The sequence below is a fragment of the Streptomyces sp. NPDC031418 genome, assembly GCF_055581605.1.
The window spans coordinates 308,251-365,446 of the sequence record NZ_JBVIJC010000004.1 but is presented as its reverse complement, the minus strand read 5'-3'; the positions used below and the strand labels follow the sequence as shown (position 1 = coordinate 365,446).

47 protein-coding genes (1 of these 47 cut by a window edge) are annotated in these 57,196 nt (G+C 73.6%); 30 read left to right on the top strand and 17 right to left on the bottom strand.

Annotated features, from left to right (window positions below):
• From ACZ5CZ_RS07575 to ACZ5CZ_RS07565, 3 genes are all read right to left on the bottom strand, one after another.
• Positions 1-1,729, bottom strand: the 5' portion of a protein-coding gene (locus tag ACZ5CZ_RS07575; protein ID WP_468940095.1) for a glycoside hydrolase. The gene continues 131 nt to the left of window position 1, outside the view; only the first 1,729 of its 1,860 coding nucleotides appear in the window; it begins with the start codon at positions 1,727-1,729; its stop codon lies beyond the left edge, outside the window.
• 11 nt (positions 1,730-1,740) lie between these two features.
• Positions 1,741-2,985, bottom strand: a complete 1,245-nt coding sequence (locus ACZ5CZ_RS07570) for an ROK family transcriptional regulator (RefSeq protein ID WP_468940093.1) — start codon at positions 2,983-2,985, stop codon at positions 1,741-1,743.
• Between the two features lie 148 nt (positions 2,986-3,133).
• On the bottom strand, positions 3,134-4,396 hold the full coding sequence (locus ACZ5CZ_RS07565; RefSeq protein ID WP_468940090.1) for an FAD-binding protein: 1,263 nt from the start codon (positions 4,394-4,396) through the stop codon (positions 3,134-3,136).
• Between the two features lie 169 nt (positions 4,397-4,565).
• Between ACZ5CZ_RS07565 and ACZ5CZ_RS07560 the strand changes: the two genes are divergently transcribed.
• The 5 genes from ACZ5CZ_RS07560 (at position 4,566) to ACZ5CZ_RS07540 (ending at position 11,102) form a co-directional block, all read left to right on the top strand.
• The gene (locus tag ACZ5CZ_RS07560) at positions 4,566-5,240 is read left to right on the top strand and encodes a pyridoxamine 5'-phosphate oxidase family protein (RefSeq protein ID WP_385840737.1); all 675 of its coding nucleotides are present in this window, start codon (positions 4,566-4,568) and stop codon (positions 5,238-5,240) included.
• A 58-nt stretch (positions 5,241-5,298) separates the two neighbouring features.
• Positions 5,299-6,630 carry a radical SAM protein gene (locus tag ACZ5CZ_RS07555; RefSeq protein ID WP_468940087.1) on the top strand — a complete coding sequence of 444 codons (1,332 nt, stop codon included), beginning with the start codon at positions 5,299-5,301 and terminating at the stop codon, positions 6,628-6,630.
• Positions 6,631-6,771: 141 nt separating this feature from the next.
• Positions 6,772-8,280, top strand: coding sequence for a cellulose binding domain-containing protein (locus ACZ5CZ_RS07550; RefSeq protein ID WP_468940084.1), 1,509 nt, complete (start codon positions 6,772-6,774; stop codon positions 8,278-8,280).
• A gap of 270 nt (positions 8,281-8,550) precedes the next feature.
• The gene (gene rsgA, locus ACZ5CZ_RS07545) at positions 8,551-9,645 is read left to right on the top strand and encodes a ribosome small subunit-dependent GTPase A (protein ID WP_468940082.1); all 1,095 of its coding nucleotides are present in this window, start codon (positions 8,551-8,553) and stop codon (positions 9,643-9,645) included.
• A 77-nt stretch (positions 9,646-9,722) separates the two neighbouring features.
• Positions 9,723-11,102: a DNA-3-methyladenine glycosylase 2 family protein gene (locus tag ACZ5CZ_RS07540; RefSeq protein ID WP_468940080.1), complete on the top strand. Its 1,380-nt coding sequence runs from the start codon at positions 9,723-9,725 to the stop codon at positions 11,100-11,102.
• A 28-nt stretch (positions 11,103-11,130) separates the two neighbouring features.
• On the opposite strand, the gene ACZ5CZ_RS07535 is transcribed toward ACZ5CZ_RS07540, so the two are convergent.
• Entirely contained in the window at positions 11,131-11,784 is a 654-nt protein-coding gene (locus ACZ5CZ_RS07535) for a TetR/AcrR family transcriptional regulator (RefSeq protein WP_385840743.1), read from the bottom strand.
• Positions 11,785-12,021: 237 nt separating this feature from the next.
• Between ACZ5CZ_RS07535 and ACZ5CZ_RS07530 the strand changes: the two genes are divergently transcribed.
• The 3 genes from ACZ5CZ_RS07530 to ACZ5CZ_RS07520 all read left to right on the top strand — a co-directional run bounded on the left by ACZ5CZ_RS07530 (position 12,022) and on the right by ACZ5CZ_RS07520 (position 17,139).
• Positions 12,022-13,344, top strand: coding sequence for a UDP-glucose dehydrogenase family protein (locus ACZ5CZ_RS07530; protein ID WP_468940076.1), 1,323 nt, complete (start codon positions 12,022-12,024; stop codon positions 13,342-13,344).
• A gap of 59 nt (positions 13,345-13,403) precedes the next feature.
• Complete coding sequence (locus tag ACZ5CZ_RS07525; protein WP_468940074.1) at positions 13,404-14,621, top strand: glycosyltransferase; 1,218 nt, start codon at positions 13,404-13,406, stop codon at positions 14,619-14,621.
• 712 nt (positions 14,622-15,333) lie between these two features.
• Positions 15,334-17,139, top strand: coding sequence for an MDR family MFS transporter (locus tag ACZ5CZ_RS07520; RefSeq protein ID WP_468940071.1), 1,806 nt, complete (start codon positions 15,334-15,336; stop codon positions 17,137-17,139).
• On the opposite strand, the gene ACZ5CZ_RS07515 is transcribed toward ACZ5CZ_RS07520, so the two are convergent.
• Positions 17,120-17,755: a TetR/AcrR family transcriptional regulator gene (locus ACZ5CZ_RS07515; RefSeq protein ID WP_468940068.1), complete on the bottom strand. Its 636-nt coding sequence runs from the start codon at positions 17,753-17,755 to the stop codon at positions 17,120-17,122. The genes ACZ5CZ_RS07520 and ACZ5CZ_RS07515 overlap by 20 nt on opposite strands.
• 127 nt (positions 17,756-17,882) lie before the next feature.
• Here ACZ5CZ_RS07515 and ACZ5CZ_RS07510 point away from each other — a divergent pair, with 127 nt between their 5' ends.
• From ACZ5CZ_RS07510 to ACZ5CZ_RS07500, 3 genes are all read left to right on the top strand, one after another.
• Positions 17,883-18,818, top strand: coding sequence for an alpha/beta fold hydrolase (locus ACZ5CZ_RS07510; RefSeq protein WP_468940066.1), 936 nt, complete (start codon positions 17,883-17,885; stop codon positions 18,816-18,818).
• A 71-nt stretch (positions 18,819-18,889) separates the two neighbouring features.
• Positions 18,890-19,111, top strand: a complete 222-nt coding sequence (locus ACZ5CZ_RS07505) for a hypothetical protein (RefSeq protein WP_385840750.1) — start codon at positions 18,890-18,892, stop codon at positions 19,109-19,111.
• A 396-nt stretch (positions 19,112-19,507) separates the two neighbouring features.
• Positions 19,508-20,704, top strand: a complete 1,197-nt coding sequence (locus ACZ5CZ_RS07500) for a GDSL-type esterase/lipase family protein (RefSeq protein WP_468940063.1) — start codon at positions 19,508-19,510, stop codon at positions 20,702-20,704.
• Positions 20,705-20,737: 33 nt separating this feature from the next.
• Here the strand turns inward: ACZ5CZ_RS07500 and ACZ5CZ_RS07495 are convergent, their stop codons facing one another.
• Positions 20,738-21,220, bottom strand: coding sequence for a DUF456 domain-containing protein (locus tag ACZ5CZ_RS07495; RefSeq protein ID WP_385840753.1), 483 nt, complete (start codon positions 21,218-21,220; stop codon positions 20,738-20,740).
• A gap of 247 nt (positions 21,221-21,467) precedes the next feature.
• Here ACZ5CZ_RS07495 and ACZ5CZ_RS07490 point away from each other — a divergent pair, with 247 nt between their 5' ends.
• From ACZ5CZ_RS07490 to ACZ5CZ_RS07480, 3 genes are all read left to right on the top strand, one after another.
• A complete protein-coding gene (locus tag ACZ5CZ_RS07490) occupies positions 21,468-22,856 on the top strand; it encodes a protein phosphatase 2C domain-containing protein (RefSeq protein WP_468940059.1) in 1,389 nt (462 codons plus the stop codon).
• Between the two features lie 27 nt (positions 22,857-22,883).
• Positions 22,884-24,626, top strand: coding sequence for a pyruvate dehydrogenase (locus ACZ5CZ_RS07485; RefSeq protein WP_385840755.1), 1,743 nt, complete (start codon positions 22,884-22,886; stop codon positions 24,624-24,626).
• 309 nt (positions 24,627-24,935) lie between these two features.
• Positions 24,936-25,433, top strand: coding sequence for an ATP-binding protein (locus ACZ5CZ_RS07480; RefSeq protein WP_385840839.1), 498 nt, complete (start codon positions 24,936-24,938; stop codon positions 25,431-25,433).
• A 121-nt stretch (positions 25,434-25,554) separates the two neighbouring features.
• On the opposite strand, the gene ACZ5CZ_RS07475 is transcribed toward ACZ5CZ_RS07480, so the two are convergent.
• A complete protein-coding gene (locus tag ACZ5CZ_RS07475; RefSeq protein WP_385840756.1) occupies positions 25,555-26,607 on the bottom strand; it encodes a DUF2637 domain-containing protein in 1,053 nt (350 codons plus the stop codon).
• Between the two features lie 316 nt (positions 26,608-26,923).
• Positions 26,924-27,751, bottom strand: coding sequence for a (2Fe-2S)-binding protein (locus ACZ5CZ_RS07470; protein WP_468940055.1), 828 nt, complete (start codon positions 27,749-27,751; stop codon positions 26,924-26,926).
• A 131-nt stretch (positions 27,752-27,882) separates the two neighbouring features.
• Between ACZ5CZ_RS07470 and ACZ5CZ_RS07465 the strand changes: the two genes are divergently transcribed.
• A complete protein-coding gene (locus ACZ5CZ_RS07465) occupies positions 27,883-28,680 on the top strand; it encodes a GntR family transcriptional regulator (protein ID WP_385840758.1) in 798 nt (265 codons plus the stop codon).
• Between the two features lie 33 nt (positions 28,681-28,713).
• Here ACZ5CZ_RS07465 and ACZ5CZ_RS07460 read toward each other — a convergent pair whose 3' ends face one another.
• The 3 genes from ACZ5CZ_RS07460 to ACZ5CZ_RS07450 all read right to left on the bottom strand — a co-directional run bounded on the left by ACZ5CZ_RS07460 (position 28,714) and on the right by ACZ5CZ_RS07450 (position 31,892).
• Positions 28,714-29,208 carry a DUF2231 domain-containing protein gene (locus ACZ5CZ_RS07460; protein WP_468940052.1) on the bottom strand — a complete coding sequence of 165 codons (495 nt, stop codon included), beginning with the start codon at positions 29,206-29,208 and terminating at the stop codon, positions 28,714-28,716.
• A gap of 71 nt (positions 29,209-29,279) precedes the next feature.
• Positions 29,280-30,059: a hypothetical protein gene (locus tag ACZ5CZ_RS07455; RefSeq protein ID WP_467543492.1), complete on the bottom strand. Its 780-nt coding sequence runs from the start codon at positions 30,057-30,059 to the stop codon at positions 29,280-29,282.
• 159 nt (positions 30,060-30,218) lie between these two features.
• On the bottom strand, positions 30,219-31,892 hold the full coding sequence (locus ACZ5CZ_RS07450) for a PucR family transcriptional regulator (protein WP_468940049.1): 1,674 nt from the start codon (positions 31,890-31,892) through the stop codon (positions 30,219-30,221).
• A 354-nt stretch (positions 31,893-32,246) separates the two neighbouring features.
• Here ACZ5CZ_RS07450 and ACZ5CZ_RS07445 point away from each other — a divergent pair, with 354 nt between their 5' ends.
• The 6 genes from ACZ5CZ_RS07445 to ACZ5CZ_RS07420 all read left to right on the top strand — a co-directional run bounded on the left by ACZ5CZ_RS07445 (position 32,247) and on the right by ACZ5CZ_RS07420 (position 39,665).
• Entirely contained in the window at positions 32,247-33,140 is an 894-nt protein-coding gene (locus ACZ5CZ_RS07445; protein ID WP_450787621.1) for an FAD binding domain-containing protein, read from the top strand.
• Positions 33,140-33,721: a (2Fe-2S)-binding protein gene (locus tag ACZ5CZ_RS07440; RefSeq protein WP_385840764.1), complete on the top strand. Its 582-nt coding sequence runs from the start codon at positions 33,140-33,142 to the stop codon at positions 33,719-33,721. Before ACZ5CZ_RS07445 ends, ACZ5CZ_RS07440 begins: the two co-directional genes overlap by 1 nt.
• 2 nt (positions 33,722-33,723) lie before the next feature.
• Positions 33,724-36,108 (top strand): xanthine dehydrogenase family protein molybdopterin-binding subunit, encoded by a 2,385-nt coding sequence (locus tag ACZ5CZ_RS07435; protein ID WP_385840765.1) that lies wholly within the window; start codon positions 33,724-33,726, stop codon positions 36,106-36,108.
• A gap of 208 nt (positions 36,109-36,316) precedes the next feature.
• On the top strand, positions 36,317-37,774 hold the full coding sequence (locus tag ACZ5CZ_RS07430) for an NCS2 family permease (protein ID WP_468940045.1): 1,458 nt from the start codon (positions 36,317-36,319) through the stop codon (positions 37,772-37,774).
• A 43-nt stretch (positions 37,775-37,817) separates the two neighbouring features.
• On the top strand, positions 37,818-38,969 hold the full coding sequence (locus ACZ5CZ_RS07425; RefSeq protein WP_468940043.1) for an XdhC family protein: 1,152 nt from the start codon (positions 37,818-37,820) through the stop codon (positions 38,967-38,969).
• A gap of 54 nt (positions 38,970-39,023) precedes the next feature.
• A complete protein-coding gene (locus ACZ5CZ_RS07420; protein WP_385840768.1) occupies positions 39,024-39,665 on the top strand; it encodes a LysE family translocator in 642 nt (213 codons plus the stop codon).
• Between the two features lie 13 nt (positions 39,666-39,678).
• Here the strand turns inward: ACZ5CZ_RS07420 and ACZ5CZ_RS07415 are convergent, their stop codons facing one another.
• Positions 39,679-40,119, bottom strand: coding sequence for an SRPBCC family protein (locus ACZ5CZ_RS07415; protein ID WP_385840769.1), 441 nt, complete (start codon positions 40,117-40,119; stop codon positions 39,679-39,681).
• A 187-nt stretch (positions 40,120-40,306) separates the two neighbouring features.
• On the opposite strand from ACZ5CZ_RS07415, the gene ACZ5CZ_RS07410 reads away from it, so the two are divergent.
• The 5 genes from ACZ5CZ_RS07410 to ACZ5CZ_RS07390 are packed head-to-tail and all read left to right on the top strand — an operon-like array spanning position 40,307 to position 48,252.
• Positions 40,307-42,049 (top strand): S1 family peptidase, encoded by a 1,743-nt coding sequence (locus ACZ5CZ_RS07410; protein WP_468940040.1) that lies wholly within the window; start codon positions 40,307-40,309, stop codon positions 42,047-42,049.
• Positions 42,046-44,385 (top strand): serine/threonine-protein kinase, encoded by a 2,340-nt coding sequence (locus ACZ5CZ_RS07405; RefSeq protein WP_468940037.1) that lies wholly within the window; start codon positions 42,046-42,048, stop codon positions 44,383-44,385. Before ACZ5CZ_RS07410 ends, ACZ5CZ_RS07405 begins: the two co-directional genes overlap by 4 nt.
• A 29-nt stretch (positions 44,386-44,414) precedes the next feature.
• Positions 44,415-45,926, top strand: coding sequence for a vWA domain-containing protein (locus ACZ5CZ_RS07400; RefSeq protein WP_468940035.1), 1,512 nt, complete (start codon positions 44,415-44,417; stop codon positions 45,924-45,926).
• Positions 45,923-46,951, top strand: coding sequence for a hypothetical protein (locus ACZ5CZ_RS07395; protein ID WP_468940032.1), 1,029 nt, complete (start codon positions 45,923-45,925; stop codon positions 46,949-46,951). Before ACZ5CZ_RS07400 ends, ACZ5CZ_RS07395 begins: the two co-directional genes overlap by 4 nt.
• Positions 46,948-48,252 carry an extracellular solute-binding protein gene (locus ACZ5CZ_RS07390; protein ID WP_468940030.1) on the top strand — a complete coding sequence of 435 codons (1,305 nt, stop codon included), beginning with the start codon at positions 46,948-46,950 and terminating at the stop codon, positions 48,250-48,252. Before ACZ5CZ_RS07395 ends, ACZ5CZ_RS07390 begins: the two co-directional genes overlap by 4 nt.
• 15 nt (positions 48,253-48,267) lie before the next feature.
• On the opposite strand, the gene ACZ5CZ_RS07385 is transcribed toward ACZ5CZ_RS07390, so the two are convergent.
• The 5 genes from ACZ5CZ_RS07385 to ACZ5CZ_RS07365 all read right to left on the bottom strand — a co-directional run bounded on the left by ACZ5CZ_RS07385 (position 48,268) and on the right by ACZ5CZ_RS07365 (position 53,186).
• The gene (locus ACZ5CZ_RS07385) at positions 48,268-49,374 is read right to left on the bottom strand and encodes an aliphatic sulfonate ABC transporter substrate-binding protein (RefSeq protein ID WP_468940027.1); all 1,107 of its coding nucleotides are present in this window, start codon (positions 49,372-49,374) and stop codon (positions 48,268-48,270) included.
• Between the two features lie 301 nt (positions 49,375-49,675).
• Complete coding sequence (locus ACZ5CZ_RS07380) at positions 49,676-50,134, bottom strand: RrF2 family transcriptional regulator (RefSeq protein WP_385840777.1); 459 nt, start codon at positions 50,132-50,134, stop codon at positions 49,676-49,678.
• Between the two features lie 69 nt (positions 50,135-50,203).
• The gene (locus tag ACZ5CZ_RS07375) at positions 50,204-51,421 is read right to left on the bottom strand and encodes an acyl-CoA dehydrogenase family protein (RefSeq protein WP_385840841.1); all 1,218 of its coding nucleotides are present in this window, start codon (positions 51,419-51,421) and stop codon (positions 50,204-50,206) included.
• A 13-nt stretch (positions 51,422-51,434) separates the two neighbouring features.
• Complete coding sequence (locus ACZ5CZ_RS07370) at positions 51,435-52,022, bottom strand: winged helix-turn-helix domain-containing protein (RefSeq protein ID WP_385840778.1); 588 nt, start codon at positions 52,020-52,022, stop codon at positions 51,435-51,437.
• A gap of 243 nt (positions 52,023-52,265) precedes the next feature.
• Positions 52,266-53,186 (bottom strand): amino acid ABC transporter permease, encoded by a 921-nt coding sequence (locus ACZ5CZ_RS07365; RefSeq protein WP_385840780.1) that lies wholly within the window; start codon positions 53,184-53,186, stop codon positions 52,266-52,268.
• A gap of 656 nt (positions 53,187-53,842) precedes the next feature.
• Here ACZ5CZ_RS07365 and ACZ5CZ_RS07360 point away from each other — a divergent pair.
• From ACZ5CZ_RS07360 to dmpI, 4 genes are read left to right on the top strand one after another with little or no spacing between them, the layout of a single operon-like run.
• Positions 53,843-54,970, top strand: coding sequence for an LLM class flavin-dependent oxidoreductase (locus ACZ5CZ_RS07360; RefSeq protein ID WP_468940023.1), 1,128 nt, complete (start codon positions 53,843-53,845; stop codon positions 54,968-54,970).
• Positions 54,967-55,926: an ABC transporter substrate-binding protein gene (locus ACZ5CZ_RS07355; protein WP_385840782.1), complete on the top strand. Its 960-nt coding sequence runs from the start codon at positions 54,967-54,969 to the stop codon at positions 55,924-55,926. The genes ACZ5CZ_RS07360 and ACZ5CZ_RS07355 overlap by 4 nt, the downstream gene beginning before the upstream one ends.
• Before the next feature lie 58 nt (positions 55,927-55,984).
• A complete protein-coding gene (locus ACZ5CZ_RS07350) occupies positions 55,985-56,851 on the top strand; it encodes a LysR family transcriptional regulator (RefSeq protein ID WP_468940020.1) in 867 nt (288 codons plus the stop codon).
• A 54-nt stretch (positions 56,852-56,905) separates the two neighbouring features.
• Entirely contained in the window at positions 56,906-57,127 is a 222-nt protein-coding gene (gene dmpI / locus ACZ5CZ_RS07345; protein WP_385840842.1) for a 4-oxalocrotonate tautomerase DmpI, read from the top strand.
• Positions 57,128-57,196: the final 69 nt, after the last annotated feature.

Sequence of the window (57,196 nt, the reverse complement as noted above, 5' to 3'; positions counted from 1 at the left end):
CGTTCAGCAGCCAGCGCTGGGTGGCGTCCCCGGTCGCGGTGGGGGCGACCGTGAGCCCCGAACTCCCGGCGGTCAGGTACCCGTTCGCGCTCTTCAGGGTGCCCGCGGCGTCGTACGACCAGGACTGGTCCGCCGTACCCGTGCAGGACGCGATCACCGCTCCGGAGGGGCCGGCGGTCAGGCACTTGCCGGACTGGCTGCCGACCAGGGCACCGGTCAGCGGCGAACCGCCGTGCCCGGCACCGGAGAAGACATAGGTGGTCACGGAGCGCGCGGCGAGCGTGGCGGAGACGGTGCCGTCGTGCACCGCAGGCTTCGCGACCTCGGCCCAGTTCTCCTCGGCGGAGGTCCGCACCGCCCGGGTGGCCCGCCCGGGCGCCGCGCCCGGGAAGTGCAGGTCCAGCCGGGTGTCGGTGGTGTTGTGGTTGTTCACCACGACCACCCACTGCCCCTTGTCGGCGTACGCCGACACCTCCACCCCGGCCGGTGCCCCGGTCACGTCGTGCACCACCGCGCCCGGCCGTACGAACCTGCTGTACTGGCCCAGCGCGTAGTAGCGCTTGGTGAAGTACAGGGACTGGTTGCCGTTCGCGGCGTAGTCGGGGTCGTAGTAGATCAGGCCGTCGTTCCAGCCGGAATCGTTCCTGGTGGTGGGATCGCTGCCGTACCCGCTCGCCAGCGCCACCCACCACTGGAACGCCGAGTCGTGGGCGGTCGCGAAGTCCTTGTAGATGATCCGCGACATCAGCAGGGCGTTGTCGATGGTCGGGTCGTACTCCTGGTTCCAGCCCGTGGTGCCCTTGCCGAAGCAGCAGATCTCCGTGGCCCAGGGGGCCTTCCCGACGGACTTCGAGGTCTCGTAGACGTTGGCGAGCTGGCCGTCGTCGGGGTCGTTGTACGTGTGGTGCGCCAGCCGGGAGACATATCCGGCGGTGCCCGGCTGGGAGATCCACCGCGGCAGCTCGGTGGTGAACTGCGTGGTCTTGCTGGACTCGTCCGCGATGATCCCGGTCCGCTGGTGCCGGGCGCGCTGCTCGGCGCCGAGGGCCCGCACGATGTCGTCGCGCTGGTCGACGGGGACCGGCATGCCCTCCTGGCCGCAGTCGGCGAAGCTGTTGTCCGGTTCGTTGAAGGGGCTGATGTAGTCGAGCCGGACGCCCTGCCGGGCGAAGTGGCCGGTCACATCGGCGATGTACCGGGCGAAGTCGGCCTCGTGCTCCGGCAGCAACTGGCCGCCGCAGCTCTTGCCGTTGGTCGTCCACCGGCCCGGCGCGCTGTTCACGAAGCCGATCAGGTCCTTGACGCCGTACCGCGCGGCGTAGCCGAGGAAGGTCCGGCCACCCTTGTCCCTGCTCCAGTCGTAGGAGCCGTCGGCGTTCAGGAAGTCCTCCGCGGCGCGGGCGGGCGTGGTGACCCCGGCCCCGCCGCCGCCGATGTTGTAGCGGTACGAGCTGAGGGCCAGGCCCTGTGGGGAGAACAGCAGCTTCGCCACCCGGGCCTGGACGGCGGGCGAGAAGTGCTGGAGGTCGTTGACCCACCAGGCGCCCGAGGCGCCGATGTCGTCGATGGTCTGGGCGGCGTGCGGCGAGACCTCGGCGGCGGCCGGGGCCCCGCCCGCCGCGGTGTCACCGGCGCTCGCGGGCGGGGCGGTGAGCAGGGCTCCCACGGCGGCCAGCGCGGCCGCGGCCGACCCGAGCAGGGATCTCTTGCGGGGGTGAGACACGTGCATCCCTTCCGTCGTCATGAAGGTGGTGCGGTACGGCTCCTTGCGAGGGTGGTGCGCTTTGCGGCCCGCTGCCCCACGGCCTGCAAGGCCCCTTCGAGCGCGAACGTCGCCGCGCCCAGCGACACCGGGTCGGTGGGGATCGGGGAGAGGACGATCTCGGTGGCCGCCAGCGGCCGGCGCAGCGCGTGCCGGGCCACCGCCTGCCGGACCTCGGCGAGCAGCGGCTCGCCGAGCCGGGAGGCGACCCAGCTGCTGAGCACGATCACCTCCGGGTTGAGCAGATTGATCAGGTCGGAGATGCCGGCGCCCAGGTAACGGGCCGTGTCCCGCAGCACCTTGAGCGCCACCGGGTCCTGGGCGGCGACGGCGCGGGCCAGCGCGTCGACGGTGGCCGTCTGGTCGTCGGGGTGCAGAAGGAGTGACTGCGGGCTGAGTTCGCGCAGGTTCTGCATGATGCCGGGCGCGCCGACATAGGTCTCCACGCAGCCGTGGTTGCCGCAGTGGCACAGCCGGCCGTCCAGCACCAGCGTGGTGTGCCCCCACTCGCCGGCGCTGTTGCTGACTCCCCGGTGCAGTCCGCCGCCGAGCGCCAGCCCCGCGCCGACCCCGGTGCCGAGGTTGACCACGACGGCGTCCCCGCGGCCCCGGGCCGCCCCGAACCACAGCTCAGCGACCGCGCAGGCGCGCAGCGGGTTGTCCAGGTACAGCGGGTAGGCGATGTGTTCGGCGAGCAGGTCCAGCAGCGGGACGTCGTGCCAGTTCCAGTTGGGCGCGTACTCGGCGACGCCGGTGGCCCGGTCCACCTGGCCCGGCACGCTCACCCCGACCCCGAGCACCCGCGCCGCCTCGACACCGGCCTGCGCGACCACCGAGCCGACGGCGGCGGCGACATGCCCGACGACCTGCTCCGGGCGGCTCTCGCCGGGCCCGATCTCCTCGTCGGCGCGGGCCAGCACGTTCAGCGCCAGGTCGAACAGCTCGACGTGGACATAGGTCTCGGCGATGTCGACGCCGATCAACGCGCCCCCCGACGCGTTGACGGCCACCAGTCCCCGGGGGCGGCCCCCGGCGGAGTCCTCGAAACCGACCTCGGTGATCATCCGGAGGTCCAGCAGCTCCCCGACGAGCGTGGCGACCGTGGCGAGGCTCAGCCCGGTGGCGGCCGCCAGCTCCTGCCGGGAGGTGGGGGACTCGGCGATGATCTGGCGCAGCACCTCGTAGCGGTTCGCGGTGCGGATGTCACGTGACGTGCGCTTCACGAGGCTGCCCTCCCGTCCCGTCCAGGCCCGGCCGGGCGGCTCCGCACCGGCGCGGGCGTCAGGCTATGGGCTGCGGAGGACTTTCGACAAGGGGTTAGGAAAGGGATTGGAGAAAGTCCCTTCCGCCGCCCTGTCCCGGGTGCGGGGGTCAGCCGTCGAGAAGGTCCCGGACGAACGCGTTGCTGAACGTGCCGGCCGGGTCGAGGGAGCGGGCCAGCTCGCGGAAGGCGGCCAGACGCGGGTACCGCTGCCGCAGGGCCGGGGCCGGGATGCCGTAGACCTTCCCCCAGTGCGGGCGCGGCCCGAACGGCTCCAGCACTTCCTCCAGCCGCCGCACCACCGGCAGTACGGCCGTCTCGTCGCGCACCCAGGTGAAGTGCAGGGCGACCGAGTCCCGGCCGTGGGCGGGGCTGAGCCACTGCGCGTCGGCGGCGACCGTGCGCACCTCGCAGATCTGGAGCACTCCGGCGACGGCCCGCCGTACCCGGCCGACCGCGTCCAGCGCGTCGACGGCCGCCGAGCGCGGGAGCAGGTACTCCGTCTGGATCTCCTCCCCGCTGCTCGGCGTGAACTCCGCCCGGAAGTGCGGCAGCCGCTCGTGCCAGGGCCCCGGCACGCCCAGCTGCTCGGTGCAGTTCTCCGCGGGCATGCCCGGCACCGGGTGTACCGCAGTGGCCGCGGGCGCCGCCCACGGGAAGTCCACCGCCGGCCGGTCGGTGCGCCGCTTGACCCACACCTGCCGGAACCCCGCGTCCCGCCAGTCGGTGAACAGGCTCACGCTGTAGCCGGCCGCCATGACGGCCTCGAAGTCCAGGCCCTTCGTGGGCAGTTCGGTGAACACACGCTGCTCCACCTCGAACGCCGGCTCCAGTCCGAGGGTCAGCGCGGTGACGACGCCCAGCGCGCCCAGCGAGGTCACGGCGCCGTCGAACCGCGGGTCACCGCGGCCGATCGTCACCGTCGAGCCGTCCGCGACGACCAGCTCCACCTCCCGCACCGCCGCCGCCAGCGGCCCGTTGGCGACGCCCGAGCCGTGGGTGCCGGTCGCCACCGAACCGGCCACCGAGATATGCGGCAGCGAGGCCATGTTGGGCAGCGCCAGGCCGTACGCGTGCACCGCGCGGGCCAGTTCGGCGTACCGCACCCCGCCCGACACCCGGACCGTGCGGGCCGCCGAGTCCACCTCGATCACCGGCGGCAGCCCGGCGGTGGACAGCAGTACCCCGTCCGGGCCCGGGTCGGCGATGCGGTTGAACGAGTGCCCGCTGCCCAGCGCCCGCACCCGGGTGCTGCCGGCCACCAGCGCCCGGAGCGCGTCGACCGTGGCGGGGCGGTGGAACTCCTTGGCCGTGAAGGTGATGGTGCGCGCCCAGTTGGCGACCGACCCGGCGGTCCCGGCCGTTTCCGTCATCGTTGCGTCCCTCCCGAGAGTCCGTGTCCGTCGACCCTCTCATTCGCTCCGGCCCCCGGTAGAGAGCGCTTGCTGGGGTGCTGCTGATTTAGTCGTATAGAGCAGATGTAAGTGCTGTTTCCGTAAATCGATCGCGTCTCCTGCTGCGATATCGGTACCGTCTCCGCTCATGACTCCGGAACCGCTCCCCGCCCAGCTCCCCGTCACCGACCGCACCCGGCACCGCAGGCTGCGCGAGCAGGGGAGCCTGGAGCGGGCCGATCTGGAGGCGATCCTCGACGCGGGGTTCGTCTGCCATCTGGGCGTCGTGGTGGACGGCCGGCCGTTCGTCGTGCCGACGGTGTACGGGCGGGACGAACGGTGGCTGTACGTCCACGGGTCCGTGGCCAGCCGCAGCCTGGCCGGCGGGACGCCCGTCTGCGTGACCGTGACGCACGTCGACGGGCTGGTGCTCGCCCGCTCCGTCTTCGAGCACGGCGTGAACTACCGCAGCGCCGTCATCCACGGCGACGCCCGGCCGGTCACCGATCCGGAGGAGAAGCTGACGGGACTGCGCCTGCTCACCGAGCACACGGCACCCGGACAGTGGTCGTACGCCCGCCGTCCGAACCGCAAGGAGCTGGCCGCCACCACCCTGCTCGCCCTCTCCCTCGAAGAGGCCTCCGTCAAGATCCGCACCGGCGCCCCCGACGACGGCGACGGCCCCGACGCGGCCCTCGGGCTGTGGGCCGGGGTGCTGCCGCTCACCGCCGCGTGGGGCGACCCGGTGGCCGACCCGGCGCTGCCGCCGGGCACCGCCGTACCGGAACACATCGCGCGCCGTGCAGGGACCCGGCACGGCTGAGCCGGGGGCGGGGGCATACGGTGAGAGGCGAACGCCTGAGCCGGGAGGAGACAGACGGATGGGCAGTCGCACCGCGCTGGTCGAGGATCTGATGGAGCGGTTCCCGCACGTACCGCGGGAGGCCGTCTTCAAGGAGGACCTGCTCCGTGGCGGAGTGGCCTTCGACCCGTCCGCGCTCAGTGACAACGAGGGCGGCGAGGTCAAGCCGAAGTCGTACTTCATCTTCTCCTTCGACCACGGCACCCTGCCCGAGCTGGGCGAGGCCGCGCTGCGCCGGCCCCCGGAGGAGATCATCCTCACCGGCGGGCCGTACGACCTGCGGCGGACCGTCGTCTCGGTGCGGGTGAACCCCGCCTCGCCGTACCGGGTGGCGGCCGACGACGCGGGCCTGCTCGGGCTCTACCTCGACGGCCGGCGCATCGCCGACGTCGGTGTGCCGCCCATGCCCGAGTACTACCGGCACACCCTCTCCAACGGGAAGTCGGTCATGGAGGTCGCCCCCACCATCCAGTGGGGCTACCTGATCTATCTGACCGTCTTCCGGGTGTGCCAGTACTTCGGCGCCAAGGAGGAGTGCCAGTACTGCGACATCAACCACAACTGGCGCCAGCACAAGGCGGCCGGACGTCCCTACACCGGGGTGAAGGACGTCGAGGAGGTCCTGGAGGCCCTCGAGATCATCGACCGGTACGACACCCAGCGGGCGTCCACCGCCTACACGCTGACCGGCGGTGCGATCACCAAGACGGTCGCCGGGCGGGACGAGGCCGACTTCTACGGCCACTACGCCAAGGCCATCGAGGAGCGCTTCCCGGGCCGCTGGATCGGCAAGGTCGTGGCGCAGGCGCTGCCCAAGGCGGACGTACAGCGGTTCAAGGACTACGGCGTACAGATCTACCACCCCAACTTCGAGGTGTGGGACCGCCGGCTGTTCGAGCTGTACTGCCCCGGCAAGGAGCGGTACGTCGGCCGGGACGAGTGGCACCGGCGCATCCTGGACTCCGCGGACGTCTTCGGCGCCCGCAACGTCATCCCCAACTTCGTGGCGGGGGTGGAGATGGCGGAGCCGTTCGGCTTCACCACCGTGGACGAGGCCATCGCCTCCACCACCGAGGGCCTGCGGTTCTTCATGTCGCACGGCATCACGCCCCGCTTCACCACCTGGTGCCCGGAGCCGACCACCCCGCTCGGCAAGGCCAACCCGCAGGGCGCGCCGCTGGAGTACCACATCCGGCTGCTCCAGGCCTACCGGCAGACGATGGAGGAGTTCGGGCTGTCCTCCCCGCCCGGCTACGGCCCGCCCGGCCCCGGCCACGCCGTCTTCTCGGTCAGCTCCTTCATGGACAGCCTGCCCGCCGAGGACCCGGCCGAGGAGCCTGCCGAGGCGTGAGGCCGGGAGCGCCACCGGTTGTGAACAGGTCGCTTGTCAGTTGTGTCGACAGCGTGAAAGGCTCTGTGTCCTGCCGCGAGGTTCCGTACAACTCCCTTTCCCGCCCGGTGAGTTGACCTCGCACGTGGATGCAGGAGTCCCATGCCCGACCTGCCGACCCCCAAGGACGCGACCGAGTCCGCGCTGTTCTCGGAGTGCTGGGACGCGGTGCTCTCCTACGCGGACCTGTGCACATCCGGGTCCTTGACGGCACACCAGCTGGCCACCGAGGCGTTCACCCTCGGCATGCGCGAGGTCCGCGGCGCCGCCGGTGCCCAGGTGCGCGGCGCCGCCCGGCGCACCACCCGGCTGCCCACGATCCCGGCGCTGCTCATCGCCGTCCGCGACACCGCCGCCGGCTGGGAGGCGGCCGGGCAGGGACACCGGCTCGACCCCGACCTGCGGCTGTGGCTCAACTCCCCGGCGGCGGCCCGCCATGCCGGGCCGCCGCTGCACCGCCCTGTCGCCCTGCGCGGCCTGCGGGACATGCAGGAGGCCGACGCGACGCTGCTGTGGCTGGCCGAGGTCGAGGCGCTGCCGCTGCCCACGGTCGCCCGTCGGCTGGGCCTCGACCCGGCCCGCGTCGCCGACGAACTCGACCAGGTGCGCACGCTGTTCCGGGACCGCTGCCACCGGGCACACCTCGACACCCCGATGGACGCCGAGTGCCGTAGCTACGCCCGGCTGCTGGACGCGGTCACCCGCTCCGCCGCCGACACCCCGGAGGACCTCTCCCGGCACCTCGCGACCTGTGTGCGGTGCGCCGAGGCCGCCGCCTGTCTGCGGCTGCACGGCGGCGGACTGCCCGCCGCCCTCGCCGGCGGGGTGATCGGCTGGGGCGGCCTCGCCTACCTGGAACGCCGCCGCCGGGCCACCGAGGTCCGGCTCGGCGCCGCCGCCCGCGCGGGCACCGGGGAACCCGAGCAGGATGCGGGCCGCGGCCGTGCGCTGCGCGGCGGCCTGATCGCCGCCGCCGTCCTGCTGTCGGCGCTGGCGCTCGCCGTGTCGATGATGCCGTTCGGCGGCTCCGGCGACGGCACCGCCTCCGCCCACGACGACAGCCGCCCGATCGCCGACCCCGGCGTCTCCCGCACCACCACCGCCCCCGCCCCGGCGACCCCCTCCGCCTCGGCCGCCGTCTCCACCTCCACCTCTGCCTCCGCCTCCGCCGGTGTCCCCTCCGCCACCGGCACCCGCCACACCCCGGCCGGCGGCAAACCCGACCCCGAGCCCCAGGGCACCTCCGCCACCACGCACCGCCCCGCCCCCGGCCCCACCAGCGCGCCCGCCACCGCCACCGCCTGCCGGGTCGCCTACGACCTCGTCAACCAGTGGCCCGACGGCTTCCAGGCCACCGTCACCGTCACCACCGCCTCGGCGCTCACCGACTGGCATGTCTCCTGGAGCTTCCGCGACGGCCAGCGGATCACCCAGATGTGGGACGCCACCGCCCGGCAGGACGGCCCCCGGGTCACCGCCACCGCCGCGGACTACAACCGGTCCGTCGCCGCCCACGCCACCCTGTCCTTCGGCTTCCTCGCCTCCTGGCAGGAGAAGAACCGCACGCCGTACGCCTTCACGCTGAACGGAGCCCGCTGCACGACGGGCTGAGGCGTGGTCACCACTGCGCGGTGGGGGACCGGGGCGGAAATTCGGTGGTGCCGGAATGCGGCCGCCTCTAGGGTGGGATCCGCTTCAGGCAGTGGCCGGCGGCCGCTGCCGTCTGTCGAGTGAGAAACGGGAGGTGTGTGATCGATGACTGTCTCTGTGACGGGCGTTGCCCGCGACCAGAAGTTCGTCCACTCCACCTCCGTGGCCACCGGCTGAACCCGTAGCGCGTCACCCGCGCCCGCCCGGGGCCACCCTTGTGAAGGGTCTCCCTTGACTTCCACCTCCGCAAGTTCCGCCGCGCTCGCTCCCTACGGTTGGGACCAGGACTGGGCCGACGTGTTCGCCCCGTACGCCGCTCAGGGGCTGCTGCCCGGGCGGGTCGTCCGGGTCGACCGGGGCCAGTGCGATGTCGTCACCGCCGACGGGGTCGTGCGCGCCGACACCGAGTTCGTCGTGCCCCGCGATCCGATGAAGGTCGTGTGCACGGGGGACTGGGTCGCCGTCGACCCGGCCGGCGATCCCCGTTACGTCCGCGTGTATCTGCCGCGCCGCACCTCCTTCGTCCGCTCCACCTCCTCCAAGCGGTCCGAGGGGCAGATCCTCGCGGCCAACGTCGACCACGCCGTCGTCGCCGTGTCCCTCGCCGTCGAGCTGGACCTCGGCCGCGTCGAACGCTTCCTCGCCCTCGCCTGGGAGTCCGGCGCCCAGCCCGTCGTCGTCCTCACCAAGGCCGACCTGGTGCCGGACCCGGTCACCCTGGCCCATCTCGTGCGGGACGTCGAGACCAGCGCGCCCGGGGTGCCCGTGCTGGCCGTCAGCGCGCTCGGCGGCGACGGGCTCGATCCGCTGCTCGCGCTGGTCGGCACCGGGACCTCCGTGCTGCTCGGTCAGTCCGGCGCGGGCAAGTCCACGCTGGCCAACGCGCTGGTCGGCGCGGACCTGATGGACGTACAGGCCGCCCGGGACGTCGACGGCAAGGGGCGGCACACCACCACCACCCGCAATCTGCTGCCCCTGCCCTCCGGCGGGGTGCTCATCGACACCCCCGGGCTGCGGGGCGTCGGCCTGTACGACGCCGAGGGCGGGGTCGGGCAGGTGTTCGCCGAGATCGAGGAGCTCGCCGAGGACTGCCGGTTCTCCGACTGCGCGCACGAGAGCGAGCCGGGGTGCGCGGTGCGCGAGGCGACGGAGAGCGGGGCACTGGCCGTACGACGGCTGGAGAGCTACCGCAAGCTGATGCGCGAGAACCAGTGGATCGTGGCGAAGAGCGATGCCCGGGTCCGGGCCGAGCTGCGGCGGGACTGGAAGCGCAAGGGCGCCGCCGGGCGGGCCGCGATGGACCTCAAGCGGGGGCGTCTGCGGTAGCAGCCGCTCCCTCCCGGTCGCCGTGTCCGATTTCCGCTGGCCGTGTGGGTGTCCCCGTCCCCACACTGGACAGTGTGATGGACGAGGACACCCGGTACGAAGCCGTGCGGAGCCGGGACGGGCGGTTCGACGGCGTGTTCTTCTTCGCCGTCGAGACCACCGGGATCTACTGCCGGCCCAGCTGCCCGGCGGTGACGCCGAAGCGGCGCAACGTGCGGTTCTTCCCGACGGCCGCCGCCGCGCAGCGCGCCGGGTTCCGGGCCTGCCGGCGGTGCCGGCCGGACGCGGTGCCCGGCTCGGCGGAGTGGAACGTCCGCGCGGACGCCGTCGGCCGGGCCATGCGGCTGATCGCCGACGGGGTCGTGGACCGGGAGGGCGTCGCGGGGCTTGCCGCCCGGCTCGGCTACAGCACCCGGCAGGTGCAGCGGCAGCTCACCGCCGAGCTGGGCGCCGGGCCGGTGGCGCTCGCCCGGGCCCAGCGGGCGCACACCGCGCGGGTGCTGTTGCAGACCACCGAACTGCCGGTCACCGAGATCGCGTTCGCCTCCGGGTTCGCCAGCGTCCGGCAGTTCAACGACACCGTCCGCGAGGTGTACGCGGCCACCCCGACCGGGCTGCGGGCCGCCGCGCCGCAGGGCCGCCGGGCCGCCCCGGGCACCGGTATCCCGCTGCGGCTCGCCCACCGCGGCCCGTACCAGGCCGCCGCCGTCTTCGACCTGCTCGCGGCGGAGGCGGTGCCGGGTGTCGAGGAGGTGACCGGCGCCGTCGGCGGCCGTACCTACCGGCGCACCCTGCGGCTGCCGTACGGCACCGGGATCGTCGCCGTCGCCGAGCGCACCCGGGCCCCGCGGGCGGGCACCGGCACGCATCCGGGCGGCTGGCTCGACGCCCGGCTGCGGCTGACCGACCCCCGGGACCTGACCACCGCCGTGCACCGGCTGCGGCGGCTGTTCGACCTGGACGCCGACCCCTACGCCGTCGACGAACGGCTCGGCGCCGACCCCCGGCTGGCCCCGCTGGTCGCCGCCCGGCCGGGGCTGCGCTCGCCCGGCGCCGTCGACCCGCTGGAGCCCGCCGTACGCGCCCTGGTGGGCACGGAACGCGCCGCGGAGCTGGTGCGGCGGTACGGCAAGGCGCTGGACGCGCCCTCGGGCAGCCTCACCCGGCTGTTCCCGGAACCCGGTGTGCTCGCCGAGGCCGAGCCGGACGGCCCGTTGGGCGCGCTGGCCGCCGCGCTCGCCGACGGCACGCTACGGCTGGACCCCGGCGCCGACCGGGACGCGGCCCGGGACGCGCTGCTCGCCCTGCCCGGCATGGACCCGGAGGCCGTCGCCGCGATCCGTGTCCGCGCGCTCGGCGATCCGGACGTGGCCCCGCCGGGTGCCGAGCTGCCCGACGCCTGGCGGCCGTGGCGGTCGTACGCGGTGCGGCATCTGCGGGTGGCGGGGGAGTGGTGAGGGAGGCGCCCGGCCGTCCCGTGGGGCCTCAGGACGGTTCGTCGGCAGAGGCGTCGGGGGTGGGGTCCGGGGGGGCCGGTGCAGGGTGCAGAAGGGTGTCCAGGGCGGCCCGCAGATAGCGCTCCAGGGTCGCGTCGTCGCGTGCAGCCAGGGCGGGGGGCCGGATCTCCGTGCGCATCAGACTGGTGCCGAGCATCCAGGCCGCCAGCAGCTCGGCACGCAGCTCGGCATCCGGTCCGCCGAGCCGGGCGGCCAGCCGCTTGGAGAACACCTCGGTGAACTCCGCGCGCAGCCGCTCCACCGCCTCCTCGCGGCCGGAGGAACGCAGCACGGTCAGCACCGGGTGCGGGAAGCCGTCCTCCTTCGGCGCGCCCCGGAGCAGTGCGCAGATCCAGTCGGGTATCGCCTCGACCGGCTCCGCCAGCAGCGGCTCGAATATCCGCCCGGGGGCCGCCACATCGTTGAACAGCGCTGCCTTCGAGCCGAAATAGCGGTACACCAGGGCCGCGTCCACACCGACGTCGCCCGCGATGTCGCGCACGCTCGTGCCCTCGTATCCGTACTTGCCGAAACGGAAGGCCGCGGCGGCCCGCAGCGCGGTGCGCGTGGCCGAGGCCGAGCGCTTGTGGGCGGGGGGCGGGGCCACCGCCTTGGACGCCTCGCCGTTCTGCGCTTCCGTCACGTCACTGCACCTCCGTCGTCCACGGCCCTGCGGCATCCGCCCATGTTCCAGGGTGTCGCCGCTGTCTCAAAGTCAGCGACCGTTGTCATCAAACGTTGACTTGTGTTCGTGCCGCGTGCCATACCTGGAGCAGTCAACGCTTGATGACTTTGATAGACGCCGTGCACCTCACCCGCCGTGCGCCGCCGCAGCCGTAGCGCGCGGCCTGCCCCACCGACCCGGAAAAGGTGATCTTCTGTGTCCCTTCGACGCGTTGCCGTGATCGGAACCGGTTACGTCGGCCTGACCACCGGTGCCTGTCTGGCCTCTCTCGGGCACACCGTGGTGTGCGCGGACGCCGACCCGACCAAGGTCGAACGACTGCGCCAGGCCCAGGTCGACATCCTGGAGCCGGGCCTGACCGAGACCGTCCGGGAGGCGCTGGACGCCGGCCTGCTGGAGTTCACCGGCGACGCCGTGGCCGCCGTCGCCGAGGCCGAGGTGGTCTTCCTCTGCCTGCCCACACCCATGGGCGCGGGCGGCGCGGCCGATCTCGCCGCCGTCGAGGCGGTCGCCGCGCAGATCCGCGAGGCGCTGCCGCCCGGCGTGGTCGTCGTCAACAAGTCCACCGTGCCGGTCGGCACCAGCGAGCGGGTCGCCACGCTCCTCGGCCGGGACGACATACCCGTGGTGAGCAACCCCGAGTTCCTGCGCGAGGGCCGCGCCGTCCACGACTTCCTGCACCCGGACCGCATCGTGATCGGCGCCGCCGACCGGCAGGCTGCCCGGCGCGTGGCCGACCTGTACGCCGCGCTGGACGCGCCGCTGGTGCTCACCGACCCGGCCAGCGCCGAACTCACCAAGTACGCGGCCAACTTCTTCCTCGCGATGAAGCTGTCCTTCGCCAACAACCTCGCCACCGTCTGCGAACGCTTCGGCGCCGACATCGCCGATGTCACCGAGGGCATCGGACGCGACCCGCGCATCGGCTCGGCGTTCCTGCGGCCCGGTCCCGGCTGGGGCGGCTCCTGCCTGCCCAAGGACACCCACGCCCTGCTGACCGCGTGCGAACAGGCCGACGTCGATTTCCCGTTGCTGCGCGCCACCATCGAGACCAACGTCACCCACCAGCGCCGGCTCGTCGCCCGCGTGGCCGCGGCCTGCGGGCGCGGCGAGGACGGTTCGCTGCACGGGGTACGGCTCGCCCTGTACGGCCTGACCTTCAAGGCCGGCACCTCCGACCTGCGCGACTCGCCCGCGCTGGCCGTGGCCCGGCTGCTGCGTGAGCGGGGCGCCGAACTCACCGCGTACGACCCCGCGTTGCGCAGCCTGCGGCCCGACCTGAGCGATCTGGTCGACCTCGTGGACGACCCGGTGCGGGCGGCGGAGGGCGCGGTGGCCTGTGTGGTCCTCACCGAGTGGCCCGAGCTGCGCGACCTGGACTGGGCGGCCATCGCCGCGCGGATGAGCGGCCACCAGGTGCACGACTTCCGCGATCTGCTGGACGCGGACCGGCTCGCCCGCGCCGGACTGACCTGGCAGGGCATCGGCCGCGCCACCGCACCGGCCGCCGCGGCCTGACGGCCCGGATCCCCCGAACACCTTCGAGAGAACTCCTTCGAGAGAAAGGCCCACCCCCCATGCGGGTTCTGTGCACGACGCTCGGCAGCCCCTCCCACGGGCGTGCCCAACTTCCCCTGCTGCGCGCCCTCGCCGGGGCCGGGCACCAGGTGCGCGTGGTCACCAACGAGACCCTCGCCTCCGTCTTCCGCGCGGACGCGGTCGACGTCCTCCCCGCCTTACCGGAGTTCGACCCCTCCGCCATGATGGGGCCGTACCTCGGCGACCTCCGGGCCATCGCCGACCCGGCGGAGCAGATGGCGGAGCTCACCCGGCTGCTGCCGCGCGCCGTCTCCGGGCCGGGCGTCGAGCGGTTCCTGGAGATCCTGCTCCCGCTCGCCCGGGAGTACCGCCCGGACCTGATCCTCCGCGACGGCATGGACATGGCCGCGGTACTCACGGCCGAACTGCTGGGCGTGCCGCAGCTGCCGACGCCCTCCGGGTTCAGCAACACCGTGGACCCCGCCGAGCTGCTGCCGGGGCTCGGCGAGCGGCGCCGGGAGCTGGGGCTGCCGGTGAGCGACGATCCGCTGTCCGTCGTACCGCACGGCCGTATCGACTATGTGCCGGCCGCCTTCTCCTTCGCCCGGCACCTGCCCCACAGCTGGGCCTACCGGCAGACCGTGGACGTCGAACGCGGCGGGAAGCTACCGCAGTGGGCCGCCGCGCTGCCCGTGGACCGGCCGCTGGTGTACGCCGCGGTCGGCACCGCCCTGCCGATGATGCACGAGCGGGCGGCGGACCCGTCCGATCCGCCGGTCATGGAGCTGCCGGACGCCACCGCGAGTCTGCGCACGCTGCTGGCGGCGGCGGCCGAACTGGAGGACTGCACGGTGGTCGTGTCGACGTCCGGGATACCGGTGGAGACCTCGGCGCTGCCCGGACACGTCCATGTCACCGAGCGGGTGGCGCAGCCGCTGCTGCTGGAGTCGGTCGACCTGTTCGTCACCCACGGCGGGTTCAACAGCATCCGGGAGGCGATGCGCACCGGCACCCCGCTGGCGGTGCTGCCGCACTTCGGCGACCAGCCCGCCAACGCGGACCGGGTGGAGGAACTGGGCCTCGGCCGCCATGTCACCGAGCGCAGCGCGGCCGGCATCGCCGAGGTGTGCCGCAAACTCCTGGCCGACCCGACACCCCGGGCCCGAGCCCGGGCGGCCCAGCTGGCGATGCTGACCCTGCCGGGGATCGAGCAGGCGGTGAGCGACCTGGAGGAAATCGCGGGCACGAGCGGCTGACCGGCTCGCCTGGCTGACCGGCTGGGTCGGCTGATCGGTCGACCGGGTCGACTGGCTGACTGGCCCGCCTGGCTGACCGGCTGTCCTCGGCTCGACCGGCCCGTCTGGCCCGAGTGGCCCGTCTGGCCCGCCCGGCTGCCGGGCTGGGATCGGCTGATCGGTTCGACCGGGTGGACCGGCTCGACTGGCTGACCGGTGTGATCGGTTCGACTGGCCCGACTGGCCCCAGCGGCTCGACTGGCCCGCCCGGCTGACGGGCTGGGATCGACCCGTCTGGCCCGACCGGCCCGACCGGCCCGACCGGCTGACCGGCTCGACCGGCTCGATCGGCCCGACCGGCTCGGCTGGCTGACCGGCTGGGATCGGCTGACCGGCTGACTGGCTCACCGGCTGGGATCGGCTAACCGGGTCGACCGGCCCGTCTGGCCCGACCGGCTGACCGGCTCGACCGGCCCGTCTGGCCCGACTGGCTGACCGGCTCGATCGGCCCGACCGGCTCGGCTGGCTGGCCGGCTGGGATCGGCCGACCGACCGGCCGACCGGCCGACCGGCTGACTGGCTCACCGGCTGGGATCGGCTAACCGGGTCGACCGGCCCGTCTGGCCCGACCGGCTGACCGGCTGGGATCGGCCGACCGGCTCAACTGGCCCGGCTGGCTGACCGGCTGGGATCGACTGACCGGGTCGACCGGCCGGCAGGCCCACGCGCCGCGGTGGCCCCGGGCACCATCGGGGCCGCTCCGGGCACCACCGGGGCCGCCCCGGGCACCACCGGGGCCGCCCCGGGCACCACCGGGGCCGCTCCGGGCACCATCGGGGCCGCCCCCGGCACCACCGGGGCCGCTCCGGCCGGCGCCAACCTCTCCATGCCCGCCCCCACCCCCCGAGGACCGCATGTGACCTTCTCCGACCCCGATATACAAGAACAGGGCGCGGCCGGGGATGCGCCCGCGCGGCTCACCCACCGGCAGATCACCACCGTCCTGTCCGGGCTGGTGCTCGGCATGTTCCTGGCGGCGCTGGACCAGACCGTGGTGTCCTCCGCGCTGCGGACCATCGCCGACGACCTGCACGGGCTGACCGCGCAGGCCTGGGTGACCACCGCGTATCTCATCACCGCCACGCTGGCGACCCCGCTGTACGGCAAGCTGTCCGACATCCACGGCCGCCGGCGCGTCTATCTCGTGGCGCTCGCCCTGTTCGCGGCCGGCTCGCTGCTGTGCGGCGGCGCCCGGTCGATCTACGAACTCGCGGCCTTCCGCGCCGTACAGGGCCTCGGCGGCGGCGGGCTGATGTCGCTCGCGATGACGATCGTCGCCGACATCACCACGCCCCGGGAGCGGGGCCGCTACCAGGGCTGGTTCATGGCCGTGTTCGGCGGTGCCAGCATCGTCGGCCCGCTGGTGGGCGGTGCCTTCGCGGACCGGGCCACCCTGCTCGGGATCGCCGGCTGGCGCTGGATCTTCCTGATCAACGTGCCGCTGACGGCCGTGGCCGCCGTCACCATCGTCCGCGTGCTGCGCTTTCCGCACCGGCGGGTGCGGCACCGGCTCGACCACCTCGGGGCGCTGGCGCTGGCCGTGGGGCTGGTGCCGCTGCTCACCGTCGCCGAGCAGGGCCGCAGCTGGGGGTGGGGATCGCCCCGGGCGCTGCTGATGTACGCCGTCGGCGCGCTGGGGCTCGCCGGGTTCGCCGTGGTGGAACGGCGGATGGGCGATGCGGCGCTGCTGCCGCCGCGCCTGTTCCGCATCCGTGCCTTCCGGCTGGGCGTCGGGCTGCACTTCCTCGTCGGCGTCGCCATGTTCGGCGCGATGACGACGCTGCCGCTCTACCTCCAGCTCGTCCGCGGGCTGAGCCCGATGGGGGCGGGCCTGGCCTCCCTGCCCACGGTCGCCGCGAACCTCGCGGTGACCCTGCTGGTGGGCCGGCTGATCGCCCGGACCGGCCGGTTCAAGGTGCATCTCGTGGCCGGCGCGGGCTCGCTCACCGCGGCGCTGCTGGTCTTCGCGACGCTGGGGGTGGACAGCCCGCTGTGGCACGCGGCGCTGGGCATGGCACTGCTGGGTGCGGGGCTCGGCGCGTCGATGCAGACGCTCACCACCCTCGCGCAGAGCGAGGTGCCGCGTGCCGACATGGGCGCGGCGACGGCGTCGGTCAACTTCTTCCGCTCCAACGGCGGCACGGTCGGTACGGCGGCCTTCCTGTCGGTGCTGTTCAGTACGGCGGCCGGCAAGATCGCCGGCCGGCTGGCCGAGGCCCGCCACGACCCGGCCTACCGCCGTCTGCTGGAGCAGCCCGACACCGCGCACGCCCTGGCGTCAGTGGTGCGTCCCGGCGGCGGGGTCGACCTGGAGGACTCCGCCTTCCTGCGCGCCCTCGACCCCGCCGCGGCGCGGCCGTTCCTGGAGGGGTACGTCTCCTCGATGCGGCTCGTGTTCCTCGTCGGCGCCGCCGTGTCCCTGGTGGCCTTCCTGCTCGCGGCCTGGCGGGTACCGGACCTCACGCTGGCGGACGAGTAGCGGGGCCTTCTCCGTCGGGCAGGAAGACGTGGTCCAGCCGGTAGCGAAGGACGGTGGCGGCGGACTCGGGGCTGCGCTGGCCGACCAGCACGGCGGTGCCGAGGCCCGCGGACAGCGCGAGCAGCGCCACCGCCTCCGCGCCGGGGTCCGTCCCGGGCCGCAGCTTCCCGTCCCGCGCGGCCTGTTCCAGCAGCCGGGCCACGGTGGCCTCGGCGGCGTCCGGTTCCCGGATGAAGGGCTGGGCCGCCAGTGCCTCGTCGGTGACGGACAGGACGGCGTAGGCCGTGTACAGGTGGTGGAAGGTGCGGCTCTCCTCGTCGACCGGGAGGGCCGCCGTGAGCAGCGCCTCCAGCACCGTACGCGGGCCCGGGTCCGCACCGGCGGCCCGGACCCGGGCGGTCACCCGCTGCCCGAACCGCTCGGTGAGATGGCGCAGCCCGAAGAGGAGCAGCTTCTCCTTGGTCTCGAAGTAGTACTGCACCAGCCGCAGCGAGACGCCCGCCTCCGCCGCCACGTCGCGCATCCCCACGGCGTGCAGTCCGAGCCGTGCCGCCGCCCGGACCAGGGCCTCGGCGATCTCGGTCCGCCGCGCTGCGTGGTCCACCCGCCTGGGCATCGTCAGGGTCTCCGCTTCGTCGCCGGCGCTCGGGACGGGCCGCGCCCGCGGCCCGTCTTTGATGATACAGCCGTACCATCATCGTGGTACGGTCGTATCACAAAGATCGACTACCCCGGAGGTGGCCGTGCCCGAGTCCGCAAGCGCCCGTTCCAGGCCCGACGTCGGCCGCTTCGTCAGCGACGCCTGGCGCGACCGCTACTACGCCGCCTGCGACGCGGTCTACGCGCTGGGTGCGCCCGCGTCCTGGGAGCAGGACGTCGAGACGTCCGCCGGCACCACCCACGTCTACCGCTACGACCCCGCCGACCCGGCCGCCCGCGACCGCACCCCCGTCGTCCTGGTGCACGGCGCGGGCTCCTGCTCCGCCATGTGGTATCCGAACACCCCCGCGCTCAGCGCCGAACGCACCGTCTACGCGATCGACACCCCCGGCGACCCCGGCCGCAGCGTGCAGCGCGCCCCCCTCCACGAGCCCGCACGGGTCGCCGAGTGGCTGGACGAGACGCTGGCCGGGCTCGGCCTCGACCAGGTGCACCTCGTCGGCACCTCCTACGGCGGCTGGCTCGCCCTGAACCAGGCGCACCGCAGGCCGGACCGCCTCGCCTCCGTCACACTGCTCGACCCCGGAGGACTGGAGAAGGTGGGGCTGCGCTTCTTCGCGTGGATCTTCGTCAGCCTCCTCGCGACCTTCGCCCCCAAGGCGCTGCGGCCCCGGCTCGCGGCCTGGCTGGAACAGCCCGTGCTGGTCGTGCCGGAGCTGCGCGCCATGGTCCACGCCGGGGTGCGCGCCTACCGCATCCGCCGGCCGGCCCCGCTGCCCCTGTCCGACGCCGAACTGGCCACCGTGCGCACCCCGTTGTACCTGGTGCTCGGCCGGCGCAGCCTGCTGGTGCACCCGCAGCGGCAGGCCGAGCGCGTGCCCCGGCTGATACCGGGCGCCCGGGCGGACATCCTCTCCGGCACCGGCCACGGCCCCCAGATCGACCTGGCCGCCGAGACCAACCGGGCCATGCTGGACTTCATGACGGACACCGAGCGCGACCGCCCGTCGGTGCCGTGACGCGGCTGTTCCGATGCGAATCTGTGTCGACAACCACAGCGAGCTGTCCCCGGATGGGCGCATACTGAGCTATGACCCCGTCTGCTGCACCCAAGCGCCATCTGCCCACCAGCCCCTTCAAGGCCCCGGTCGTACCGGTTCCCAAGCACTTCGCCATGGGTGACCAGGTCACCCACGACGTGTACGGCCTCGGCCGGGTCGTCGGCATCGAGGACGGCATCGCCGCGCTCGTCGATTTCGGCTCGGCACAGATGCGGATCCTGAGCCCCTACGCCAAGATGACCAAGCTGTAGAACCGCTGTGCCCGGTCACGGCACACCAGGCCCCGTCCGGGGCCTGACACGAAAGAGAGATCTCCCATCGACCTGACCTCGCTGTTCTCCGCCCCGGAGGGCCAGCCCCGCTCCTCCGCCCCGGCATCGCCGCCTCCGGCGAACAACCCCTTCCAGGCCCCGGACTTCGGGGAAGCCGAGTCCGGCCCGTACGAGGACGCACCGGATCCCGCCCCGGCCCGGCGCACGGAGCGACCCGAGGCCGCATAGCTCCGCATCGTTCGTCCGAGGCCCGTCGCGCTCCGTCCGCTGCGCCGGACGGGTGGTACGGCGTGGAGGTTCCGGTGGGACCGCGTGGCCGTGTGGCACCGTCGGCTCCGAGGAGCCTCGGGAAGCCTCGGAAGGGCGGGCACGTGCATGACCAAGGTCGGGCGGTTCCTGGCGGTCCTGCTGCTGGCGCTGGCGCCGGGCACGGCAAGGGCGGCGGTGGCCGAGGCACCGGCGCCGCCGCGCTGGACCGGCAGCTGGGAGACGGCGCCGTCCGGCACCGCCGCCGCCCGGCCCGGCGCCGCCGTCCGTGATGTCGTCCACCTCAGCGTCGGCGGCAGCGCCGTGCGGGTACGGCTCAGCAACCGCCTCGGCACCGCGCCGCTGCACCTCGGGACCGTCACCGTCGCACTGCGCCGCGCGGCCGGCCCGGACGCGCTGCCCGGCACCCTGCGCACCGCCACCTTCCGGGGGGCCCGCACGGTCACCGTGCCGCCCGGCCGGGACACCCTCACCGACCCGGTGCCGCTGCGCGTCCCGGCCGGCGCCGACCTGCTCGTCAGCGTCTACACCCCGGACGACGACGGCCCCGCCACCTACCACCGCAGCGCCCTCCAGACCAGCTACCTCGCCCCGGTCGGCGCCGGCCAGGCAGCCGACGAGACCGGCGCCGCGTACACCACGACCACCAGCCACTGGTACTACGTCACCGGCGTCGACGTCCGCGGCCCCGCCGCCGGCAGCATCGTCGCGTTCGGCGACTCCCTCACCGACGGCACCGGCTCCACCGCCGACACCAACCACCGCTGGCCCGACCGGCTCGCCGAGGAACTGGGCCCGCACCGGCTCGGCGTCCTCAACGCCGGCATCGGCGGCAACCGCCTGCTGCACGACGGGGTCGGCCCCAGCGCGCTCACCCGCCTGGACGCCGACGCGCTGAACCGGCCGGGGGTGCGCGTCCTGGTCGTCTTCGAGGGCATCAACGACATCAAGGGCAGCCCGGAGGCGAGCGACCCCGCCGCCTACGCGGACGCCTACCGCGCCGTCGCCGCCCGCGCCCACGCCCGGGGCATCCGGGTCGTCGGGGTCACCCTCACCCCGTTCCGCGGCTACCCCGCGTACACCGCCGCCCGCGAGGCGGTACGGCAGCAGGTCAACGCCTTCATCCGCACCGGCCGCGCCTTCGACGCGGTCGCCGACGCCGACGCCGCCGTCCGCGACCCGGCCGACCCCACCCGCATCCGGCCCGGCTACGACCCCGGAGACCACCTCCACTTCGACGACGCGGGCATGGCCGCGATCGCCCACACGGTCCACCAGGCCCTCGCCCGCCGCCCCTGGGCGTAGCATCTGCGGCGCGCGGTGTTCCGGCCCGCGGGCTCAGCCCGCGACCACCGCTCCCAGCCACGCCCCCACGATCAGCAGGCACGCGAACAGCTCCGCCAGCACGCTCGCGCCCCCCGCCCCCATGGCCGTCCGCAGCGCGGCCATCGCCTCGCCGTGCCGCCCCAGCCGAAGCCGCTCGTGCAGATAGATCCCGGCCAGGAAACCCGGCACCGCGCCCAGCACCGGCAGCACCACGAACCCGAGCAGGCTGCCGACGCCCGCGTACACCGCCATCAGCGGCGTCGCGCCGCTCTCCCGCAGCCGCCGCGGCGGCAGCGCCCAGCGCGCCATCTGCGCCAGCAGCAGCACCCCGGTGGCGCCCACCAGCACACCCCAGGCGACCGGCCGCGGATCGGTCAGCGCCCACCACAGGACCGCGGCCCACACCAGCCACGACCCCGGCACCCCGGGCACCAGCACTCCGCACAGGCCGAGCACGAGCACAACCCCGACCAGCAGGAGTTCCCACACTCCCATCTGCCCAGAGTGCCGGACAACGGAAGAAGCCGCAGGTCACCGGGCGGCTCGGCGGGTGACCCCGTCCCACTCGCGGGCGGCCCGGCCCAGCCGGAGCCGGGTCGTCATCCCGGCCGGTGACCATCAACCGCCCTTTCTCGTACGGCTGTTCGCCCACTCGCCCGACACGCCGCTCGATCATGCGTGCCGCGCCGGATTTTCCCGATGCCCCGTTTTCACACGGCCCGTGCGGTGGACAATGAAGGGCATGAGCCAGCAGGGGGGAAGCAACGCCCGCCAGGGGGACGACTGGTGGGGGCAGCTGTACGACGACTCCACCGCGGACACCGGCCCCACGGCCGCGCCGGATTCCCTGGACGACCGCTTCGCCTCGGCGAAGAAGGCGGTGACGGAGCGGCCGCCCGAACCACCACCGCCCCCTCCCACCCCCCACGCCGACGCGGCGTTCGACGGCGGGACCGGCGCGGAGCCCGCCGCGGTGGACTCCGGCGCCCGGGAACCCGCGGTCCCGCGGCCACGGGCCGCCCACACCCCACCCCCGCCCCCCTCCGCGCCACCCCCGCCCCCCACCGCGCCCGCGGGCCCGACGCCCCCCTCGACACCTATGGCGCCCCCACCCCCGCCGGCCCCCGCACCTCCCCCCGCCGCCCCCGGCGTACCCCCCGCCCCCGACTACGTCGGCTCCGGACCGCCCACCTACGCCCCCGAACCCACCGCGCTGCCCGCGGCCGATCCGGACACCCTGGAGGAGCTGGTCGCGGACACCGTGCTGGACGGGGCGCGGTACGGGGCGTGCACGCTGCGGGCCGCGTCGGTGCGCGGGGACTCGGCGCGCTACCGGGGCGAGCCCCGCCGGGACGTGCTGCTCACCGCGCGGTTCGGGACGGGCGCACAGGCACTGCTGCTCGTCGCGATGGCGACCGGCGCCCGCGGCACACCGGGCGCGCATCTGGCGGCCGCCGAGGCCTGCCGGTGGATCGGCCGGGCGGTGGGCCGCAGCCATCGGCGGCTGGCGGAGGACATCCACGCGGCCCGGCGCGGCGACCTCAAGTCGGGTCTGCACCGGCTCACCGACCGCAGCCTCGGCAGGCTCCGGGCGAGCGCCGTCGAGCAGGGCATCGACCCCGAGGAGTACACGGCGACCCTGCGCTGTCTGCTGCTGCCCGCCGACCCGGACTGCCGTACCCGCGTCTTCTTCGGCGTCGGCGACGGCGGGCTGTTCCGGCTGCGCGGCGGCGAGTGGCAGGACATCGAGCCGCGCCCGTCGCCGCCGGACGACACCGGCGGCGGTCCCGTGCTCGGCTTCGGCTCGGTCCCGGAACGGACCCCGGAGGGCGACCGGCTGACCATGGACCTCGGCATCCCGACCCCGCCGAGCCCCTACGAGCCCGCCCCGGAGCCGCCCCGCGAACCGTTCCGGTTCCGGGCCTCGGTAGCCCGCCCGGGTGATGTGCTGGTGATGAGCACCGCGGGCCTGGCCGACCCGCTGCACGGCGAGCCCGCCCTCTGCGCCTATCTGGCCCGCCGCTGGTCCGGCCGGGCCGCGCCCGGTCTCGCCGCGTTCCTCGCCGACGTCCAGGTGCGGGTGAAGGGGTACGCCGACGACCGTACGGCCGCGGCCGTGTGGGAGGCGTGACGCGGCGACCTGTGCCTGTATGGGTGCATGGCCAAGCAGAACGTAGCCGAGCAGTTCGTCGACCTGCTGGTGCGCGCCGGCGTGCGCCGCCTCTACGGGGTGGTCGGCGACAGCCTCAACCCGGTCGTCGACGCCGTGCGCCGCAACGCCGCCATCGACTGGATCCATGTGCGCCACGAGGAGAGCGCCGCGTTCGCCGCCGGCGCCGAGGCCCAGGTCACCGGGCGGCTGGCCGCCTGCGCCGGCTCCTGCGGCCCCGGCAATCTGCACCTGATCAACGGCCTCTACGACGCCCACCGCTCGATGGCCCCGGTGCTCGCCCTCGCCTCGCACATCCCCTCCAGCGAGATCGGCCTCGGCTACTTCCAGGAGACCCACCCGGACCGGCTCTTCACCGAGTGCAGCCACTACAGCGAGCTGATTTCCAGCCCGAAGCAGATGCCCCGCCTGGTGCAGACCGCCATCCAGCACGCGGTCGGCCGCCGCGGGGTCAGCGTGGTCGCGCTGCCCGGCGACATCGCCGCCGAACCCGCCCCGGACAAGGCCCCCGAGAGTGCCCTCGTCACCTCCCGGCCCACCGTGCGGCCCGGCGACGCCGAGCTGGACGCGCTGGTGGAGATGATCGACGCGGCCGGCAAGGTCACCCTGTTCTGCGGCAGCGGCACGGCCGGGGCGCACGCCGAGGTGATGGAGTTCGCCGGGCGGATCAAGGCACCCGTGGGACACGCCCTGCGGGGCAAGGAGTTCATCCAGTACGACAACCCGTACGACGTCGGCATGAGCGGCCTCCTCGGCTACGGCGCCGCCTACGAGGCCACCCACGCGTGCGATCTGCTGATCCTGCTCGGCACCGACTTCCCGTACAACGCCTTCCTGCCCGACGACGTCCGCATCGCCCAGATCGACGTACGGCCGGAGGTCCTCGGCCGCCGGTCCCGGCTCGACCTCGCCGTGTGGGGCGACGTCCGCGAGACGCTGCGCTGCCTGATCCCGCGGGTGCGGGAGAAGACGGACCGGCGCTTCCTCGACCGGATGCTGCGCAGACACGCCGACGCCCTGGAGGGCGTGGTCAAGGCGTACACCCGCAAGGTCGACAAGCACGTCCCGATCCACCCCGAGTACGTGGCGGCGGTCCTGGACGAGATCGCCGCCGACGACGCGGTGTTCACCGTCGACACCGGGATGTGCAACGTGTGGGCGGCACGGTACGTCTCGCCCAACGGGCGGCGCCGGATCATCGGTTCCTTCTCGCACGGGTCGATGGCGAACGCGTTGCCGATGGCGATCGGCGCCCAGTTCACCGACCGGCGCCGGCAGGTGGTCTCGATGTCCGGCGACGGCGGCTTCTCCATGCTCATGGGCGACTTCCTGACCCTCGTGCAGTACGACCTTCCGGTGAAGGTCGTACTGTTCAACAACTCCTCCCTCGGCATGGTGGAGCTGGAGATGCTGGTCTCCGGGCTGCCCTCGTACGGCACCGCCAACACCAACCCCGACTTCGCCGCCGTCGCCCGCGCCTGCGGGGCGTACGGGGTCCGGGTCGAGAAGCCCAAGCAGCTCGCCGGGGCGCTCCGGGACGCCTTCCGGCACCGGGGTCCGGCGCTGGTCGACATCGTCACGGACCCCAACGCCCTGTCCATCCCACCGAAGATCAGCGCCGAGATGGTCACCGGGTTCGCGCTGTCCGCGTCGAAGATCGTGCTGGACGGCGGGGTCGGCCGGATGCTTCAGATGGCCCGGTCCAACCTGCGCAACGTACCGCGGCCCTGAGCCGGCCCACCCCTCGCCGCGGGGATCGGATTTCGGCCAGTTTCGGCCGAGGTGGGGAGGGGGTCACCAGGGGTGTCCGGTCCGTCCCGGCCGGTGTCCCGGGGTGTCCGGGGCGGCCTGCGCAGTGCCGGAGGGTGGCCGAAGGGCCGCGGCGGCGTCCGGCGGGTGCCGGACGAAGGGCGCGAGCGTGGCCGAACCGCCGGTCATCGGGGCGGCCAAAGGACTGCCCGGGAGCCCGCTGGGCAAGCATCCCCCGTGAACGTGTTCGACCACCAGGGGCAGGGTCCGAGCGGCGTGCGGGCGGGGGTCATGAAGAGGCAGGCGCGAGGAGGCGGTTCCAGGGCCGTCGGGGCCTTCTCGGCGACGACGGGGGACGAGGCGGGGGACGCCGTGGGGGCAGGGTCCGACACCATCACCGAACACGCGCACCGGCTCCGGCGCAGGCTGGGGCGGGCGGATCTGCGGGCGGTGCCCGAGGCCCGGCGGGAGCTGCGCGCACTGCTGCGGCACTGGGGCAGACCGGGCCGCTCCGAGATAGCCGAGCTGCTCACCAGCGAACTCGTCACCAACGCCCTGGTGCACACCGACCACGACGCCGTGCTGACGGCCGTCGTCGGACCGGACGGACTGCGCGTGGAGGTACGGGACTTCGTGGGCCGCAGACCCGAGCTGCACGCCCCGGAGGGGGACGAGGACACGCACGGCCGGGGCCTGGTCCTGGTGGAGTCCCTCGCGGACGCCTGGGGCGTACGGCCGCACGGCGTGGGCAAGTCGGTGTGGTTCCACCTGGACGCCGAGGCGGCCTAGCCCGGTCACCGGGGGCAGGGCGGGTACGGCGACAGACGCGCACGGGACGGGGGCGCGACCCGTGTGGTCGCGCCCCCGTCCCGTGTGTCCGTCCCCTGTGCGGCGGCTGCCCGCGGACGGATCAGCCGAACTGCTGCTCCAGGTCCTTGAGCTTGCGTTCCAGAGAGTCCAGGCGCGGCAGGGCCTGGGTGTCGTCCTCCGCGGTGAGGTCGACGGTGGTCACCGGCTCAGCCCCGGGGCGGACCGGCTGAAGGGAGGGTCGGGCGCGTACCGGCAGCTGCTCCGCGGTGGATATGGCAGGCTCCGCGGTGGCCGTCCCGGGGCCGCGCTCCACCGCCTGCACCTCGACCTCGACCTCGCGGCCGCCGCCCCGGCCGACGAAGCCGCGGTGGCCCCGGCTGATGGCCTTGAGCTGGGCCCGGTCCAGGCGCTGCTGGTCGCGCCGGCGCTGCCGCTCCTCCTCCTTCTGCCGCATGTCGTCGCGGACCTCCTCGACCGCCTCGTCCAGGCTGCGCACGCCCTCCAGGAGCATCAGCGACCAGGCGCGGTAGGTCTCGCGCGGGGCCCGCATCCAGCGCACCACGCGGATCTGCGGCAGCGGCCGCGGCACCAGGCCCTGCTCGCGCAGCGCGGCCCGGCGGGTCTGCTTCAGCGCCCGGTCGAACAGCACGGCCGCGGAGAGCGACATGCCGGAGAAGAACTGCGGGGCGCCCGCGTGACCGGCGCCCCGGGGCGCGTGCACCCAGTTGAACCAGGCCGCCGCGGCGGCGAACATCCACACCAGTATCCGGGAGCCGAGCGCCGCGTCACCGTGGCTGGCCTCGCGCACGGCGAGGACGGAGCAGAACATCGCCGCACCGTCCAGGCCGAACGGCACCAGGTACTGCCAGCCGTCGGTCAGCCCCAGGTTCTGTTCGCCGAAGCCGACGAGGCCGTGGAAGGAGAGGGCGGCCGCGACCGCCGCACAGCAGAACAACAGGACGTAGGAGGCAGTGCCGTAGATGGCCTCCTTGCGCCGCCGGCGCTCCTCGCTGCGCTCCCACGAGTCGTCCGCGTTCGCGTTCTCCCCGGAGGAGCGCTTGCCGCGCGCGAGCACCGCCACCGCCACCAGCATGCCCAGGAGCAGTACGGCGCCCGGAAGCAGCCAGTTCAGCGATATGTCGGTCAGTCTCATCAGGGGTCCCTTGCATTGGGATAGGGCGTAACGCCCGCCATAGTGGCCCACTCCCGACGGCCCTCAGGGGGTTTCGGGGCAAGAGGCCGCCAAGGAGGTGCAAGGGGATGCCCAAGACGGCGTTCTGCTCGAACTGCCGCTTGAGGGGCGGGAGTTGAGTTCGAATAAGACTACCCGTACGGATGGTTCCTCGGAAAGTTCCTGCGATTCGTGAGGAAGTTGTGAATGACCTGTCCGTCGCCGGGCAGTCCTCCGGGTTGCCGCTGCCGGTGATCTTAGTGGACGCCGGCCCGTGCTCCTGCCGCCCGATGCCCCGTCAGGCCGCCGCGGACGCCGTCGGCCTGACGGTGGTGCAGATGCGCGGACAGGTGGCACAGGTGTCCTCGGGGCGCACGGTGTAGAACATGCAACAACTGGTCCGCTCGCGGGTGGCCACGGGGGTGCCGTCGGGGCCGGCCGGCATCCGGAACGCGGCCGCGCCGGCGTACGGCCGGCTGGCGCCGGGCAGCAGCAGCTCCAGCTCGCGCACTGCCCGCTCCTCCTCGCCCAGCATCCGGGCGACGTACCACAGCCCCTCCACCACCTCGTCGGTCACCATGCCCCACAGCGCCCGGCCGCGCCGCCGCATCCGCGGCCCGAAGGCGGCCAGCAGGGGCTCCAGGTGCTCGGCCACGGCCGCCCGCACCTCGCCGCGCAGCGCCTCCTCGTCCGGTACGACGACGGCCCCGGGCAGCGCGGCCGCCGGGTCGCCCGGCAGGCAGGCGAAGGAGAGCGGCGCGCGTACGGCCATCCGCCCGCCGTCGCGGTCGTAGGCGACGTGTGTCACGGGCAGCCGGGGCACCCGGCGGTGCAGGAACCACGGCACGGTGACCAGCAGACAGGCGGGCCAGGCGTAGCGGTGCAGCCCGAAGCTCGCGACGACGTCCGGCCGGGCCTCGCGGCCGTAGTCGCGCAGCACCTGGGCGGCGTCCCAGGCCAGATAGGCGTCCAGCGCGGCGCCGCCCGCCGCGAGCCCGGCGGCCTCCACCCAGCCGCCGTCGCCCGGGATCTCCTCGCCCGGGGCCGACACGGTCACGGTCAGGCCGGGGAAGCCGGCGTGCAGACGGTCGTACGCGGCGGTGAACGGGGAGGCCGCAGCGGGCATGGCGAAACCACCGGTCCTTGATCGCGGACAAAATCGTGAAGGTAAGCCTTACCTTACTCACTTTCGATCGAATTTGAACTGTCGCCTCGGGCGCCTAAGGTGCTTGACGGACAAGCGACAACCCGCCGTTAATGACCCCAAGTACCGACAAGCCGCCAGGAGGACCCGTGGAGCAGGGAGTGAGCCGGACGCCGGCGCAGACGCTCGCGGCCGCCGCCCTGGACGGCGCACGGGAGCGGGACACGGCCGTGCCGGGCGCGCGCGGCGAGCACACGCACGGCGAGCGGCCGCTCCCCGCGGCGCGCTCCGCCGTGCAGCGCTCCTCGGTGCGCGCGCAGATCCTGGACGCCCTGCGCACGGCGCTGGTGGTCGGGGAGCTGCGGCCCGGCGAGGTCTATTCGGCGCCGGTGCTCGGCGAGCGGTTCGGGGTCTCGGCCACGCCCGTCCGGGAGGCCATGCAGCAGCTCGCCCTGGAGGGCGCCGTCGAGGTCGTGCCCAACCGCGGCTTCCGGGTCGTCGAGCGCGGGGCGCGGGAACTGGCCGAGCTGGTGGAGGTGCGGGCGCTCCTGGAGGTGCCGGTGCTGCTGCGGCTCGCCCGTACGGTGCCCGCCGAGCGGTGGGCCGCACTGCGGCCGCTCGCCGAGGAGACGGTGCGGGCGGCCGGTGCCGGGTGCCCGGCCGCGTACGCCGAGACCGACCGGGCCTTCCACGGCGCGCTGCTCGGGCTCTCCGGCAACGAGCAGCTGGTCCGCATCGCCGAGGACGTGCACCGCCGCTCCCAGTGGCCCCTGGTCGGCGGCCCGGTCCGGCACACCCGGGCGGACCTGCTCGCGGACGCGACCGAACACCTGGCCCTGCTGGACGCACTGGTGGCCGGGGACGCGGACGCGGTGCGGGGACTGGTCTCCGGGCACTTCGCCGCCGCGTAGCCGGGGCGGGCCGGCTCCCGCCGGCGGAAGGCCTCAGGAGCCGTCGGCCGCTCCGTGGCCCTGCTTCGAGTAGGCGTCGTGCCACGCGGCCTTCGCGCCCGAGTCACCGATCCGGTAGACGTCGACCACCGCGCCCGCCGCCACGCCCACCGACAGCACGCCCACGGCGATCCGCACCGGCAGCGAGTTCAGCCGGCGGCTGCCCTTCGTGGCGCGGGTCGCCCACCACACCACCGCCGCCAGCACGAACAGACCCAGCGCCCACGGCAGCAGGCCGTCGCCCAGCTCGGTGTGGCGGCGGACCAGCGCGTCGTCCTCGACGTGCCGCTCCAGCCACTCACCCGCCTGCGTGGTCAGCGGCACACTGGCCAGGGCCACGAAGGCGAGTCCGGGCAGCAGCACGCCCAGCCGCCGGGCGGCGGCCGGCCACACCGCGGCGGCCACCAGGGCGAGCGCGGTCATGGGGACGAGGACCACGACGACGTGGACCAGCAGTACATGGGCCGGAAGGCCGTTGATGAGGCTCATTCGAGGGGGCTCTCCTGAGAAGGATCTTCGGGGGGTACGTCACCCTCCCACAGGAACTTCTCAGTCGCCTCTCAGGCCGTCGCCGCCCCCGGCGCCGGCGGCGCGAGCTGGCGCGCCAGCCAGGTGGGCACCCCGCCGAGCAGCCGGAACAGCCGCCGGGCCTCCTCGCGCAGCCGGGAGGCCTCCGGCTCCTCCTCCGTGTCCGCCAGCGAGACGAGCGCGGGTGCCGTACCCACCAGGTAGCCCAACTCCTCGCGCAGCCGCAGGGATTCGGCGAAGCCGTGCCGGGCCTCGGCCAACTCGCCGTCGCGCAGGGCGAGTCCCGCCAGGTGCCGCCAGGTGAAGGAGAGCAGCAGCGGGTCGGCGTGCGCGGCGGCGGCCGCGTGCGCCCGGCGGTAGGCGGCGCGGGCCGCCTGCGGGGAGCGGGTGAGGTTCTCGGCGAGCAGCCCCCGGCGGAAGTCCAGCAGCGCCCGCCCGGCCGACCCGGGCGGCAGCAGCGCCGCCGCCCGGCCCAGCGCGGCCCGCGCCTCGTCGGCCCGGTCCCGGACGCCGTGCAGGGTTGCCGCGTAGGCGAGTTGGCCCCGCTCGCAGGCGGCCGCGCCGCGCTCCTCGTCGCTGTGCGCGAGCGCCTCCGCGGTGCGCAGCGCGTCCTCGGCCTCCGCCCAGCCCCGCTCGGTGTACAGACACCGTTCGACGAACAGCGTGGCCCGCTGCAACGCCGTGGGCGGGGTGTCGGGCGGCAGCAGGGCCGCGGCGTCGGCCCAGCAGGCCCGGCTGCGCAGCCGCCATACCGCGGTCTGGAGCGGATCGTCACCGGTGGTTCCGTTACCAGACATGGCGGTATGCGCCACGTTGCCCTCCCCATGCACGCCATCGAGCTGTGAGTGGTGGCGGCATTCCAGCACCGATCGCCCGGCCGGGCCAAGGGGGTGGGTGAAAGATTTCACAAAGTGGTGGGGACTTGGCGCGAGATGGTTTGTCCGGTCGCGCGCCCCCCGCGGGGCTTCGCCTCAGCTCATCCGCAGCGCAAGGAAGAAGTCCAGCTTGTCCTCGAGCCGGGAGAGGTCGCGGCCCGTCAACTGCTCGATCCGCCCGACCCGGTAGCGCAGCGTGTTGACGTGCAGGTGGAGCCGGGTGGCGCAGCGCGTCCAGGAGCCGTCGCAGTCGAGGAAGGCCTCCAGGGTCGGGATCAGCTCCGCCCGGTGCCGGCGGTCGTAGTCCTTCAGCGGGTCCAGCAGGCGGGCCGTGAACGCGCGGCGGACGTCGTCCGGCACGAACGGGAGCAGCAGCACATGGCTGGCCAGTTCCTGGTGGCCGGCGGCGCAGACCCGGCCGGTGCGGGCGGCGGCCACCCGGCGGGCGTGCCGGGCCTCCTCCAGGGCGCCGCGCAGCCCCTCCGCCGAGTGCACGGCCGCGCTCACGCCGAGGGTGAGCCGCCCGTCGTCGTCCAGGCCGGCCGACAGCGGCTCGCGCACGGCCTGGAGCAGCGCGTCGGCGAGCAGACCGGTCTCGGAGCCGTCGTGCTCGGAGGAGACCGCGGGGAGCGGCACCAGGGCGATCGCCTCGTCGCCGGTGTGCGCGACCGCGATCCGGTCGGACGGCTCCGGGCCCGTGGCCAGCGGGTCGACCAGGATCTCCTCCAGCAGCGACTGGGCGACCGGGCCGCCCTCGATCCCGTTGTCGTCCCACTCCACCCGGGCCACCACCACCTGCCAGTGCGGGGCGGCCCCGAGGCCGGGCAGCAGCACCGGCGCGGCGACCCGCAGGCGGGCGGCGATCTCGGCGGGCGCGGCGCCCGTCTGCACCAGCTCCAGCACCTCCTGGGCGAGCCGGCGCCGTACCGTACGGGCCGCGTCCCGGCGGTCCCGCTCGACGGAGATCAGCTGGGTGACGCCCTGGAGCAGGTCCAGGCGCTCCTCGGGCCAGTCGCCCGCGTCCGCCTCCACGGCCAGCAGCCAGTCCGAGAGCACGGTCTCGCGCACATCGCGGGACGCCTGCGGGGAGCGGCCGGAGGAGCGGATCGGGAAGAGCGAGAAGGTGCTGCCGGCCAGCAGCACGCGGTGCGGGCCGCGGCGGCCGGTGCGGGTGGCGGACAGGTGCTCGGCGGCGAGCTTGGCGCAGGTCTCGGCGGGCAGCGCCGGGCCCGCCTCCTTGGAGCCGGCGATCAGCCGGCCGGTGGGGGAGAGCACCCAGGCACGCAGGTCCAGGTCGGAGCCGAGCAGATCCAGGACCACGTCCGGACCGCCGCCCGCCGGGCCCGAGGTCATCATCCGCCGGTGCCGGTCCACCACCGCCGCGAGATCCCCGGCACGCTCGCCGGAGACCTGCCGTACGACATGCTCGGTGATCGAGGCGAACGCCACCGACTCGTGCACCGCGAACAGCGGCAGCCGGTGTCTGGCGCAGGCCAGCACCAAATCGTCCGGCACATCGCCCAGCTCCGCCTCGCCGGCCGCGAGGGCCGCCACTCCGGCCTGCGCCAGGATCCGCACGAACGGTTCGGAGTCGTCCGCGTCCCGGCGCCAGGCCAGGCCCGTGAGCACCAGTTCCCCGCCGGAGAGGTAGCGGCTCGGGTCCCGCAGGTCGGTGGTCATGACCCCGCGGACCTGGCGGTCCAGCTCGTCCTCGCCGCCGAGCAGCCGCAGGCCCAGCGCGTCGGTGTCCAGCAGTGCGCGCAGCCGCATCTCTTCGCCGCCGTTCTTTGTCTCGAAACCTACGATGAATCTTGGAGGGGGCCGGGGCGGACTCCCGCCACCGTGCTCCCCCGGTCCGTGCCGGGGCGCGCGCCGGGGTGTCCCCGCCGATTCCTGTGTTTCTCCAGGAAAACGGAGGGGTTACCGATGACCTCCGTTCATACGAATCTACAAGATGACCTCCGCGGCCAGCCAACTCCTTCATGGTTTCGGTGACTGACCCCGCCGGACTACAGGGCGGTGTACTGAGTCCACTCCGCGTTAACAGCACATGAACGAGCCGGGCCCGCCGCACACGGATTGGCTCAATCTGTACGACCCACGAGACGAAGAAGAGAGCCGGTCATGGACTTCCTTCGCCCTGCCAGCTGGGAGGAGGCGCTCGCCGCGAAGGCCGAGCACCCCACCGCTGTGCCGATTGCGGGTGGCACCGATGTGATGGTCGAGATCAACTTCGACCACCGCCGGCCCGAGTACCTCCTCGATCTGAACCGCATCGGCGATCTCTCCGAGTGGGAGGTCGGCGAGGACGCCGTGCGGCTCGGTGCCTCCGTCCCGTACACCCGGATCATGGAGAACCTCCGTGCCGAGCTGCCGGGCCTCGCGCTCGCCTCGCACACCGTCGCCTCCCCCCAGATCCGCAACCGCGGCGGCGTCGGCGGCAACCTCGGCACGGCCTCGCCCGCCGGGGACGCCCACCCCGCCCTGCTCGCGGCCGGCGCCGAGGTCGAGGTGGCGTCGGCGGCCCGCGGCACCCGGCTCATCCCGATCGACGAGTTCTACACCGGCGTCAAGCGCAACGCGCTCCAGCCCGACGAGCTGATCCGCGCCGTGCACATCAAGAAGGCCGACGGCCCGCAGCAGTACTCGAAGGTCGGCACCCGCAACGCCATGGTCATCGCCGTGTGCGCCTTCGGTCTCGCGCTGCACCCCGAGACCCGCACCGTGCGCACCGGCATCGGCTCGGCCGCCCCGACCCCGGTCCGGGCCAGGACCGCCGAGGAGTTCCTGAACGCGGCCCTGGAAGAGGGCGGCTTCTGGGACAACGGAAAGATCATCACCCCGTCGGTCGCCAAGCAGTTCGCCGAGCTGTGCTCGGCCGCCTGCAACCCGATCGACGACGTCCGGGGCACCGCGAGCTACCGCCGCCACGCGGTCGGTGTGATGGCCCGCCGGACGCTCACCTGGACCTGGGAGTCGTACCGCGGCGCCCGCCGCGCATCTGAGGGAGCTGCGTAATGCGCGTCAACTTCACCGTCAACGGACGTCCGCAGGAGGCCGACGACGTCTGGGAGGGCGAGTCCCTCCTCTACGTCCTGCGCGAGCGCCTCGGCCTGCCGGGTTCGAAGAACGCCTGTGAGCAGGGCGAGTGCGGCTCCTGCACCGTGCGCCTGGACGGCGTGCCGGTCTGCTCCTGCCTGGTCGCGGCCGGCCAGGTCGAGGGCCGCGACGTGGTGACCGTCGAGGGCCTCGCGGACTACGCCAAGCAGCGCGCCGAGGGCGGCTGCGCCTCCGGCGCCTGCGGTACGACCCTTCAGGACGCCCAGCACTGGCAGGCCAAGGGCACCGACTCGCAGACCGGCGAGGGCACCGAGCTGTCCCCGATCCAGCAGGCGTTCATCGACGCCGGCGCCGTCCAGTGCGGTTTCTGCACCCCGGGTCTGCTCGTCGCCTCCGACGAGCTGCTGGAGCGCAACCCGAACCCCACCGACGCGGACATCCGCGAGGCGCTGTCGGGCAACCTGTGCCGCTGCACGGGCTACGAGAAGATCATGGACGCGGTGCGTCTCGCCGCCGCGCGGCAGTCCGAGGAGGTCTGACGATGCCCACCAACGGCGCCCCTACGAAGATCACGCAGGGTTCCCAGACCAAGGGCGGCATCGGCGAGTCCACGCTCCGCCCGGACGGCACCCTCAAGGTCACCGGCGAGTTCGCCTACTCGTCCGACATGTGGCACGAGGACATGCTGTGGGGCCAGATCCTGCGCTCCACCGTCGCGCACGCCGAGATCGTCTCGATCGACACCTCCGAGGCCCTGGCCATGGCGGGCGTGTACGCCGTACTCACCTACGACGACCTGCCCACCGAGGTGAAGAACTACGGCCTGGAGATCCAGGACACCCCGGTCCTCGCGCACGGCAAGGTACGCCACCACGGCGAGCCGGTCGCGCTGGTCGCCGCCGACCACCCGGAGACGGCCCGCCGCGCCGCCGCCAAGATCAAGGTCGAGTACCGCGAGCTTCCGGTGATCACCGACGAGAAGTCGGCCCTCGCGCCGGACGCGATCCTCGTCCACGAGGGCCGCGACGACCACCACTCCGGGCACGTCCCGCACCCGAACATCGTGCACCGCCAGCCGATCGTCCGCGGCAACGCGGACGAGGCCGCCCAGCGGGCCGACGTCATCGTCAGGGGCGAGTACACCTTCGGCATGCAGGACCAGGCCTTCCTCGGCCCCGAGTCCGGCCTCGCCGTCCCGGAGGAGGACGGCGGCGTCCACCTCTACATCGCCACCCAGTGGCTCCACTCCGACCTGCGCCAGATCGCGCCCGTCCTCGGCCTGCCCGAGAAGAAGGTGCGGATGACCCTGGCCGGCGTCGGCGGCGCGTTCGGCGGCCGCGAGGACCTGTCCATGCAGATCCACGCCTGCCTGCTGGCGCTGCGCACCGGCAAGCCGGTCAAGATCGTCTACAACCGGTTCGAGTCCTTCTTCGGGCACGTCCACCGGCACCCGGCGAAGCTCTACTACGAGCACGGCGCCACCAGGGACGGCAAGCTCACGCACATGAAGTGCCGGATCGTCCTGGACGGCGGCGCCTACGCCTCCGCCTCCCCGGCGGTCGTCGGCAACGCCTCCTCCCTGTCGGTCGGCCCGTACGTCATCGACGACGTGGACATCGAGGCCATCGCCCTCTACACCAACAACCCGCCCTGCGGCGCCATGCGCGGCTTCGGCGCGGTCCAGGCGTGCTTCGCCTACGAGGCGCAGATGGACAAGCTGGCGGCGAAGCTCGGCATGGACCCGGTGGAGTTCCGGCAGCTGAACGCGATGGAGCAGGGCACCATCATGCCGACGGGCCAGCCCGTCGACTCGCCCGCCCCGGTCGCCGAACTGCTGCGCCGCGTCAAGGCGATGCCGCTCCCGCCGGAGCGCCAGTGGGAGTCCAGCGAGGGCGCCGACGTACGGCAGCTGCCCGGCGGCCTGTCCAACACCACGCACGGCGAGGGCGTCGTACGCGGCGTCGGCTACGCGGTCGGCATCAAGAACGTCGGCTTCTCCGAGGGCTTCGACGACTACTCCACCGCCAAGGTGCGCATGGAGGTCATCAACGGCGAGCCCGTCGCCACCGTGCACACCGCGATGGCGGAGGTCGGCCAGGGCGGTGTCACCGTCCACGCGCAGATCGCCCGCACCGAACTCGGTGTCACCCAGGTGACCATCCACCCCGCCGACACCCAGGTCGGCTCCGCCGGCTCCACCTCGGCCTCCCGGCAGACCTATGTCACCGGCGGCGCGGTGAAGAACTCCTGCGAACTGGTCCGCGAGCGGGTGCTGGAGATCGGGCGCCGCAAGTTCGGCTCCTACCACCCGGCCTGGGCCACGGCCGAACTCCTGCTGGAGGGCGGCAAGGTCGTCACCGACGGCGGCGAGATCCTCGCCGACCTGGTCGACGTCCTGGAGGACGAGGTCGTGGAGATCGAGGCGGAGTGGCGGCACCGCCCCACCGAGGCCTTCGACCTGCGCACCGGCCAGGGCAACGGACACGTCCAGTACTCCTTCGCCGCCCACCGCGCGGTCGTCGAGGTCGACACCGAGCTGGGCCTGGTCAAGGTCATCGAGCTGGCCTGCGCCCAGGACGTGGGCAAGGCGCTCAACCCGCTCTCCGTCATCGGCCAGATCCAGGGCGGCACCACCCAGGGCCTGGGCGTGGCGGTGATGGAGGAGATCATCGTGGACCCGAAGACCGCGAAGGTCAGGAACCCCTCCTTCACGGACTATCTGATCCCGACCATCCTCGACACGCCGACCATCCCGGTCGACGTGCTCGAACTCGCCGACGAGCACGCCCCGTACGGGCTGCGCGGCATCGGCGAGGCCCCGACCCTGTCGTCCACGCCGGCCGTCCTCGCGGCGATCCGGAACGCGACCGGGCTGGAGCTGAACCGGACGCCCGTGCGCCCGGAACACCTCACGGGCACCGCGTAACACCGCACGGCTCTCCGGGCGGCGCAGGGAACGTCACACACTCCGCCGCGCCGCCCGGAGGAACCACCCTTTGAGTTCCGCACCGCTCGCGGTCCTTGAAGCACCACCCTTGTTCGTCCTGGGCCGTCCCCCGGGTCGTCCATTCCCAAATCCCGTACCTCGAAGAGAACGTGTACGGGTGCCCCTGTGAACCTTGGGAGATGGCACCATGACCCAGCAGTCAGTGGAGCCCAGGACCGCAGCCGACGAAGCGGGCGAGGGCTCGCGCATCCCGGCCGGACGGTCCTGGCTCGACCGGTACTTCCACATATCCAGACGAGGATCCTCCGTCGCGCGCGAGGTGCGCGGCGGCATCACCACCTTCATGGCGATGGCGTACATCCTCCTGCTCAACCCGCTCATCCTGTCCGGCAAGGACGTCCACGGCGACACCCTCGGCCAGAAGGCCCTGATCACCGCCACCGCCCTCGCCGCGGCCTTCACCACGCTGCTGATGGGTTTCGTCGGCAAGGTGCCGCTCGCCCTCGCCGCCGGCCTCTCCGTGTCCGGCGTCCTGTCCTCGCAGGTCGCCCCCAACATGACCTGGCCACAGGCCATGGGCATGTGTGTGATGTACGGCGTCGTCATCATGCTGCTGGTCGTCACCGGCCTGCGTGAGATGATCATGAACGCGATCCCGCTGGCGCTCAAGCACGGGATCACCATGGGCGTCGGCCTGTTCATCGCGCTCATCGGTCTGTACAAGTCCGGGTTCGTGCACAAGGGCGAGGCCACCCCGCTCAGCCTCGGCCCGGCGGGCCAGCTCACCGGCTGGCCGGTACTGCTCTTCGCCGGCACCCTGCTGCTGATCTTCATGCTCCAGGCCCGGAACGTCCCCGGCGCCATCCTGATCGGCATCGTCAGCGGCACGGTCGTCGCCGCGGTCCTCAACGGCATCGGCGTCATCGACCCCAGGCAGTGGGCCAACGGCGCGCCCGCACTGCACGGCAGCGCCGTCTCCATGCCCGACTTCTCGCTCCTCGGACACGTCGAGTTCGGCGGCTGGGGCAAGGTCGGCGCGATGACCATCACCATGATCGTCTTCACCCTGGTGCTGGCCGGCTTCTTCGACGCGATGGCCACCATCATCGGCGTCGGCACCGAGGCCGAGCTCGCCGACGACAAGGGCCGGATGCCCGGCCTGTCCAAGGCGCTGTTCATCGACGGCATGGGCGGTGCGATCGGCGGCGTGGCGGGCGGCTCCGGCCAGACCGTCTTCATCGAGTCCGCCACCGGTGTCGGCGAGGGCGCCCGCACCGGACTCGCCTCGGTCGTCACCGGCCTGCTGTTCGCCGCGGGTCTGTTCTTCACCCCGCTGACCGCGATCGTCCCGCAGGAGGTCGCCTCCGCGGCCCTCGTCGTCATCGGCGCGATGATGATGATGAACGCGCGGCACGTCGACTGGGCCGACCGCGCCACCGCGATCCCCGTCTTCCTGACCGTGGTCCTGATGCCCTTCACGTACACCATCACCACCGGTGTCGCCGCGGGCGTCATCTCCTACACGGCCATCAAGTCCGCCCAGGGCAAGGCCCGCGAGATCGGCGCCTTCATGTGGGGTCTGACGGTGGTCTTCCTGATCTACTTCGCGCTGCATCCGATCGAGGGCTGGCTGGGCGTGCACTAGCCCCACCCTCCACCCTTCCCGTCGCACGTAAGGAGACCGAGAGATGCTGGACATCGCCGAGGAGCTGAACCGGTGGGTCGAGCAGGGCCGTGACTTCGCCGTCGCCACCGTGGTGGCCGTCGGCGGCAGCGCCCCGCGCCAGCCCGGCGCCGCCCTCGCGGTGGACACCGACGGCACCGCCATCGGCTCGGTCTCCGGCGGATGTGTGGAGGGTGCCGTGTACGAGCTGTGCCGGCAGGCGCTCGAGGACGGGCAGACCGTCCTCGAACGCTTCGGCTACAGCGACGAGGATGCCTTCGCCGTCGGCCTCACCTGCGGCGGCATCATCGACATCCTCGTCACACCGGTCCGGGCGGACGGTCCCGCCCGGCCGGTGCTCGCGGCCGCGCTGGCCGCCGCGGCCCGTGGGGAGGCCGCGGCGGTCGCGCGGATCGTGGAGGGTCCGGCCGACCTGACGGGCCGGGCCCTCCTCGTCCGCCCCGACGGCTCGCACGAGGGCGGCTTCGGCGCACACCCCGAACTCGACCGCACGGTCGCCGCCGAGGCGGGCGCGTTCCTGGACGCGGGCCGGACCGGCACCCTGGAGATCGGCGAACAGGGCTCGCGCTGCGGCGCCCCGCTCACCGTCCTGGTCGAGTCCTCCGTCCCCGCCCCCCGGATGATCGTCTTCGGCGCGATCGACTTCGCCTCGGCGCTGGTCCGCGTCGGCAAATTCCTCGGCTACCACGTCACGGTCTGCGACGCCCGCCCGGTCTTCGCCACGCGGACCCGCTTCCCCGAGGCGGACGAGATCGTCGTCGAGTGGCCCCACAAGTACCTCGAGCGCACGGAGGTCGACGCCCGTACCGTCCTGTGCGTGCTCACCCACGACGCCAAGTTCGACGTACCCCTGCTTCAGCTGGCCCTGCGGCTGCCCGTCGCCTACGTCGGTGCGATGGGCTCCCGCCGCACCCACCTGGAGCGCAACGAACGCCTGCGCGAGGTCGGCGTCACCGAGCTGGAGCTGGCCCGGCTGCACTCCCCGATCGGTCTCGACCTCGGCGCCCGTACGCCGGAGGAGACGGCCCTGTCGATCGGCGCGGAGATCGTCGCCCACCGGCGTGGCGGCAGCGGGGTCTCCCTGACCGGCGCGCACACCCCGATCCACCACGACGCCGCCGCGCGGCCGGCGGGACGGATCGGCTCGGTGGCCTGAGCGGACACCGGAAAACGGTTTGCCCCGTGCGGCCGGCCCGGATTGCATGAGGACATGCTGTCCTCCGACCGGCTGGCCGCGTTCGCGGCACTGTCGCTGCTGCTCATCGTGGTGCCGGGCCCCAGCGTGCTGTTCGTGATCGGCCGGGCCCTGGCGCACGGCCGCCGGGCCGCGCTGACCACCGTCATCGGCAACACGCTCGGCGCGTACGTCCTGGTGACCGCCGTGGCCCTCGGCGTCGGCTCGCTCGTGGAGCGCTCGCTCCTCGTCTTCACCGCCCTGAAGCTCGCGGGCGCCGCCTATTTGGTGTACCTGGGCATCAGGGCCTGGCGGCAACGCGGCTCGCTGCGGGCCGCGTTCACCGGGCCCGGCGCCCCGGCCCACGGCGGCCTGCGCACCCTCTGGGAGGGGTTCGCCGTCGGCGTGGCCAACCCCAAGACCATGGTCTTCTTCGCCGCCGTCCTGCCCCAGTTCGTGGACCGCGAGCAGGGGCACGTCCCGGCCCAGATGCTGCTGCTCGGACTGGTCTTCAACGTCCTCGCCCTCGCCTGCGACAGCGTCTGGGGCCTGGCCGCCTCCGCCGCCCGGGACTGGTTCGCCCGGTCACCCCGGCGGCTCGCCGCGGTCGGCGGGGCGGGCGGCCTGACGATGATCGGCCTGGGCGTCACGGTGGCGGTGACAGGCCGCAAGGACTGACCCACCGGCCCGTTCAGGGCCGCCGCAGCAACCGGTTCGCCGCCCGCCCGAACGTCGTACGGGCCACCCGCTCCAGTACGCCGTCGAAGGCGCGCGGCAGGAAGCGGACCCGCAGTTCCTCCCGCCACACCACCCGGGCGCGGCCGCCGGGCCCCGGCCCGACCTCGATCTCGGCCCAGCCGAGAATCACCCGGCCGCGCTTCTCCAGCCGGCACAGCCCGCCCTCGCCGTCGGCGGGCGGCCGCCACACCGTCACCTCCATCACATCGTCGAAGGCCAGCGGGCCGACGCCGGAACGCGCCACGAACCGCGTGCCCTCCCCGGTCGGCGCGGGCGTGAGCACCCTGATCCGGGTCAGCGGGACCGCGTCGGCGTGGCGGGGCCACTGGGTGAGCCGGCGCCAGGCCTCCGCCACGGGGAGGGGCGCCGTACGTACGAGGGAGAAGGTGGGCACGGCACGATCGTAGGCAATGACCGCCGCCGGCCCGCGTGTTCGCACCGCGCGGCGACCCGCCCGCCGGGCGTCCACCGGGGGCCGCAGCCGTCCCGTCCCGCACCCGCTCGCCCAGGCCCCCGGCCATCCGCCACGACCCCGTGCACACCAGTAGTACCGGACGGGCACTCGGAGTAGCCTCGGAAAAATGACGCGCACGGGGGAGCGAGCCGTCAACGGTCGGTTACGCACACCGACCTGGATCACCCGCGTCGAGGCGCCCGACGGACGGGTCCTCGGCGCCGGCGTGCTGCTCGCCGCCGACCGGGTGCTCACCGCCGCCCATGTGGTCCAGCCCGGCCGCCTCTACACCGTCCGGCTCGTCGGCGTCCCCGGCCTCTCCGCCGTACCCGCCACGGTCCGCCCGGACGAGTACGTGCCGCAGAGCGAGGACGCCTTCGGCGACCGCAGCGGTGACCTCGCCCTGCTGCGCCTGACCAGGCCGCTGCCCGCCGGGCACGCCACCCGGCTGTACCGGCTCGCCGCACCGCACGGACCCGTGAGCATGTACGGCTTCCCGGACGGCGACGAGGGCGGCCGCTGGCACGGCGCCACCCTGGTCGCCGCCCGCGGCCGGGACAGCCAGGTGCAGCTGCGCCCGCTCACCCCCGGGGAATTAGCCGCCGACGGCTTCAGCGGCGGCGGTGTCGTCGACCATGCCACCGACCGGGTCATCGGCATCGTCCTCAGCGTGGACGACGGGCCGGCCCCCTCCGCCTTCAGCTACATGAGCCCCACCGAGACCATCCTCAGCCATCTGCCGCAGGTCGCCGCCTGGACCGACGGCGCCGAGGCCGTCGACCCGCGGCTGCGCAGCGGCGCCCGGGACACCGCCGGGCGGCTCGACCTGCCCTTCGCCACCGAACTCGCCTCCTGGTACCGCGGCGAGGGCTGGCCGGTGCTGGTCACCGTCGTCCCCGTCGGCGGCGACCGCGCCTTCACCCTCGAACGGGCCGTCACCCTCGCCGACCGCGAACTGCGCACCCGGCACCACACCAGCGCCGTCAGCCAGGACCCGCCCGAGACCGTGCCTCCGGCCGGCGCGCACGACCTGGCCCTGGACGTCGAGGAGTCGACGGCCGCCGAGGTGATGGACCGGATCGCCGAACGCCTCGGCATCCGGGACGACCCCCGGCCCGAACGGCTGGGCACCCTGCGCGTCCCGCTCGCCGCCGTCCTGGTCGGCATCGACCGCTGCGCCGAACCCGCCGCCCTGCTCGGCCTGCTGGACCGGCTCGCCCGGCACGGCGCCCGGCTGCTGCTGGTGTTCCGCGCCCCCGAGGGCCCCGCCGCCGAGGCCGCCGAGTCCCTCGTCACCCGGCCGCTGCACGACCGCTGGGCCCGGCTGCTCGCCGAACTCGACCATGTCGTCGACGTGTTGGGCCCGTCCTTGGACGCGCACCGCGACCGCGTCCTGCCCGCCCCCGGCACCCGGCACCTCTTCGACCAGGCCGAGGCGGCGGTACGGCGCTCCGGGATGCTGCGCGCCTGGGTCGCCCACGCCCCCGCCCACGAGCGCGAACCCGGCCGTGCCGACCTGCTGTTCACCTTCGAGGACGCCGCCGAACGCCGCCGGCAGCGGCTGGAACAGGCCCTCGCGGCACTCGACACCCGGCTGCGCCGCCGCGGGGACCTCCAGGGCCGGGTCGGCGCCGCCTGGCCGCTGTGCCGGCAGCGCGCCGCGGACGGCGACCGCCTGCTGGCCGCCTACCAGCTCTACGAACAGGCCCTGACCGTGCTGCGGCAGACCCCCTGCGACCTCGAACAGGCGGAGACGGCGGTCGACCGCTTCCTCTCCTTCTGCTCCGGGCCCGCGGCCCCCGCCGAACGCACCGCCTCAGCAGGTTCCGGCGATCCCGCCGGCGCGCCCCGAGAGGAGGGCGGATCGTGACCTCGTGTGTCCGGCCCGGTTGCGCGGGACGCATCATGGGCACCGGTTTCTGCGACACCTGCGGACACCGGCACATCGAACCGCGCAGCGAACCGACGGTCCCGCCCCGGGCCGCGGCCCCGCCGGCCGCCTCCGCCGAGGAGCCGGCCGGCCCGCCCGCCGTGCACGCCGTCGCCGGCGTCGGCGACCTCGACCAGCACGGACTGGTCGTCCTGCCGGAGGTCCCGGCCCCCGACGACGTCCTCGTCACCGACCCCCGCCCGCCCACCGGCGGCCGCCGCTGCGGCGCGAACGGCTGCACCATGACCATCGGCGTCGGCTACGGCGGCCAGCCCGCCCGCCCCACCGGCCGCTGCCCCCGCTGCGGCACCCCCTACTCCTTCCTCCCGCAACTGCACCCGGGCGACATCGTCGCCGGCCACTACCGGGTGCTCGGCTGCCTCGCCCACGGCGGCCTCGGCTGGATCCACCTCGCCGAGGACACCCGCGCCGAGGGCCACCAGGTCGTCCTCAAGAGTCAGATCAACGTCCACGACGCACTCGCCCGGCGCACCGCGGTGGAGGAACGCCGCTCCCTGACCGAGCTGCACCACCCCGACATCGTCCGCATCATCACCTACGCCGAACACCGCGCCCCCGGCGGCCCGACCACCGGCTACCTGGTCATGGACTACATCCGCGGCCGCTCCCTCCAGCAGCTCTTCGACGCCCCCGACGCCGAGCGGATCTTCCACGGCCGCCCCCGTCTCGACCACGTCCTCACCTACGGCTGCAAGATCCTCGGCGCCCTCCAGTACATGCACGAACGCGGCCTGCTCTACTGCGACATGAAGCCCGCCAACGTCATCCACTTCGGGCGGGCCGTCAAGGTCATCGACCTCGGCGCGGTCCGCGCGATCGGCGACCGCAGCTCGGCGTATGTGTACACGGCCACCTTCGCCCCGCCGGAGGAGGAGATCGACCGCCGCGGCTGGCGCGTGGACAGCGACCTCTACGCCGTCGGCATGACCCTCCAGGCCCTGGCCCGGGACATCGAACCGGCCCGCGGTCTCGCCTCCGACTCCTTCCGCCGCCTCGTCGACCGCGCCACCCACGCCGAACCCCGCGCCCGGTTCCGCTCGGCCGCCGAGATGTCCCGGCAACTCTGGGAGGTGCTGCGGGAGTTCCGTTCGCTCCAGTTCGGCGAGCAGCTGCCGGAGAGCTCCACCCGGTTCCGGGCCATCGGCGCCAGCCTCGACGCCGGGCTCGGCGCGATCCCGGCGCTGGACCACTGGACCGGCCGCCCCGGCGAGCACCCGCTCGGCCTGGACATCTCGCCGCCCGCCGCGGCCGAGGTCGCCGGCGCCCTGCCGGAGCCGGTCCCGGACCCCGGCGACGGCGCCGCCCTGCTCCTCGACACCTTCCCGCCCGACGCGCCCGACCGGGTCGCCCGGCAGTGGCCCCGCGAGTCCCGGCTCGGCACCCCCGAGACGGCGCTGTGGCTGTGCCGCGCCTACCTCAGGCGGGGCGAGCAGGCCGCGGCCGAGACCTGGCTCGCCGAGGCCGAGACCCTGCTCGGCGAACGCGCCGCCGCCCACGACTGGCGCATCGCCTGGCACCACGGCGTCCTGCACCTCAGCAGGGGCGAGACCGGCGAGGCCGGCGCCCGCTTCGACGCCGTCTACGGCGCCCTGCCGGGGGAGTGCGCGCCGAAGCTCGCCCTCGGCTACTGCGCCGAACACGCGGCCCGCCCCGCGGCGGCGGCCCCGCCCGCAGGCCAGGAGGCCGGACGCGACGCGGCGGACCCCGCCGGCGGGCGGGCCCGGCGGCGGCCGGTGCGGGCCATGCGTTTCTACGAGGCCGTGTGGAAACGGGACTTCGCGCACACCGCCGCCGCGTTCGGCCTGGCCCGCGCCCATCTGGCCGGCGGCGACCGGGACGCCGCCGTCCGCGTGCTCGACGAGGTCCCGGCCACCTCCCGGCACCACGACGCCGCCCGCATCGCCGCCGTCCGCGTCCGCGCCGGCATCCTGCACGGCACCCCGCCCACCCCGGCCGACCTGCAGGACGCCGCCCGGCGCCTGCCCGAGCTGCGGCTGGACGGCGGTGCCGCCGACGGCGAGTCCCGGGCCCGGCTGGTCGCCGAGGTCCGGGAGAACGCCCTGTACGGCCGGCCCGAGCAGGGCTGGGGACCGGAGTTCCCGGCCGGACCGCTCCTCGGGCCCGGCGACGAGGACAGCCTGCGCACCCTGCTGGAGCACTCCTTCCGGCAGCTCGCCGCGCAGGCCCGTACCGCCGGCGAACACGGCCGGCTGCTCGACCTGGCCCACGCGGTCCGGCCGATGAGCACCTTCTGACCACACCCGTGACCACGTGGGGGGACGCAGTGACGACCGGGGCCCAGGACATCGAGGTGACGCTGGAGGTCGGCCAGCACAAGGAGCTGCCCGTCGGCCCGGTCGAGCCCGGGCAGCCGCCCGACCGGGAGATGCACGCCATCCTGGAGATCGGCGTCCACGGGCACGGCGGACCGGGCCTGGCCGCCGGGCCCGCCCACGGGGCCGGGGCGGCGCTCGCCGAGGTGCTGATCGTCGACACCTCGCGCTCGATGCTCGACCCGGCCGACAAGCTGCACGCGGCCAAGGACGCCACCGTCGCGGCGGTCCGCAAGCTGCCCGAGGGGGCCGCCTTCGCCGTTCTCTCCGGCCGGTTCGACGCCACCGTGGTGCACCCCGGCCCGGACCGCGCGGTGATGGCGGTCGCCGGGCCGGCCGAACGCACCGCCGCCGAACGGGCCGTACGGATCCTGGACGCGGACGGCGGCACCGCCATCGGCACCTGGCTCGACCTCGCCCGCCGGCTGCTCAAGGACCAGCCCGCGCCGATCAAACACGTCCTGCTGCTCACCGACGGACGCAACGAGCACGACGAGCAGTCCGCCCTGCCGCTGGACACCGTCCTCGACGCCTGCGAGGGCCGGTTCGTCTGCGACGCCTGGGGACTCGGCGACGACTGGGACGCCGACCTGCTGCTGCGCATCACCCGGCGGCTGCACGGCCGCGCCCACGCCGTCCGCCACGAGTCCGAACTGACAGCGGCGTACGAGGAGTTGATGACCGGGCTGCTGGGCACGGCGGTACCCGAACTGCGCATCCGGCTCACCCCCACCCCCGGCACGGTCGTCCGCCGGGTCACCCAGGTGGTGCCGAGCGAGCAGGAACTCCTGGCCGCCCCCACCGGATCCGGGCAGCGCGGCGCCGAGTACGTCACCCGGGCCTGGGGCGACGAGGTCCGGCACTTCCAGGTGGTGCTGGCCGCGGACCCCTCCGGCCGGGAGACCGAGGAGGACCTCCAGCTCGCCGCCGTGGAGGTCGTCGTACCCGAGTTCGGCCGCCCGGTACGGCTGCCCGCACCGAAGCCGATCCTGGTGCGCTGGACCGGCTATCCGCGCGACGCCTCGCGCCGGCATCCCGGGGTGCACCGGCTGGAGCTGTACCAGCAGGCGAGCGCCGCCGTGGCCCGCGCCTACCGGGCCTGGCTGCGCGGACCGCACGGCCGGGCCGCGGCCGACCGCGACCTCGCCCGGGCGCTGGGGCTGGCCGCCGACCTCGGTGACACCCAACTCCTGGCCGCGCTGCGGCAGATCGAGGACGGACCGGGCACCGGCCGCGTCCGCGCCGGCCTCAAGGACGTCGACTGGCAGCACCTGATCCTCTCCAGCGCGATGACGACCCCGCCCCCGCCCGCCGCCTCCCCGGCCCCGTCCGCCGCCCCCGCGCCGCCGGCCGCCCCGGCCGACGCCCTCGTCGAGTGCCCGGACTGCCACTGGCTGGGCCCGGCCGACTCGGTCTACTGCGGCGGCGACTGCGGACGCCTGCTGAGGGAGCCGCCCGCATGAACACCCTGGCCACCCCACCGATGAACACACCGGTCAGCACCCCGGGAGCCGCCGTCACGCCGTCCCGCCGCGCCCTCGCCCGTCTGCTGGGCCTCGGCGCGGGCGCGGGTACGCAGGGCGGCAGCACCACCGCCCACGACCTCGCCGTACGCCACCGCCTGCTGCTCGCGCTGTCGGCCCTGCTCACCCTGTCGCTGTTCCTGTCCTACGAGGGGGTGCACGGGGACGCCAACCCGTTGCGCACCTCCAGCGCGCCGGCCGTGCTGTCCCTCGACACCGCGGTGTACGCCCTCGGCCGGGCCCAGCAGGACGCGACCGCGGCCGCGCCGACCAGCGACTTCCAGAAGCAGATCGCGGTCGCCCTGCAAAGCCTGTCGGCGGCCGCCGCCGACGACGCCGGCGGCACCGCGGACCGCCAGTCGCTCCAGACGGTCACCGGACTTATCACCGTCTACGCCGTCAAGGTCCAGCAGGCACAGCTGCGCTCCGACGACACCCTGCTGCGCGAGGCCTACCTCGCCTACGCGACCAGCATCCTCAAGGACCACGGGACCGGGATACTGTCCCGTCTGACGGCCCTCCAGGACCGGCAGCGCGCCACCGTGCACCGCCAGACCTCCTTCGGCCCGCTGCTCCGGCTCGGCTGGTGCGCGACCCTGCTGCTCGCCCTGGCGCTCGCCGCCGCACTGGTGGAGACCCAGCTCTTCCTGCGCCGCCGCTTCCGGCGCCGCTGGAACCGGGGGCTGCTCGCGGCCGGCACCCTGCTGCTGGGCGGACTGGCCACCCTGCTGCTGTTCACGGTGTGGACCCACGCCGGAATGGCGGACACCCGGGCCCTGCTCGACCGGCCGCTGACCGGGCCGGCCATCACCGACGCGGGGCGGCGGACCGCCTCGTACCTCATGGACACCGGTTTCCGCGCCGCGGCCGCGGTGTGGATCCTGACAGGAGGCGCTCTGCTCATGGCACTGGCCGAGACGGGCCTCAGGCGGCACATCGACGAGTACCGGTTCAGGCCCCGGTGAGCGCGCACCGGAACGGCCCCGCACCGGCCGGCGGCGCACCCCGGCGCCGGCTCGGCCGCGCCCTCGTCGCCGTGGCGAGCTGTCTGGTCGTGCTCGCGGCCGGCCTCGTGCTGGGCGCCCGCGCCCTGGGGCAGCAGCCGACCGTCACCCTGCTCGCCAACTGGACCGGCAGCGACGCGGGGAACTTCCGCGACGCGGTCATCGCGCCCTTCGAGCGGACCTACCACATCCATGTCGACTACCAGGGCAGCTCCGCCGAGAGCCAGGTGCTCGGCGCCGACGTGGAGTCCGGCACACCGCCCGACGTGGTGGTGCTGACCGGCCCCGGCGAACTCGCCTCCTACGCCCGGCAGAAGCAGCTCCACCCGCTCGAAGGCCTCATCCCCGAGGAGGACTTCGGCACCTCCTGGACCACACCGCAGGCCGGGCACGTGTACTGGTTCCCGCTCAAGGCCGATCTGAAGAGCATCGTCTGGTACCCGGCCGGCACCGACGAGCACCGGCGCCGCCAGGCCGCGCGGCAGCCCGCCCAGTGGTGCGTCGGCCTGGGCTCCGGCGCCACCAGCGGCTGGCCCGGCACGGACTGGATCGAGGACATCCTGCTCCAGCAGTACGGCCCGGGCGTCTACCAGCGGTGGGCGCGCGGCGAGCTGCCCTGGCAGTCGAAGCCGGTACGCCGGGCCTGGACGACCTGGGGCGCACTGGTCGGCGCGGGTGGCGACAAGGCCCTGGTCCGCCGGGCCCTCGGCACGCCGTACGACCGGGCGTCCAGGCCGGTCGCCGACACCCCCCGGGGCTGCCTGCTGGAGCACCAGGCGTCGTTCGTCCGCAACCGGCAGCCCTGGACCGGGGCCGACGGCCGCTACGAGCCCTCGGCCCGCTTCCTCCCGGGGGCCACCGCGACGGATGCCTGGGAGGTCTCCGGCGACCTGGTCGCCCTGCTGCACGCCACCCCGCAGGCGCGGCAGCTGATCCGCTACCTCGCCTCGGCCGACGCCCAACGCGCCTGGAGCGCCAAGGAGTCCGGGTTCTCCGCCGACGTGCGGGCCCAGCCCGCCCCGGGCGCCGCCGGCCCGGCCTGGCACCGCTCACTCGCCGAGACCCTCCTCGACCATCAGGCGGTGCACTGCTTCGACGCCTCCGACGCGATGCCGCCGGCGGTACGCGACGCCTTCGCCGAGGCGACCATCGAGTTCCTGGCCCACCCCGACCGCCTGCCCGCCCTGCTCCGCTCCTTGGACACCCTGTCCCACACCCCGGACCTGACCTGGCTCCCGTCGGTCTGCGACGGGGTGCCCTGAGCGGAGGCGGTACCGTCATCCGACGCCGAGACCGGCGTCGTCGACCTCCTTCTTGCCCTCGGCCTTGAGGACCTGGTTCAGCGGACGGAGGTCGTAGATGCCCTTCAGGTCGGGCTTGTCCAGCAGACCGGCCTTCACCGCGTGCTGCGCCTCGGTGCTGAGGGTGGCGGCCAGCGGGTCGTCGAGGAAGGTGACGGACTTCCAGGCCGGGTCGATGACCTTGGCCGGCAGCGCCTTGCCCGACAGCTCCTTCAGCGCCGCGTTGGCGGACGCCTTGGCCTTCTCCGGGTTGGCGTTGATCCACTCGTTGGTCTTCACCGAGCCGCGCAGCACGGCCTGGACGACGTCCGGGTGCTCCTTCAGGAAGCTCTGGCGTACGACGATGTTCGTGATCACGAACTTCTTGTCCGGCCACAGCGACGCCTCGTCCAGCAGCACCTTGCCGCCCTCGGCGACCAGCTTGGACGCGGTCGGCTCCGGCACCCAGGCGCCGTCGATGGAGCCGGACTTGTAGGCGTCCGGGGTGATCTTGTTGTCGGTGCGGACGACGGAGACGTCGCCCTGGCCGCTCTGCGCGTCGACCTTCCAGCCCTGGTCGGAGATCCAGTTGAGGAACGCCACGTCCTGGGTGTTGCCGAGCTGCGGGGTGGCGATCTTCTTGCCCTTGACGTCCTTCAGGGACGTGATCTTCTTCGGGTTGACGACGAGCTTGACGCCGCCGGAGGCGGAACCGCCGATGATGCGCAGGTTCTTGCCGGCCGACTTGGTGTAGCCGTTGATCGCCGGGGAGGGGCCGATCCAGCCGATGTCGATGGAGCCGGCGTTCAGCGCCTCGATCTCGGAGGGGCCCGCGTTGAAGGTGGACGTCTTGATGGTGGTGCCGCCGAGTTCCTTCTGGAACAGGCCCTCCTGGACGCCCACGAGGGCGGTGGCGTGCGTGAGGTTGGGGAAGTAGCCGATCTTCACCTCGTCGGCGGAGAGCTTCTTGGCGCCCGCCGGGACCGCGGTCTTCTTCCCGTCGTCGGTGGAGTGGGATCCGTACCCGCAGGCGGTGAGCAGGAGGGGGAGAGCGGCGACGGCGGCGAGGGTGCGCAGGGTGGCGTGCGGTCTTGCGGCAGACACGGAGGTGTCCTCTCAGGAAAGGAAGGGCGGTCGAAGAGGTGTGCAACGGCGTGCTGAGGTCTCAGACCGGCCGACAGAGGGACGTCGACGTACGGCCGAAGTCGATATGACGACGCGAGGTCAGCACGGGCAGCACCCGGTCAGCGCAGCTCAGCGCTCCCATGGCCACCCCCACTTCCCTAGCTTTCCTACCTGGCTGGTGGGGATCGTGGCAGAAGCCGGCGCCCATCCCAAGAGGGGGTTCGCATGCTGGACGACCTCATCTCACTTTTCGGGACGAGGCCGGGAATGGCTCAGTGTGTCAGGGGTTTCCCCACGCCCCCGGGGCATCGGTCAGCGCGGACACCTCGGTGGGCAGCCGGGCGGAGGCGACATCGGCCAGGGACACACCGTCGAGGATCTCGCGCACATTGGACCGCAGCGCGATCCACAGCAGGAGCAGCGACTCGGCGGGACCGCTGTAGGACAGCTCCGGAGGGCGGACCCCCCGCACCGAGACCAGCGGTCCGTCCACGACCCGGATGACATCGGCGATGCTGATCGACTCGGCGGGCCTGGCCAGCCGGTAGCCGCCGTTGCCACCGCGCTGGCTGATGACGAGGCCGCCCCGGCGCATGTCGTTCAGGATGCTCTCGAGGAACTTGTGCGGGATGTCCTGGGCGTCGGCGATGGCCTCGGCCTTCATCGGACCGTCGTCCCGCGACGCGGCGAGCTGGAGCGCGGCACGTACCGCGTAGTCCGCTCTGGCTGAGATCCGCATGTGTCCATTATTCCGTACGGCTCCGGCCGTCACCGCAGGCCGGGGCCGGACGCAGGTGACGTGCCGCGATCAGATGGGCAGGGCGAACGGAGGGTGTCCGCCGTTGAGGAAATAGTCACCGACCTCGCGGATCCGGTGGGCGACGGGTTCGTACAGGGTGTGGGTCCGGGCATTGCGCCAGAAGCGGTCGAAGCCCAGCCCCGAGGAGGCGGAGCGGACGCCGACGATGTCGAGGGCGCGGGAGGTGGACTCCTGCGCGGCCCGGGAGGCGGCGGCCTCGGCCAGCGCCACCAGGACCGAGATCTCCGCGGACTCGTCGTAGGTCAGGTCCGCACCGCGCCCCAGCCCGCTGTGCACGGCGTCCAGCGCCTGGTCGGCGAGGGCGGACGCGGACCGGGTGAGGACGGTGAGTTCGCCGTAGACGGCCAGTGCGTGCGGGTCCTGGGCCCAGCCGGCCGGCCAGGGCGAGCGGCCCGCCCGGCTGTACTCCCGGGCCTCGGCGAGCACGCCCTCGGCCATGCCCACACGGAGCTGGACGGAGAGCAGGCGCGCGACCGGGGACGCCAGGGCGGCCAGCGGCGACAGGACGTCCTCGTCCGCGGACAGGGAACCGAGGATGTCGTCGGCGGCGACCGGTACGGCGTCGAACTCGGCACTCCCGCCGGCCGCGAGCCGCTGGCCGAAGGCGTCGGGGTCGGCGTCGATCCGCACGCCGGGCCGGGCGGGATCGACGACGACGGCGAGCGGCTCGCCGGTGTCGGCCCGCACGGCCCGCACGGCGAGACGGTCGGCGACCAGTACCCCGGTGGCGTAGCTCTGCCGGCCGTCGAGCACCTGGCCGCCACCCTTCCTGGACAGCGTCAGGGGGGCTTCCTGACGGGCGAGGCCGCCGCCCCAGCACCACTGCTCCGCCGCGGACTGCCGCTCGACCCGGTCGGCGAGGTCGGCCTGTGCGAAGAACGGCGCGCACCACGACAGGAAGTAGTGACAGCCGAGCAGTTGACCGATCGCGCCGTCGGCCGCGGCGATCTCGCGGACCACGGCGTAGGCGGTGGGCCAGTCCGCGCCGCCGCCCGCGTGTTCGGCCGGGGCGAGGAGTGTCAGCAGTCCGGCCTCGCGCAGGCGGGAGACCTCGTCGAACGGGGTCTTGCCCGCCTGCTCCCGGACCACCGCGTCCGTGGCCAGGTCGTCCGCGGTCTCGCGGGCCACGCGCAGCCAGTGCGCACGGCCGGGCCCGGTCCGCCCGGACTCCGCGTCGGGTGCGCACGGCGCGGTGGCAACGCCCATGGTCATGGTCTCCTCACGGTCGAAGGCAGGGCGCGGTGTCGGCGCTCGCCTGCCGGTCGGGCACGTACTTGTAGCCCACGCGTCGTACGGTCACGATCCGGTGCCGGTGAGCGGCGCCCAGCTTGCGGCGCAGGCGCGCGATGTGGACGTCCACCGTGCGGCCGTCGCCGATGTGGTCGTAGCCCCAGATGCCGGCCATCAACTGCTCGCGGGTGTGCACCTGGTGGGGCTGCCGGACGAGATGGGACAGCAACCCGAACTCCAGGTAGGTCAGGTCGAGTTCGCGGCCGTCCACCTCCGCGGCACGGCGCGCCGGATCGATGCGGACGACACCGTCTCCGGCCGGTGGCGCGGGAGGCGGCTCCGGGTAGGCGACCGGCCGGATCTCCGGCGGGGTGACGCCCTTGGCGAAGAGCCGGGCGGGATCGGTGCCCTCGGGCACCAGTACGAGGTAGCCGACGAGGCGAGGGGAACCGTTCGCCTCGCCATCGTCCTGCGGGGAGCTGCCGCCCTGCGGGAAGTCGCCGACGAGGCGGAGGCGGCGGGTGTCGGGGAGCTGAACGGCCGAGGGGCCGGAAGGGTGGGGCAGTGCCGTGGTCATGCGGTCGTCCTTCGAACGTTGCGTCAGGAGAAGGAACCGTGTGGCACGCGGGGTGTCGGGCGCGTGCGCTACGCGCGACAGCAGGCGGCGCTGACGACGTGACCAAAGTCGACATGCCGACGACGAACGAGTCGTTGCTGCGTGTGGGACATGCGCACCATCCTGCGCACCTTCCGGGGAGGCCGTCAATGATTCCCCAGTAATTCGATAGGGAATGTAGGAAAGATTACGCCGCGGGGCCGTTCAGCGGGCGGATCCGCGGGCGTAGTACCGCTCCACGTAGTACTGGCCCGCGCTCAGCACGGACGTCACGGCGATGTACCAGAGGGTGGCGACCAGCAGCAGCGGGATGACCTGGTACGTCTGGTTGTAGACCAACTGCACCGAGTACAGCAGGTCGTGCACGGCCAGCACGCTGACGATGCTGGTGCCCTTCAAGGTGCCGATCAGCATGTTTCCGGCGGTCGGGACGATGGAGCGCATCGCCTGCGGGACGACGATCCGGCGCAGGGTGCGCAGCCGGCCGATGCCGAGGGCCTGGGCCGCCTCCGTCTGGCCGGCGTCCACCGAGAGGATGCCGCCGCGTACCGCCTCGGCGGCGTAGGCGGCCTCGTGCAGGGTCAGCCCGATGACGGCGGTGAGGGTGGGGCCGAGCAGGTTGACCGTCTTGACGGTGACGAACTGGGGCCCGAACGGGATGCCGAGGCCGAGCGTCGGGTACAGGGCCCCGATGTTGAACCAGAACAGCAGCTGCACCAGCAGCGGGGTGGACCGGAAGATCCACACATAGCCCCAGCTCAGCGCGCGCAGCACGGGGTTGGCGGACAGCCGCATCACGGCCAGGAAGGTGCCGAGCAGGAAGCCGAGCACCGTGACCACGCCGGTCAGCCAGAGCGTGAGCAGCAGCCCGTCGAGGACGGCGCCGGTGGTGAAGTACTGGCCGACCACGTCCCACTGGAAGGCGCGGTTGCGGACCACGGAGCCGACCACCATGGCGAACACCAGCAGCGCGGCGCCGCCGGTCAGCAGTCGGCCGAGGTGCCGGCGCGGCACGATGCGCGGCAGGTCCTCGGGGGCGCCGGGGCCGGGGGTCTGCGGGCTTTCTACGGGCGGGACGGACGCCGGGAGGCGGGAGGAGTCGGTGATGTCGGACGGCGAAACCATCAGGGGTTCTCCAGGGGGAGGGACGTGCGGGCACGGGTGACCACCCGGCGGCACACACGGTCAGGAAATCCGCGCGGACAGGGCGCGGGGGCAGGGGCGGTCGGCCCGGTTCCGGCGTCATCACGCTCGCCGCGTCCCTCAACGCGGCCGGTACCGGCTGCCGCGCGCGGCCAAGCCGGTCCGGCCCCGATCGTAGGGTCCCGCCGTGCGGATGTGTCAACCACACGGAGGCCGCTCAACTCCGGTCCACCAGGCGGGACATGGTTGACGGAACGCCAGATGTACTGCTCAATTAATCGCATGGATGCCGATCAACGTCTGGTCACCCGTGACCACATCGACTTCGGTCGGGTGTGGTCCGCAGCGTGTTGCGCCTGATGCGGCAGCGGGCCGTCTGACCGGCCCTTCCCTCCCTCGGTCACCCCGTCGCGGGCCGAGTCCTCCTGCGCGTGGCACCGTCGCCCGGACGCGTCGACACCTCTGCCGCCACCCCCGCCCGCCCCGGCGTCATCACATCACGTCACCCCCGTATCCCAGCGCTCCGCGCCGCGCCGGCACACCCGGCCGCCGAGAGGGCTGTCCCGCCGTACCCGCGTGCCGGCCGGAACACGGCACCCCAGCACGTTCGCCAAGGACCTGAGGAAAGGCCATCTTCCATGCCCGTGGAGTTCCTCGGCATCGCCGCCACCAACGACGGCTCCGAGACCACCCCGCGCTCCGGCGCCGCCTTCGACAAGGAGTACACGCTCCGGCTCGCCCGTGCGCACGAGGAGCACGGCTGGGACCGGGTGCTGTTCGCCTACGGTTCCGGATCGCCGGACCCGGCGCCGGCCGCCGCGTACATCGCGAGCCGGCTGGACCGGCTCCAGATCCTGCTCGCCCACCGCCCGAACGTCTCGTACCCGACCTTCGCCGCCAAGACCTTCGCCACCCTCGACCAGATCAGCGAGGGCCGGCTGACCGTGCACTTCATCACCGGCGGCAACGACCACGAGCAGGGCCGGGAGGGCGACACCCTCACCAAGGACGAGCGCTACGCCCGCACCCGCGAGTACATCCGGATCGTCAAGAAGATCTGGACCAGCCACGAGCCCTTCGACCACGAGGGCGAGCACTACCGCTTCCACGACTTCGTCAGCGACGTCTTCCCCGTGCAGCAGCCCCGCCCGAAGGTCTCGTTCGGCGGCTCGTCACCCGCCGCGTACGCCGCCGGGGGCGCCGAGGCGGACATCTACTGCCTGTGGGGCGAGCCGCTGGCGCGGACCGCCGAGCAGATCGAGCAGGTCAAGGCCGCCGCGCGGGCCGCGGGCCGCAGCGACGTGCCGCGCATCCAGGTGGCGTTCCGGCCGATCATCGCCCCGACCGAGGAACTGGCCTGGGAGAAGGCCCACCGCACGGTCGGTGCCATCCGGGAGCGGCACGGGGCGGGCCTGGGGCGGCGGCGCCCCGGCGGAACCCCGGAGAACACCGGCTCGCAGCGGCTGATCGCCATCGCCGAGGAGGGCGAGCGCTACGACCGGGCCCTGTGGACCGCCACCGCCGCCGCCACGGGTGGCGCGGGCAACTCCAACGCCCTGGTCGGCACCCCGGAAACGGTCGCCCAGGCCCTGCTGGACTACTACGACCTCGGCGTCGACATCCTCTCCGCCCGCGGTTACGACCTGCTGGACGACGCCATCGACTTCGGCCGGTACGTCATCCCGATCGTCCGCGAGGAGGTCGCCAAGCGCGACGCCGAGCGGACGGCCCAGGAGACGCGCACCCTCACGGCGGTGGCCGAATGACATCACTGGCTCGCGTCGTCGGAACCCGCCTGCGCACCGCGGCCGCCCTCGCCCTGCTGCCGCTCCTGACGCTGACCGCCTGCGGCAGCGGCTCCGGTGGCACGGGGGTGGTGGGCGCCCAGGCCGCTCCCGCGCCGACCGACGACCCGGTCGCCGCCGTGCACACGGTGGACTCCGTGGCCGCCCTGCTGCCGGCGAGCGTCCGCAAGGCGGGCACGCTGCGGGTCGGCAGCGCGGTCGGCTACCCGCCCGGGGCGTACTACCCGAACGGCCCGGACAAGGCCCCCGCCGGCCAGGACATCGACCTCGCCGACGCGGTCGCCAAGGTGCTCGGCGTCAGGCTGCTGCGCCAGGACGCCTCCTTCGAGACGATCCTGCCCGCGCTCGGCAGCGGCAAGTACGACGTCGGCACCGGCAACTTCGGCGTCACCACCGCACGCCTGAAGAGCGTCGACTTCGTCACCTACATCAACGACGGCCAGGGCTTCGCGGTGAAGAAGGGCAGCACCGCGCTCAGGAAGAAGGTCACCGACCTCACCCAGCTGTGCGGGCTGACCATCGGCACCGGGGCCGGCACCACCTTCGAGGCGACCCTCACCGCGCAGAAGGGCGTGTGCGCGAAGGCGGGCAAGAAGCCGTACGACGTGAAGGTCTACTCGGAGAACGCGGCGACCCTCACCGCACTCCAGCAGGGCCGCATCGACGTGATCATGTCGACCATCAACGGACTGCGCTACCAGGCGGCCCAGCCCGCCGCACAGACCACCTTCCTCGGCGAGTACCACCGACTCGACGTCGGCTTCGCCTTCCGAAAGGGCTCCCCGCTCACCAAGGCCTTCCAGGCCGCCGTCAACGAGCTGATCAAGGACGGCACCTACGCCCGGATCCTCGCCAAGTGGGGCACCTCCGCCTCCGCGATCGACACCTCGCGGATCAACCCGCCCGAGCACGCATGAGAGGTGAGCCGGGCTCGGGCCGTCCCGGCCGGCCCGGCGGCCCTCTACAGTCGGGCGCATGGAACTGCGCCAGCTCAGCTATTTCGTCGCCGTCGCCGAGGAGTTGCACTTCGGGCGGGCCGCCGAGAAGCTGCACATCGTGCAGTCGGCGGTCAGCCAGCAGATACAGCGGCTGGAGCGGGAGCTGGGTGCCGCGCTGTTCGACCGTTCGCCGCGCCGGGTGCGGCTGACGGCCGCGGGGGAGCGGCTGCTGCCCGAGGCGCGGACGGTGCTGGCGGCGGCGGAGAAGGCCCGGGCGGCCGTGGCGGCGCCGGCCGGGCTGCGGCTCGGTACCAGCACCGGGCTCGGCACCCATCTGGACCGGGTGCTCGGCGGGTTCGCCGAGCGGGCGCCGGACGTGGCCGTGGACCTGTTCTCGCTGCCCGTCGCCGAACGGCTGGCCAGGGTCGCCGACGGCCGGCTGGACGCGGCGTTCGTCCGGGCCGCCGAACCCCCGCCCGGAGTGCGGGTGCTGCCGTTGTGGCCGGACCCGCTGGTGGCCGCCCTGCCCGCCGCGCACCCGCTGGCCGCACGGGCCGAGATCGACCTCGCCGACCTGGCCGAGCTGCCCCTCGCCCTGGTCCCGCGCCGCGTCAACCCGGCCCTGGTCGACCTGGTCGTCGGGGCCTGCCATGCGGCCGGGTTCGAGCCCGTACCGGGGCCGGCCAACCGCTCCCTCCAGGACACGCTGGCCACCATAGGGGCCCGGCCCCTGTGGACGGTCGTCTACGCCTCCCACGCGCGCGTGCTGCACACGCCCCGGGTGGCCTACGTCCCCTTCCGCGCCCCCGGACTGGCCCTGTCCACGGGCCTCGCGGTACCGGTGGCCGACCCCACCCCGCACCTGAAGAAACTGCTGCTGGCCTGCGGCGATCACGAAGGCTGATCGCTGCGGTCGCGGAGTGCTTCTTGGTCGGGGACGCGCGCCGCGGTGAACTTGGTGCACCGGAAGGGCAACGTCACTCAAGGGAGTTCGGTCATGCCGATCGTCACCATCCAGCAGGGTCCGCGCGATGTCGAGCTGAAGCGGGACCTGGTCCAGCGGGTCACGGACGCCTTCGTCGACGCGTACAAGATCCCCGCCGAGACCGTGCAGGTGTGGATCCACGAGGTGCCGGCGGAGAGCTGGGGCGCCGCCGGGAAGCTCACCGCCGACAAGTAGCCGGCAGGTGGAGAGGGGGGGGGGGGGGGGGGGGGGGGGGGGGGGGGGGGGGGCCCCCCCCCCCCCCCC

Coding starts and splice junctions, on each gene's coding strand:
- ACZ5CZ_RS07565 (WP_468940090.1), bottom strand. CDS start 4,396: ATGACGGAAACGGCCGGGACCGCCGGGTCGGTCGCCAACTGGGCGCGC.
- ACZ5CZ_RS07560 (WP_385840737.1), top strand. CDS start 4,566: ATGACTCCGGAACCGCTCCCCGCCCAGCTCCCCGTCACCGACCGCACC.
- ACZ5CZ_RS07555 (WP_468940087.1), top strand. CDS start 5,299: ATGGGCAGTCGCACCGCGCTGGTCGAGGATCTGATGGAGCGGTTCCCG.
- ACZ5CZ_RS07550 (WP_468940084.1), top strand. CDS start 6,772: ATGCCCGACCTGCCGACCCCCAAGGACGCGACCGAGTCCGCGCTGTTC.
- ACZ5CZ_RS07540 (WP_468940080.1), top strand. CDS start 9,723: ATGGACGAGGACACCCGGTACGAAGCCGTGCGGAGCCGGGACGGGCGG.
- ACZ5CZ_RS07525 (WP_468940074.1), top strand. CDS start 13,404: ATGCGGGTTCTGTGCACGACGCTCGGCAGCCCCTCCCACGGGCGTGCC.
- ACZ5CZ_RS07515 (WP_468940068.1), bottom strand. CDS start 17,755: ATGCCCAGGCGGGTGGACCACGCAGCGCGGCGGACCGAGATCGCCGAG.
- ACZ5CZ_RS07505 (WP_385840750.1), top strand. CDS start 18,890: ATGACCCCGTCTGCTGCACCCAAGCGCCATCTGCCCACCAGCCCCTTC.
- ACZ5CZ_RS07500 (WP_468940063.1), top strand. CDS start 19,508: ATGACCAAGGTCGGGCGGTTCCTGGCGGTCCTGCTGCTGGCGCTGGCG.
- ACZ5CZ_RS07495 (WP_385840753.1), bottom strand. CDS start 21,220: ATGGGAGTGTGGGAACTCCTGCTGGTCGGGGTTGTGCTCGTGCTCGGC.
- ACZ5CZ_RS07490 (WP_468940059.1), top strand. CDS start 21,468: ATGAGCCAGCAGGGGGGAAGCAACGCCCGCCAGGGGGACGACTGGTGG.
- ACZ5CZ_RS07485 (WP_385840755.1), top strand. CDS start 22,884: ATGGCCAAGCAGAACGTAGCCGAGCAGTTCGTCGACCTGCTGGTGCGC.
- ACZ5CZ_RS07480 (WP_385840839.1), top strand. CDS start 24,936: ATGAAGAGGCAGGCGCGAGGAGGCGGTTCCAGGGCCGTCGGGGCCTTC.
- ACZ5CZ_RS07475 (WP_385840756.1), bottom strand. CDS start 26,607: ATGAGACTGACCGACATATCGCTGAACTGGCTGCTTCCGGGCGCCGTA.
- ACZ5CZ_RS07470 (WP_468940055.1), bottom strand. CDS start 27,751: ATGCCCGCTGCGGCCTCCCCGTTCACCGCCGCGTACGACCGTCTGCAC.
- ACZ5CZ_RS07465 (WP_385840758.1), top strand. CDS start 27,883: ATGACCCCAAGTACCGACAAGCCGCCAGGAGGACCCGTGGAGCAGGGA.
- ACZ5CZ_RS07460 (WP_468940052.1), bottom strand. CDS start 29,208: ATGAGCCTCATCAACGGCCTTCCGGCCCATGTACTGCTGGTCCACGTC.
- ACZ5CZ_RS07450 (WP_468940049.1), bottom strand. CDS start 31,892: ATGCGGCTGCGCGCACTGCTGGACACCGACGCGCTGGGCCTGCGGCTG.
- ACZ5CZ_RS07445 (WP_450787621.1), top strand. CDS start 32,247: ATGGACTTCCTTCGCCCTGCCAGCTGGGAGGAGGCGCTCGCCGCGAAG.
- ACZ5CZ_RS07440 (WP_385840764.1), top strand. CDS start 33,140: ATGCGCGTCAACTTCACCGTCAACGGACGTCCGCAGGAGGCCGACGAC.
- ACZ5CZ_RS07435 (WP_385840765.1), top strand. CDS start 33,724: ATGCCCACCAACGGCGCCCCTACGAAGATCACGCAGGGTTCCCAGACC.
- ACZ5CZ_RS07430 (WP_468940045.1), top strand. CDS start 36,317: ATGACCCAGCAGTCAGTGGAGCCCAGGACCGCAGCCGACGAAGCGGGC.
- ACZ5CZ_RS07425 (WP_468940043.1), top strand. CDS start 37,818: ATGCTGGACATCGCCGAGGAGCTGAACCGGTGGGTCGAGCAGGGCCGT.
- ACZ5CZ_RS07420 (WP_385840768.1), top strand. CDS start 39,024: ATGCTGTCCTCCGACCGGCTGGCCGCGTTCGCGGCACTGTCGCTGCTG.
- ACZ5CZ_RS07410 (WP_468940040.1), top strand. CDS start 40,307: ATGACGCGCACGGGGGAGCGAGCCGTCAACGGTCGGTTACGCACACCG.
- ACZ5CZ_RS07395 (WP_468940032.1), top strand. CDS start 45,923: ATGAACACCCTGGCCACCCCACCGATGAACACACCGGTCAGCACCCCG.
- ACZ5CZ_RS07380 (WP_385840777.1), bottom strand. CDS start 50,134: ATGCGGATCTCAGCCAGAGCGGACTACGCGGTACGTGCCGCGCTCCAG.
- ACZ5CZ_RS07375 (WP_385840841.1), bottom strand. CDS start 51,421: ATGGGCGTTGCCACCGCGCCGTGCGCACCCGACGCGGAGTCCGGGCGG.
- ACZ5CZ_RS07370 (WP_385840778.1), bottom strand. CDS start 52,022: ATGACCACGGCACTGCCCCACCCTTCCGGCCCCTCGGCCGTTCAGCTC.
- ACZ5CZ_RS07365 (WP_385840780.1), bottom strand. CDS start 53,186: ATGGTTTCGCCGTCCGACATCACCGACTCCTCCCGCCTCCCGGCGTCC.
- ACZ5CZ_RS07360 (WP_468940023.1), top strand. CDS start 53,843: ATGCCCGTGGAGTTCCTCGGCATCGCCGCCACCAACGACGGCTCCGAG.
- ACZ5CZ_RS07355 (WP_385840782.1), top strand. CDS start 54,967: ATGACATCACTGGCTCGCGTCGTCGGAACCCGCCTGCGCACCGCGGCC.
- ACZ5CZ_RS07350 (WP_468940020.1), top strand. CDS start 55,985: ATGGAACTGCGCCAGCTCAGCTATTTCGTCGCCGTCGCCGAGGAGTTG.